General features: G+C 40.6%; 47 protein-coding genes, 1 pseudogene and 1 CRISPR repeat array (1 of these 49 running past the window's edge). Of the genes and pseudogenes, 4 read left to right on the top strand and 44 right to left on the bottom strand.

The features are described from left to right. The 42 genes and pseudogenes from argF to GHD25_RS14860 all read right to left on the bottom strand — a co-directional run. Nucleotides 1-802: the 5' portion of an ornithine carbamoyltransferase gene (argF, locus tag GHD25_RS15060; RefSeq protein ID WP_164218294.1), read on the bottom strand. Its footprint begins 236 nt before the window's first position; the window shows 802 of its 1,038 coding nt (coding positions 1-802); the start codon lies at nt 800-802; its stop codon lies off the left edge, out of view. 279 nt (nt 803-1,081) lie between these two features. Beyond that, nucleotides 1,082-1,768 (bottom strand): Crp/Fnr family transcriptional regulator, encoded by a 687-nt coding sequence (locus GHD25_RS15055; protein ID WP_164218292.1) that lies wholly within the window; start codon nt 1,766-1,768, stop codon nt 1,082-1,084. Between the two features lie 115 nt (nt 1,769-1,883). Next, the gene (locus GHD25_RS15050) at nt 1,884-2,930 is read right to left on the bottom strand and encodes a hypothetical protein (RefSeq protein WP_240452379.1); all 1,047 of its coding nucleotides are present in this window, start codon (nt 2,928-2,930) and stop codon (nt 1,884-1,886) included. Nucleotides 2,931-3,209: 279 nt separating this feature from the next. Then, a CRISPR array of direct repeats spans nt 3,210-8,143; the repeat unit is 32 nt; unit sequence ATTTCAATCCACGCACTCACGAGGAGTGCGAT. Nucleotides 8,144-8,318: 175 nt separating this feature from the next. After that, nucleotides 8,319-8,609: a CRISPR-associated endonuclease Cas2 gene (cas2, locus tag GHD25_RS15045; RefSeq protein WP_164218385.1), complete on the bottom strand. Its 291-nt coding sequence runs from the start codon at nt 8,607-8,609 to the stop codon at nt 8,319-8,321. A gap of 8 nt (nt 8,610-8,617) precedes the next feature. After that, complete coding sequence (cas1c, locus tag GHD25_RS15040) at nt 8,618-9,649, bottom strand: type I-C CRISPR-associated endonuclease Cas1c (RefSeq protein WP_164218290.1); 1,032 nt, start codon at nt 9,647-9,649, stop codon at nt 8,618-8,620. Continuing rightward, on the bottom strand, nt 9,646-10,305 hold the full coding sequence (gene cas4, locus GHD25_RS15035) for a CRISPR-associated protein Cas4 (protein WP_164218288.1): 660 nt from the start codon (nt 10,303-10,305) through the stop codon (nt 9,646-9,648). The genes cas1c and cas4 overlap by 4 nt, the downstream gene beginning before the upstream one ends. After that, the gene (cas7c, locus tag GHD25_RS15030; RefSeq protein WP_164218286.1) at nt 10,295-11,152 is read right to left on the bottom strand and encodes a type I-C CRISPR-associated protein Cas7/Csd2; all 858 of its coding nucleotides are present in this window, start codon (nt 11,150-11,152) and stop codon (nt 10,295-10,297) included. The genes cas4 and cas7c overlap by 11 nt, the downstream gene beginning before the upstream one ends. After that, complete coding sequence (cas8c, locus tag GHD25_RS15025; RefSeq protein ID WP_164218284.1) at nt 11,149-13,047, bottom strand: type I-C CRISPR-associated protein Cas8c/Csd1; 1,899 nt, start codon at nt 13,045-13,047, stop codon at nt 11,149-11,151. Before cas8c ends, cas7c begins: the two co-directional genes overlap by 4 nt. Before the next feature lie 12 nt (nt 13,048-13,059). Continuing rightward, nucleotides 13,060-13,764 carry a type I-C CRISPR-associated protein Cas5c gene (gene cas5c / locus GHD25_RS15020; RefSeq protein ID WP_164218282.1) on the bottom strand — a complete coding sequence of 235 codons (705 nt, stop codon included), beginning with the start codon at nt 13,762-13,764 and terminating at the stop codon, nt 13,060-13,062. A 365-nt stretch (nt 13,765-14,129) separates the two neighbouring features. Next, complete coding sequence (gene cas3, locus GHD25_RS15015) at nt 14,130-16,538, bottom strand: CRISPR-associated helicase Cas3' (protein ID WP_164218280.1); 2,409 nt, start codon at nt 16,536-16,538, stop codon at nt 14,130-14,132. 307 nt (nt 16,539-16,845) lie between these two features. Further along, a complete protein-coding gene (locus tag GHD25_RS15010; protein WP_164218278.1) occupies nt 16,846-17,211 on the bottom strand; it encodes a DUF779 domain-containing protein in 366 nt (121 codons plus the stop codon). 182 nt (nt 17,212-17,393) lie between these two features. Continuing rightward, nucleotides 17,394-18,914, bottom strand: a complete 1,521-nt coding sequence (gene exaC, locus GHD25_RS15005; protein WP_164218276.1) for an acetaldehyde dehydrogenase ExaC — start codon at nt 18,912-18,914, stop codon at nt 17,394-17,396. 207 nt (nt 18,915-19,121) lie between these two features. Continuing rightward, entirely contained in the window at nt 19,122-19,298 is a 177-nt protein-coding gene (locus GHD25_RS15000) for a cold-shock protein (RefSeq protein WP_164218274.1), read from the bottom strand. A 122-nt stretch (nt 19,299-19,420) separates the two neighbouring features. Next, nucleotides 19,421-20,155, bottom strand: coding sequence for a Cof-type HAD-IIB family hydrolase (locus tag GHD25_RS14995; RefSeq protein ID WP_276207839.1), 735 nt, complete (start codon nt 20,153-20,155; stop codon nt 19,421-19,423). 17 nt (nt 20,156-20,172) lie between these two features. Further along, nucleotides 20,173-21,354 (bottom strand): MDR family MFS transporter, encoded by a 1,182-nt coding sequence (locus tag GHD25_RS14990; protein WP_164218272.1) that lies wholly within the window; start codon nt 21,352-21,354, stop codon nt 20,173-20,175. A gap of 91 nt (nt 21,355-21,445) precedes the next feature. Next, complete coding sequence (locus GHD25_RS14985; protein ID WP_164218270.1) at nt 21,446-21,643, bottom strand: hypothetical protein; 198 nt, start codon at nt 21,641-21,643, stop codon at nt 21,446-21,448. A gap of 174 nt (nt 21,644-21,817) precedes the next feature. Next, entirely contained in the window at nt 21,818-23,020 is a 1,203-nt protein-coding gene (locus GHD25_RS14980) for a CynX/NimT family MFS transporter (RefSeq protein ID WP_164218268.1), read from the bottom strand. Between the two features lie 399 nt (nt 23,021-23,419). Further along, complete coding sequence (locus tag GHD25_RS14975) at nt 23,420-23,632, bottom strand: hypothetical protein (protein ID WP_164218266.1); 213 nt, start codon at nt 23,630-23,632, stop codon at nt 23,420-23,422. Nucleotides 23,633-24,454: 822 nt separating this feature from the next. After that, on the bottom strand, nt 24,455-24,550 hold the full coding sequence (locus GHD25_RS20030) for a putative holin-like toxin (RefSeq protein WP_240452378.1): 96 nt from the start codon (nt 24,548-24,550) through the stop codon (nt 24,455-24,457). 301 nt (nt 24,551-24,851) lie between these two features. Beyond that, complete coding sequence (locus GHD25_RS14965; protein ID WP_164218263.1) at nt 24,852-25,805, bottom strand: DMT family transporter; 954 nt, start codon at nt 25,803-25,805, stop codon at nt 24,852-24,854. A 258-nt stretch (nt 25,806-26,063) separates the two neighbouring features. Continuing rightward, complete coding sequence (locus tag GHD25_RS14960; protein WP_164218261.1) at nt 26,064-26,312, bottom strand: hypothetical protein; 249 nt, start codon at nt 26,310-26,312, stop codon at nt 26,064-26,066. A gap of 339 nt (nt 26,313-26,651) precedes the next feature. Continuing rightward, nucleotides 26,652-27,515 (bottom strand): CPBP family intramembrane glutamic endopeptidase, encoded by an 864-nt coding sequence (locus GHD25_RS14955; RefSeq protein WP_164218259.1) that lies wholly within the window; start codon nt 27,513-27,515, stop codon nt 26,652-26,654. Between the two features lie 71 nt (nt 27,516-27,586). Continuing rightward, nucleotides 27,587-28,192: an ABC-2 transporter permease gene (locus GHD25_RS14950; protein WP_164218257.1), complete on the bottom strand. Its 606-nt coding sequence runs from the start codon at nt 28,190-28,192 to the stop codon at nt 27,587-27,589. Next, nucleotides 28,185-29,051: an ABC transporter ATP-binding protein gene (locus GHD25_RS14945; protein ID WP_164218255.1), complete on the bottom strand. Its 867-nt coding sequence runs from the start codon at nt 29,049-29,051 to the stop codon at nt 28,185-28,187. The genes GHD25_RS14950 and GHD25_RS14945 overlap by 8 nt, the downstream gene beginning before the upstream one ends. A 5-nt stretch (nt 29,052-29,056) precedes the next feature. After that, nucleotides 29,057-29,428 (bottom strand): GntR family transcriptional regulator, encoded by a 372-nt coding sequence (locus GHD25_RS14940; protein WP_164218253.1) that lies wholly within the window; start codon nt 29,426-29,428, stop codon nt 29,057-29,059. 589 nt (nt 29,429-30,017) lie between these two features. Further along, nucleotides 30,018-30,215 (bottom strand): hypothetical protein, encoded by a 198-nt coding sequence (locus GHD25_RS14935; protein ID WP_164218251.1) that lies wholly within the window; start codon nt 30,213-30,215, stop codon nt 30,018-30,020. A 97-nt stretch (nt 30,216-30,312) separates the two neighbouring features. Further along, nucleotides 30,313-31,266, bottom strand: coding sequence for an agmatinase family protein (locus GHD25_RS14930; protein ID WP_164218249.1), 954 nt, complete (start codon nt 31,264-31,266; stop codon nt 30,313-30,315). 600 nt (nt 31,267-31,866) lie between these two features. Further along, nucleotides 31,867-35,274: a phosphodiester glycosidase family protein gene (locus GHD25_RS14925; protein WP_164218247.1), complete on the bottom strand. Its 3,408-nt coding sequence runs from the start codon at nt 35,272-35,274 to the stop codon at nt 31,867-31,869. Nucleotides 35,275-35,370: 96 nt separating this feature from the next. After that, the gene (locus tag GHD25_RS14920; protein WP_164218246.1) at nt 35,371-35,961 is read right to left on the bottom strand and encodes a CalY family protein; all 591 of its coding nucleotides are present in this window, start codon (nt 35,959-35,961) and stop codon (nt 35,371-35,373) included. A 237-nt stretch (nt 35,962-36,198) separates the two neighbouring features. Then, nucleotides 36,199-36,459, bottom strand: a complete 261-nt coding sequence (locus GHD25_RS20435) for an FIMAH domain-containing protein (RefSeq protein WP_462943849.1) — start codon at nt 36,457-36,459, stop codon at nt 36,199-36,201. A 3-nt stretch (nt 36,460-36,462) separates the two neighbouring features. Then, nucleotides 36,463-37,698: pseudogene (locus GHD25_RS14915) on the bottom strand (exo-beta-N-acetylmuramidase NamZ family protein); the annotation flags it as partial. A 135-nt stretch (nt 37,699-37,833) separates the two neighbouring features. After that, on the bottom strand, nt 37,834-38,421 hold the full coding sequence (locus GHD25_RS14910; protein ID WP_164218242.1) for a CalY family protein: 588 nt from the start codon (nt 38,419-38,421) through the stop codon (nt 37,834-37,836). Nucleotides 38,422-38,464: 43 nt separating this feature from the next. Further along, nucleotides 38,465-39,034: a signal peptidase I SipW gene (gene sipW / locus GHD25_RS14905; protein ID WP_164218240.1), complete on the bottom strand. Its 570-nt coding sequence runs from the start codon at nt 39,032-39,034 to the stop codon at nt 38,465-38,467. Nucleotides 39,035-39,099: 65 nt separating this feature from the next. Further along, a complete protein-coding gene (locus tag GHD25_RS14900; protein ID WP_164218238.1) occupies nt 39,100-39,597 on the bottom strand; it encodes a hypothetical protein in 498 nt (165 codons plus the stop codon). A 31-nt stretch (nt 39,598-39,628) separates the two neighbouring features. Then, the gene (locus tag GHD25_RS14895) at nt 39,629-41,650 is read right to left on the bottom strand and encodes a glycoside hydrolase family 3 protein (protein WP_240452377.1); all 2,022 of its coding nucleotides are present in this window, start codon (nt 41,648-41,650) and stop codon (nt 39,629-39,631) included. 929 nt (nt 41,651-42,579) lie between these two features. Then, nucleotides 42,580-43,422 (bottom strand): carbohydrate ABC transporter permease, encoded by an 843-nt coding sequence (locus GHD25_RS14890; RefSeq protein WP_164218236.1) that lies wholly within the window; start codon nt 43,420-43,422, stop codon nt 42,580-42,582. Between the two features lie 286 nt (nt 43,423-43,708). Further along, nucleotides 43,709-44,602 carry a carbohydrate ABC transporter permease gene (locus tag GHD25_RS14885; RefSeq protein WP_164218379.1) on the bottom strand — a complete coding sequence of 298 codons (894 nt, stop codon included), beginning with the start codon at nt 44,600-44,602 and terminating at the stop codon, nt 43,709-43,711. Nucleotides 44,603-44,809: 207 nt separating this feature from the next. Beyond that, nucleotides 44,810-46,186 carry an ABC transporter substrate-binding protein gene (locus GHD25_RS14880; RefSeq protein WP_164218377.1) on the bottom strand — a complete coding sequence of 459 codons (1,377 nt, stop codon included), beginning with the start codon at nt 46,184-46,186 and terminating at the stop codon, nt 44,810-44,812. 249 nt (nt 46,187-46,435) lie between these two features. Next, nucleotides 46,436-47,347: an N-acetylmuramic acid 6-phosphate etherase gene (gene murQ, locus GHD25_RS14875; protein WP_164218234.1), complete on the bottom strand. Its 912-nt coding sequence runs from the start codon at nt 47,345-47,347 to the stop codon at nt 46,436-46,438. 167 nt (nt 47,348-47,514) lie between these two features. Then, the gene (locus GHD25_RS14870) at nt 47,515-48,378 is read right to left on the bottom strand and encodes a MurR/RpiR family transcriptional regulator (protein ID WP_164218232.1); all 864 of its coding nucleotides are present in this window, start codon (nt 48,376-48,378) and stop codon (nt 47,515-47,517) included. A gap of 12 nt (nt 48,379-48,390) precedes the next feature. After that, entirely contained in the window at nt 48,391-49,356 is a 966-nt protein-coding gene (locus GHD25_RS14865; protein WP_164218230.1) for an N-acetylglucosamine kinase, read from the bottom strand. Nucleotides 49,357-49,502: 146 nt separating this feature from the next. After that, on the bottom strand, nt 49,503-49,961 hold the full coding sequence (locus GHD25_RS14860) for a flavodoxin (protein ID WP_164218229.1): 459 nt from the start codon (nt 49,959-49,961) through the stop codon (nt 49,503-49,505). 256 nt (nt 49,962-50,217) lie between these two features. Here GHD25_RS14860 and GHD25_RS14855 point away from each other — a divergent pair, with 256 nt between their 5' ends. Next, entirely contained in the window at nt 50,218-51,702 is a 1,485-nt protein-coding gene (locus GHD25_RS14855; RefSeq protein WP_240452376.1) for a BCCT family transporter, read from the top strand. 76 nt (nt 51,703-51,778) lie between these two features. Here the strand turns inward: GHD25_RS14855 and GHD25_RS14850 are convergent, their stop codons facing one another. Beyond that, on the bottom strand, nt 51,779-53,365 hold the full coding sequence (locus tag GHD25_RS14850; RefSeq protein ID WP_164218227.1) for a glutathione ABC transporter substrate-binding protein: 1,587 nt from the start codon (nt 53,363-53,365) through the stop codon (nt 51,779-51,781). 209 nt (nt 53,366-53,574) lie between these two features. Here GHD25_RS14850 and GHD25_RS14845 point away from each other — a divergent pair, with 209 nt between their 5' ends. The 3 genes from GHD25_RS14845 to GHD25_RS14835 all read left to right on the top strand — a co-directional run bounded on the left by GHD25_RS14845 (nt 53,575) and on the right by GHD25_RS14835 (nt 55,587). After that, entirely contained in the window at nt 53,575-53,949 is a 375-nt protein-coding gene (locus GHD25_RS14845; RefSeq protein ID WP_164218225.1) for a carboxymuconolactone decarboxylase family protein, read from the top strand. A gap of 260 nt (nt 53,950-54,209) precedes the next feature. Further along, nucleotides 54,210-55,133 carry a patatin-like phospholipase family protein gene (locus GHD25_RS14840; RefSeq protein WP_164218223.1) on the top strand — a complete coding sequence of 308 codons (924 nt, stop codon included), beginning with the start codon at nt 54,210-54,212 and terminating at the stop codon, nt 55,131-55,133. 97 nt (nt 55,134-55,230) lie between these two features. Further along, nucleotides 55,231-55,587 (top strand): hypothetical protein, encoded by a 357-nt coding sequence (locus GHD25_RS14835; protein WP_164218221.1) that lies wholly within the window; start codon nt 55,231-55,233, stop codon nt 55,585-55,587. 39 nt (nt 55,588-55,626) lie between these two features. Here GHD25_RS14835 and htpG read toward each other — a convergent pair whose 3' ends face one another. After that, nucleotides 55,627-57,513: a molecular chaperone HtpG gene (htpG, locus tag GHD25_RS14830; RefSeq protein WP_164218219.1), complete on the bottom strand. Its 1,887-nt coding sequence runs from the start codon at nt 57,511-57,513 to the stop codon at nt 55,627-55,629. Nucleotides 57,514-57,671: the final 158 nt, after the last annotated feature.

Below are 57,671 nucleotides of genomic sequence, written 5' to 3'. Positions count from 1 at the left end.
TATTACCGGTTAAATCCAGCATCCGTTCATTTACCTGATATGGCTTAAGTAAATGAATTTTTTCCCCGGCATGTGCTTCAACATCGCTCGCAATCCATCCATCTGTATAAATCGCATCCGCCCCATCAACGGCTTCCTCGATCTTGGAGGTCACTATTATTTTGCCACTAGTGGATTTTGAAATTTCTTCAGCATGATGAATCGTGTCCGGGTTTGGGAAAAGCTCCTCAGGTGAACATATACGAATATCCATCCCGACTTTCGCCCCGCCAATCAGCAAGCTTGCTGCAACATTGCTCCGGCCGTTCCCTGCATAAGCAAGACGAACCCCTTTCAAATGACCCACATTTTCCTGGATCGTAAGAAAATCTGCTATCATTTGGCTCGGATAGTATTTATCTGTCATTCCATTCCAGACAGGAATACCAGCGTGTACAGCCAGTTCTTCCACCGTTTTTTGCTTATAACCGTAAAACCATATGCCATCAAACATTCTTCCCAGCACTTTAGCAATATCGGCTACAGATTCCATTTTTCCAAAATCCAAATCACTTTTTCCAAAATAAGCAGGATGCGCACCTGCGTCTGCACAGGCTGCTGTATGGGCAAAACGTGCAGGCATAGATGGTTTCTCGAAAAGTAAGGCAATATTTTGACCCTCAAGATAACGATGCGGCTCCCCGGCCCTCTTCTTTTCTTTTAACTCCTTAGCCAAGTCAACGAAGTAATGTATTTCTTCCTCTGAAAAATTTAATAATGTTAAAAAGCTCCTTCCGCTCATATCCAGCTTTGCGGTTTCCATGCCGAAAACCTCCTTATGTGTGGGCTGAATTCTTCCAATTTATGCTTATAGGTAAATACTTCTTCAATTACTATTATAAAAGGATTGCTGAAATCTGGATGCAGGGCATATTGCAGTCTATTTGTTAATGTTTTCACATATAGGAAGCGAAGGATTTGACATTAGTAGTGTGGTATATTTGGCATTATTTTTGAGGCGAGAAATTCTTGTGAATTACTTCACAAGAATTAGTGAAAGAATAACCGAATTAGTTCAGGTAAGCCGGTCTTACTTCATCCTTTATTGTATTTTACCTAAAAAATATTCGGCATCGTGCACAATAATTTTCTTTCCATTAAGTGAAATAATATGGTCCTCTTTTAACATCTTATAAACTTGAGACACTGTTTCCCGTGAAGTGCCTGCTATTTTAGCCATTTCCACCATAGTAACAGGAATGTCCACATAGTAATCCTCTCCGTGTTTCGAGGAAAAATTCTGACACAAATAACTGATCGTTTGTTCCACTCTATCTGAAGCAAGCGGCGTAGAAATGGTCTGAAGACGGTCCTGATGCCTTCTTGTCAATAGATCAAGACGCTTAATAATGTGCAGCAGCATTTCTTTTTTATGAGGTATGATGGATTCAAACTTTCTGGCAGGAATATAGTAAACATGGATATCAGTTACTGCATAAGCGGAATATCGGTAATATTCTTCATTAAATAATCCTACATACGGAAAAAAATCATTCGGGCTAATATAATTAATATAAAGCATGTTTGCATCCCGGTTTGTTTTTTCCAGCTTGACATAGCCGTCTGCCAGGAGGAAAATTCTTTCCCGTGGATCTCCCTCCGTAAACAGCAGCTGATTTTTTTTGTAGGTCCGCTCAAACAGCATTGTCTTTAATTCAGCAAGTTCTTCCGCATTAAAATAGGATAAAAACTCAAAGTTGGATAAATCCACTTCCCGTGATGTTCGCATATTATTCCCCACCCTTAAACCTTTTCCTCATTTTATCGTACCATAAAGAAGTGCGTTTTTAAGTGATTCGAATCAATTGCAGGAAAATGATCATAAATTAAAGTGGGGTAATGTTCTACTGCACTATTGCCTTTTCCGTTATAAAATCTGTAATGTTTTTTATTTCTTCATCTTTAAAATAAAATTGCTGCTCTATTGTTTCAAGATGTTCGCCGGCTTTTTTTATTTTTTTGATTCCATTTTTCATATAGGATTTATAATGGTCATGTGTTTCTTTTATTTCTTTTGCATACTTTTCATCGGTACCGGGTGACACAGCTATTTCATATATATCAATGATTTCATCATCATTGCGTTCAGGAAAAAATTCATGCGGGTCCGTACTGTCAAAAATACAGAAATCCAATTCCCTCACAAGTACCATATCAATGCTGTTCGGGTCAAAACTGCAGTAATATTGTTCTATGTCAAAACCATGTTGCCGGCATGCTTCTGCAATTTTTTTCATAAAGGTGGATTTTCCTGTACCGGCTCGGCCTTTGATAAAGTAAGCTTTAGATACACTTTGAGTAATATGCGGAACTTCATTGACCACGCCATCGGCAGTATTCGTCCCAAAAAGCCGATAGTAAATATTTCCTTTTTTTGGTCTTTCCGGCATGCCATCAAGCATCTTTTCTATGAAGGTTTCAGCCAGTTCATCCGCTTTTTGGAAATCCATTTCGTTGATATAGATCGCTTCCAGGTCATCGTGGATTTTCAAGCCGTTTTGAAAATGATCATAGGCTAAGTTCATGTATTCCTGAATTTTTTGTTTTTCATTGCTTAAGTCTTTGGGGATTTGAACGGATGTAAATAAATTTAAGTCGATTTCTATGGCGCCAGGTAGGTTCGGTGTTGTGATATTTTCAATGATAACTGCTGCCTTTTTGTCACGGATGATAACCCCATCCAAGTACGCCTTTTGTTTAGGACTTAAAAGTATTTCCAACTCATTGTCTTTATGCCTTTCTATTACTTTTTTGATGACAGCAGTTTTTAACTTATACGATGGATGTTTAAGGATAATGACATATTTAAGGTCTTTTACATTGGAAGGCAGCAAATTGATAAAGCCTTCCGCCGTGTTTGCAGAGACATAATACTTTTTAATTGCAGACACATCCTTTTTTCTTTTTAGTGTAGTTTATGTATATTTGGGGGTATGGGTGATTTATACATATGGTTTAGTTGTAGAATAGCAGATCGAAAATATGGTGTCTAACAATCTTTTTCTACAGATGATGAAAAAAAAAGATATTGCAAAATTTGATACTATGAATGTGTCTTCAAAATTAAAATCACTTAATAATACTGAAAATTCAAAGAGCTAAACAAAAACGGGCATAATGAAATAATGAGGGTGCAGCTATCCAATTATTTAATAGTTGGACCGTTTTAAATTCTAAACCGCGCACTCACAAGGAGTGCGATACTTGATCCAACTGATCTTGTGTATATGTAGACTATTTCAATCCACGCACTCACGAGGAGTGCGATTCTGAAAATCTCCTACTCCATACCATGACCGCGTATTTCAATCCACGCACTCACGAGGAGTGCGATGATTCTCGCCTCACCCCATCTCCCCATCCAAGAGATTTCAATCCACGCACTCACGAGGAGTGCGATTTGGAAATCCTTCATCACCTGTGAGATATATTCTAATTTCAATCCACGCACTCACGAGGAGTGCGATCTCACTTTTTGACATTTCATAAGCGATAGAAGCATTTCAATCCACGCACTCACGAGGAGTGCGATGACCGTACCCAATTTGATGATGACATTCGATTTTGATTTCAATCCACGCACTCACGAGGAGTGCGATGGCGTTTGTATGGGTTGAGGAAGCCTACCAAATCATTTCAATCCACGCACTCACGAGGAGTGCGATGCTAGCAAAAGTAATGACCGAAGTTCAGTACATCGAATTTCAATCCACGCACTCACGAGGAGTGCGATACTACTGGTTCTGCTGGTATTGCTTATGCTAAAGATTTCAATCCACGCACTCACGAGGAGTGCGATTGACTGAAACCACGTATTCTGTTGGTTTCGTGACATTTCAATCCACGCACTCACGAGGAGTGCGATTTTCCACACGCTCTGGTTCCCGCGTACTTGAAAAATTTCAATCCACGCACTCACGAGGAGTGCGATATTGACTACGATCTGGGAGATATAGTCACTATCATATTTCAATCCACGCACTCACGAGGAGTGCGATTGAGGCTTGTGCAATACAGTTAAATTCATTGTGATTTCAATCCACGCACTCACGAGGAGTGCGATTTTAATTCAGTCATGCGGAAGTTTGGACCGGGGCATTTCAATCCACGCACTCACGAGGAGTGCGATTCGTTATACGTGCCTATATAAATGACTGATGGTGTATTTCAATCCACGCACTCACGAGGAGTGCGATATGGACATTTAAATTACCTCCTGTATTTGTTTTAAATTTCAATCCACGCACTCACGAGGAGTGCGATGTGATCCTTATGACACATATATGTCGCAGAACCAATTTCAATCCACGCACTCACGAGGAGTGCGATATTTATTTGCTGATATAAGGGCAAAGGGATATTTTATTTCAATCCACGCACTCACGAGGAGTGCGATGTGAGGCAGTCCTCAATGCACCACAGGCAATCAATTTCAATCCACGCACTCACGAGGAGTGCGATTATTGTTTGTCCATACTCCAAACGCCCTTTTTTAAATTTCAATCCACGCACTCACGAGGAGTGCGATTTTGCATATTCATCCCTTATGGTATTAAACCAGTCATTTCAATCCACGCACTCACGAGGAGTGCGATGTAGTTCCCGTTTATTTTATTTTCTATCCTCACAATTTCAATCCACGCACTCACGAGGAGTGCGATCCTGTAACTGTGCATCCGGCATCTTTTGTTTTGTATTTCAATCCACGCACTCACGAGGAGTGCGATAGCAGCAGACATTTCATTGCTTTGGTTGTGGCAGATTTCAATCCACGCACTCACGAGGAGTGCGATCTTAGGAGGCGGTGTAAATGAACGATAAAGGGGTGATTTCAATCCACGCACTCACGAGGAGTGCGATGCCCTGTCTAAATTCATGCAGTCACCACCTTGTAATTTCAATCCACGCACTCACGAGGAGTGCGATATAAATTAAACAAACAATATTGGGATGTCATTAGAATTTCAATCCACGCACTCACGAGGAGTGCGATACAAGTGCCATTGGATGTGCTTTACCCTAATTTGATTTCAATCCACGCACTCACGAGGAGTGCGATGTGTTTGCCATCTATCACCTCTTGAGCCATTTGAATTTCAATCCACGCACTCACGAGGAGTGCGATCAACAGAGTTATTGCCGATTTCAGCTTTTTCAAAATTTCAATCCACGCACTCACGAGGAGTGCGATGATCCTGCTGGACACTTATTACTATTCGCCAGATGATTTCAATCCACGCACTCACGAGGAGTGCGATATACGACAAACACAAGCAAGAAGGATTCCAGGCTATTTCAATCCACGCACTCACGAGGAGTGCGATCTAAACTCTCACCAGTCGCCCCGGTTCCTATTTATTTCAATCCACGCACTCACGAGGAGTGCGATCCTTGTTCAGCATTTAAGGGCTTCACAGCTTCCAATTTCAATCCACGCACTCACGAGGAGTGCGATTCAAATTACCGTTGGGCATCTATATTTAATGTAATTTCAATCCACGCACTCACGAGGAGTGCGATTTTAACAGCCATTAATACAATAGCAACCCGTTTAATTTCAATCCACGCACTCACGAGGAGTGCGATTTTTAAGCCGACTCTTGATGTTATTATGATAGTAGGTATTTCAATCCACGCACTCACGAGGAGTGCGATATAGATTTTAGTTTTTGCGGATCGTCAACGCCATGATTTCAATCCACGCACTCACGAGGAGTGCGATCCTGGTATTCTATCGGGGCAGATGCTGAGGCAGCAATTTCAATCCACGCACTCACGAGGAGTGCGATCCTTAATAGTTTGCCCCCTGTAACCCTCATTGTGATTTCAATCCACGCACTCACGAGGAGTGCGATGATGAAGCAGTAGACAGATTGGCCGATATTTTGATTTCAATCCACGCACTCACGAGGAGTGCGATACATAAGTAATGTTGTCTGCATTTTTCAAAATAATTTCAATCCACGCACTCACGAGGAGTGCGATCCGGTGGTTTGCCTTCCTTTTTCTTTTTCAAACTATTTCAATCCACGCACTCACGAGGAGTGCGATATATATCGAAAATACGTAAACACGGTTATCCGAATTTCAATCCACGCACTCACGAGGAGTGCGATAAAAATATAACAGCTTGGTACAGACTTATGCAAATTTCAATCCACGCACTCACGAGGAGTGCGATATGGTCACTGCTTCTCGGGTGAGTTCTCAATCCTTATTTCAATCCACGCACTCACGAGGAGTGCGATATTTTTCTTTTTGTATCAACAGGTGCATTTGATGATTTCAATCCACGCACTCACGAGGAGTGCGATCTCTTTCCTAGAGTACGGTGGCAGGGAGGAAGAAATTTCAATCCACGCACTCACGAGGAGTGCGATGTTTCTGATTTCCGCAAACGTCCCAATATTCGGATAATTTCAATCCACGCACTCACGAGGAGTGCGATAACAGCAACGACATCCGGTCGTGACTATTGTCGAGATTTCAATCCACGCACTCACGAGGAGTGCGATATGTCCGCCATCCATGTCGTTCGGTACCGTAATTATTTCAATCCACGCACTCACGAGGAGTGCGATTGGGTGGTAGTGGTGGCGGCTCTATCAGCTTTCCATTTCAATCCACGCACTCACGAGGAGTGCGATATAACTTAACCTATGTTACATGTAAGAGATCGGGATTTCAATCCACGCACTCACGAGGAGTGCGATAATACCTGCATTTGATGCTTTGGGCGATAGTTTGATTTCAATCCACGCACTCACGAGGAGTGCGATTTGTACTTCTCGATGTACCACCACCCGACGATGTGATTTCAATCCACGCACTCACGAGGAGTGCGATAACGTGGCCAAAGATATGCAATTTGCGCGCATGGATATTTCAATCCACGCACTCACGAGGAGTGCGATTCCGGTGAAGAGTTAGCTATCCACAGCGCGGGTATTTCAATCCACGCACTCACGAGGAGTGCGATTCCTTACAATCCGCTAGAGATACGGGGGCGATCATTTCAATCCACGCACTCACGAGGAGTGCGATTCGAAAGCAGGGATTGGTTGAAAATGTGTTTAGAAATTTCAATCCACGCACTCACGAGGAGTGCGATTCTGATTTCCGCAAACGTCCCAATATTCGGATAATTTCAATCCACGCACTCACGAGGAGTGCGATAATAGCACAAGCAAGGCCGAGGGCAACCAAGCGGGATTTCAATCCACGCACTCACGAGGAGTGCGATTAACCGCCACTCAAACGGTGGAACAGCAACTACTCATTTCAATCCACGCACTCACGAGGAGTGCGATAATATCGCAAAGTGCTGCAAAAAAGTTTCGTTTTATTTCAATCCACGCACTCACGAGGAGTGCGATATGGCGTGTTTTTCACCCATTCCTTGAAGTTGCCATTTCAATCCACGCACTCACGAGGAGTGCGATGTTGCATTGAAATTCCTGTACTCATTTTTAGATATATTTCAATCCACGCACTCACGAGGAGTGCGATCTGAAAACTCCTGTTCCAAAATGGTTGTTTTAACGATTTCAATCCACGCACTCACGAGGAGTGCGATTCAGCTGTCAGACATTTTTAATGTAAGCATTGATATTTCAATCCACGCACTCACGAGGAGTGCGATAGAAACCAAAAGAGGAAAAGAAATCACCTAAAAAATTTCAATCCACGCACTCACGAGGAGTGCGATAAAAATGGTAATTTTGTATTGTAAAATCTTTTCTATTTCAATCCACGCACTCACGAGGAGTGCGATATGGTCTTTACCTAATGTAGACGTAGCTCTAATCATTTCAATCCACGCACTCACGAGGAGTGCGATATTTGCTAACCTAGCTTATAATAGTTTGTCTTGGATTTCAATCCACGCACTCACGAGGAGTGCGATCACCACGTTCTAAGTATTGGAATTGGGCTGTTAGTATTTCAATCCACGCACTCACGAGGAGTGCGATCGTATTCTGAAAATCAATTAAAGGTGTATTTTTATTTCAATCCACGCACTCACGAGGAGTGCGATCTTTCGTTTTGTGATTTTGTTGTACTACAATTTTATTTCAATCCACGCACTCACGAGGAGTGCGATAGCGAATTTCGCAAAAAACAGGAACACTTGTACTTAATAGATCTAAAAACCGATTTATTATTACCACTTTCTGGGGTTAAAGGATATTGAAATACAACTATTCACCTAAATAAAAGGCTATTTTCAGTGCTAACCCCCTACTAATTTCATGTTTGCTTGAGGTTAGCACCAATATCTAAAAAAACAACGGATCTTCTAGGTCCAATGAACCTTTTACCCCAAAATGTTCTACTTTCGTTTTATGATTATTACCTAAATTGTAAAAGCGAAGGCTATCTTTTTTTTGATCAATAAGCTGTTCTAATTCTATTTTTAATATTGCATATTGAGTAGCATCTACTATACATTCAAAAACAGAATTCTGTACCCGTTGACCATAATTTTGACATGCTTTAGCAACTTTTCTTAGCCTTTTTGTTCCTCCTTCACTCGATGTACTGACATCATATGTGATTAAAATAAGCATCAATTCACCTACTTCCATAAAAAAGGCGGATATTCGTCTAAATCTCCTCGTAAATATCGAGCCAGTAATAATGCTTGAGCATATGGAATAAGCCCCCAAGTTATTTTTTCCCCTAAAAAAGGATGGGTAATCTTTTCCTGCTTTTTAACTTGCCATGCTTTTAAGAAAGTCTTTCTCGCTTCATCCGTCATTAATACTGCTTCGTTTTCTTTTTTCAAAAAGCTGTCCTTTGTTATTTCCTTACGGTTTATAAGAGATAAAACAAATTTATCCGCAAATACTCCTCTTAGCTCTTCCATAAGATCAAGAGCTAGGGATGCACGTCCAGGTCTATCTCTGTGCATAAAACCAACATATGCATCAAGCCCAACGGTTTCCAGAGCGGCTGCTGTGTCGTTTGCAAGGAGTGTGTAAGCAAAAGACAGCATTGCATTTACATTATCTTTTGGTGGTCTCCTGGAGCGTAAATGGAAGTGAAAATCATCTTTTTGTTGCAAGATCATAGAATTAAAGACTTTATTATAACTAATTGCAGCCTGTCCTTCCCAACCACGCAAACTATCAAGTTCTTCACATATTTTTACTTCTTGGAGAATTGAAGTAAGATGTTTTGATAAATCCTTAAATTGTTCTACATCAATACGTAATGGATAATTTCTTGTCATTCTTTCCAAAATCCATTTATTATTATAAACTTTTCCTATTATAAAATTCCGAGCGATTTTTGCTGATTCAACTTCATCATCTGATAAACGATATTGTTTTTTTCTCAGTGTGACATTCCCTCGGCTTTCTCCAATAACGCGGGCTAAAAACCTTCCATTCTTCGTCAAAAATGCGATTGAAATATTGCGGTCAGCACAATATCCCATTAATGCCGGGCTGGCACCTGTATAACCAAAGCTAACAATACTCTCCAAGTTATGTAAAGGAAGTCTTCCAAGTTGACTCTTTTCTTTTTTCAACACTATATTATCCCCATCTAATGATAAATAGACATCTGGTTGGGTAACAAATAATGTATTTAACATTTTTTTCACTCGTTCAACTTCCTTTCAATATAACTTTTCACTGTACGCTTATTCATAAGTCTGGGTAAACAAACCTCCTGCAAAGAACAACTTTTGCAGTGTGGTCCTGTTTTTACTTTGGGAGTATAACGGTTTTCATAGTAATGATGCATTTCCTTCGCCATTTCAATTACTTTATTTCTTAATTCTGCAGTGATTGGAACTTCAATACGATGTCTGATTTCATTATAAAAGAGATATCCTGTATCAACATCACAAAGTAGCATTTCTTCCAAACACATTGCCTGAGCTACTAACTGAACTACATCTTCATCACCTTTCTTGGGCTTCCCCCGCTTGTATTCAACAGGATAGGCTAAATAGGAACCTTCCACTTCTGCTAATTCTATACCATCGGGGTTTTTAATAAATTCAACCACATCACAAATCCCATTCAATTTTAATCGATGAGATTGTATGGGCATTGCACGCACGATCAGCCTTTCCCCCCGTTTTTCACGGGTGAACGGCTGATCAGCTTTTTGATGCAAATGTTGTCCTTCAATTGTTTTTACATTCTCTTCCCACTGTTGCTCAATATGAATCAATGCCCACTGGCGACGGCAAAACTGAAAGTGCTGAAGACCTGACAGCATTAAATAATTATCTTCTGTACTATTGACCATCTAATACTTCCACCGCTAGTCCATCCAATTCTTGTAGCTCTACAGCATAATTTTCTTTGTCAAAAGCTTTAGGTGCATCATTTTTAGCTTCTATCTGTAAAGAGCGATGTACTTTTGCAGAAGAATATTGTCCAAGCTTGGAAGTATGTTCCCACCAATATACTTTATGAACCTCCATGCTACCATCAGGTCTTGCTGACGAACTATCATTTTCAAACAATGTAATTAACGCTTGCTTAATTTTTTCTGCATCGTCTTTTGTAAAACCTGTCTTTTCTGCTAATTGGGTATTAATACTTCCTTTAAATACATAAACACCGAAATCTACACGATGTTTCATTCCCATTGTGTCAGAACTCCTAGATTCACTGGTAACGGAATTTACACTTTTAGTAATCTGTAAGCTCGTAATGTCTATTGGATCTATACTAGTTGCAGTTTGAATAGAAACAGGTCCCCGGACACCCACGGATAGGTTAGATCCCTTAAATGCAAACACCTGCCCAAAGCCACGGACATCAATCCATTTCTCGCATGCAATAGTAGCAAAATCATCGGCTGATGCTTTTTTATCCTTTAGCATTCTTGCTAAAGTTTCATCCGACTCCGCTCTTTCTTTTAAACTCTTATACTCATCTATTTTACGATCATTAGATTGGACAAAGACAGCTTCTCCCATATCCTGTAAACGGTTACGAATTTTCCGTTTAATCGCCACGTCAGAAATCTCCCCATGTCCATCATAATTTTGACGTGGACGATTTCCGTTTAATGGATCACCGTTTGGATTAGCCTTATTAACAGTTAAAACTACTGCAAAATCAATTTTGTGATCAAGTACACTCATTTGTTTGTCTCCTCACTTTCAATATTTGATTCTTTTTTCTTATACAGTTCCCGACGTTGACTATAAAATCCTAATAAATACTTTTCTGATAAAGGCTTATTATTAAAATCCTCTATATTAAATTGATCACTAATTTCATCTATCATTTTTGATAGATAAGTTGCTTTTGTACCTAATTTAGCTTGATAGGGCTGCAAGCTTTCTTGAAGGGTTTTCCAGGTTCTGCTTGGATTTTTTGAAAATGAATTCATATAACGTATAGCATTTGTTGCCCTAGTTTCTTCCTTTCCCAGCGCTCCCCTTTCAAGCACATCTGCAACCGCTAACAAACGGCCAAACAAATAACTGCGATCAGTCGAGTCTTTATCTAATGGCACGTCCCATACCTCCTTTTTCTCAATATATGTTTTCCGAATAAGTGCACAAGCGATGCTAAGTGTTTTCTCCCATTCCCACCGTTCCATCGACACTGGATTAGAAGCTCGATGAAATATACTTTTTATAATATCCTTGGGAATATGTCGTCCGTCTATGATGGAAGGTAGAATACGTTCCATTAATCCTTTAACAATTTTTTCGCTTGCCCTAGGTCCATATGCAGCGAAAGCTACATCTCTCGTAGCTGGAGCACCATAAAATTTAACAAATTGCTCTTCAGTCCTGCGATATCTATGCTCCCAAGCACACTGTGCATGCCAATCCTTTAAACGATCAAGATACAGCTCCTTATTCATGTTCCGATAATAGAGCACAGCCATTCTCCCCGTAGTTGCTGAATCAAGTACCAATATATTAACTGCTGCATTCATATTTAGATCACTTCGGTAACCATCTATTGCTTTTTTCACCTCTTCTGCAAAGGGCTTGTCTGTATCTGGTTCTTCCTCTATTTCCCGTTCTACATGTTGCATTATGTCCCACGCATCGTCACTGGGGTCAATTATATCTGTTTGGTCAATGCCCCAGACCAGGAATACACGGTTATCAATCGTTTTTCCCTGCCGGTGAATTAACCATTTTAAAGCATTATGGGCTTTTTGTGATACTTCAAAACTAATTCCTGCAGCTTCTTTACTAGTTTTAAATCTTCCTCGAAATGTAAAACCTGAGGTATCGTTAGCTGAAATTAATTTTGCCTTGTCTGCGGCATGGCGTATTTTATTCGCATGTCTTTCTGTACTGGGGGCTATTTCACCGGTTACGAAATCAACATCTTCATCTCCTAATTTCTCATTATAGAAGTCAATAAAAGATTGATACATTTTTTTATCTTTCCAAACATCAGCTGTAGAGGAAGGTGAATAAACATTAAATCTTATAAAAACACTCAACTGATCTGTAGCTCCACTGGAAAATATGGGAGGCTTTTCCCCCAGTGTTTCTTCATACTTCTTATTCCATTTATTAATCAGTTGCTTATTATCATCCAAGACGAGAACATCGTCATTAACCAAATCTTCAATTAGTCTTCCTTTACTTACATACGTGTAAATATTTATTAATTTGGGTGTAGCATATGGAGATTCAGCCCATTCCTTTAAGTTCTGTATGTAGGCGTCGAAAGGAAGATCATTTTGATTTTTTACCTTTCCACCAAACTTCACAAAATCTCCGGCAACATAGCTCAATTTATCATGCAGGGGGTATGGAGCAATTTTTGATCCAGCTCTACTTGCAGACTCCTCTGTTGAAGGAATGATCGTACTCTCTTTTTCCAGTACGATTGCCCTCATAAATTCTCCTTCTTCGTCAACTGTCACTTCTATATGTGCATTTTGAGTGGTGTGAGAAATAGGCAATAATGTGTACTCCTGCCCGTTTGGTTTCTTCACTGTTTTTCCAACTTGACCCTCATTTGCATCATAGGTCTTATATAAATTCTGCAGCCAACTCATTTTATTCACCTCCTATAAATAACGAGAAAGTGTTTCTGCTGATTCAACATTGTCTTCGTTAAATTTTTTTGGCTCCATCTCTTTAATTATTCGTGTGATATCACATTCTTCTGGTCTAGGAAAACTTATATATCCCTTATCCATGATTGGATGCCATAACCTGACTTCCAGTTGATTTCGACCGGTTTCATCCGGATAATTAAATCCGTGGACCATTGTTCCTAAATGATGTTCTGAGTTTTCGTTATCATAATAACCTTCTCCGCTTCCAAATTCACACGGTTCCACATAGCCCTGACATTCTCTTGTTCCTAAAAAAATATCTCTTCTGCCGCCAGCTTTCAGTGAACGTTGCATAATACTGAAATGCTTTCCTTCAATACGATCAAAAGCCATATCCGGACGGTTCATATTAAACTCAAAATGTGCTCTTACTTGATAATGGACATCTTTTAAATAGGTATAGTTGGCAAGTGTGTTGCCGCCACCATACTCAATAGGGCGTATTCCTTTTGATTCCATTTGAATTGGTTTCATCACACGAAGCTCGTCGATAATAAAAAGGATGCTTGGCTTCCAGTAGATTGATTCAGTTATGCCCTTAATCGCCTGGTACGTTGGTACACTATAAGAAAGTTTTTCACCGCCAATTTTAGTGAGTGGATCTGTAAAAAGTGCATAGTCCCCAAAAACCTCGAATTGGATTTCGTTCTTCATGCTTTTTTCACCTCCTTTAAAAGGGTAATATGTATGAATACTCTTTGGCCAATTCAATTAACTAAAGAGATGTACAGCTATTTGGTTATAAATCTTACAATCTCAAGTAATAACTTTAAAAACTCTTTTGCTTTTTGATTTTTTATCTCCATTTAAAATTTCTCCCTTCTTTTTATAAGCAATTTTATGCAGAAGGGGTAAATGTGTTCCTTCACTTGTAATTTTTATTGAAAACCTTTTGGTAAATTAACGTAAATACTGTGCTATAAGTGAAGTAATTACGTATATTTAATTAATCGCTTTTAGCGCGGATTGAAATAATAATAATTAGAAGTGGAGGCCTGTCTTTTAAACAGACAGGTTCTTTACATAATTAAACTTCCCATCTCACCTTCACCCAGCAAATCAATACCATACTCTCCGCTATACCAATTTTCCCTTAGTTCATAAATGGTACCTTCCAAGTGGGAAATGATAGCATTATCCTGTTTTAATTTGGTTAATTCTTGTGAATGAACATTTACTGTATATTGTTGTGCTCTTTTTAACTGTGTGGATAAATCGTCAACTCGCTCTGCACTATTTAACTGAGCAATGATCTCTTTTCCTTTTCCATAGGGTACAATAATAGCTGTTGTTATTTGGTCAATAACCTGAAAGTGATTTGCTGCGGTCTTATAGCTGCCGGTCAGATACAAAGGTAATTCTGTATCGTATTTCTTTTTATAAGCAGTTACGTAATCGTTTTCTTTTCGGGTTGCCATTAACAGATTCGTCATCTCTTTATCTACCTGTGGAATGTAATAGTTCAGATCGGTTTCCATTTTTTGATAATAATGGCGAAAGTACTCATCCATTGCAACTTGGGATAATAAACTACTATCATATTCATCTTCCTTCTTTTTATATCTCACCAACAAATTACCGGTTATTTCTTTACCAGTTTTTATTTCTTTTAGCTTAGAAAGATTCTCATCAGCATGGTCTATCACATAAACATCTTGCACATCTTTTTCACCATGTCTGTTACACCGTCCTGCTGCTTGAGCAATGGAATCCAGTCCAGCTGAAGACCGTATGACACATTTAAAGCTGACATCCACCCCTGCTTCAATCAACTGGGTCGTTATACATATAAAAGGAACTTTATTGTTTAATAATGTTCTAATATCGCTTAAAATATCTTTCCTATGTGCCGCACACATGCCCGTACTCAGATGGTAAACCGGCAGTGGTGAACTGTCCTTTAATTTTTCGTATAGTTCTTTTACTACTGATTTTGTATTTAATATTACAAGGGTACTTCCCCATGCCTCTGCATTGGATTTAACCCATTCTGCCAACTCGTCATTATTCGTCGGTCTTTCTGTCCGATCTATAATATCAACTCTTTTAAAAGCTTTGGAAACATCGGATAAATTTTGCACAATTTCCCCATCACGTTCTTTCAGAAGAAAATGATCTACGTTTTCCAGCGTTGGTTGTGTGGCAGTGCAAAGCAATATACTGCAATGTGCGTCCTTTTTTAAGAAATTTAATGCCTCATTAAAAAGTGAAACACACTTCGTGGGGACTTTTTGTACTTCGTCAAATACGAGTACTGAATGGCTCAGATTATGTAAACGTCTTGTATTTCTATTTCCTTTGGCATAAAAAATATTTAAAAATTGAACCATTGTCGTGAAAATGATTGGACTATCCCAATTATCTCTGGCCAACTTTAATTTTTCTTTTTTTGTAATTAACCCATCGGATTGTTCATCGTTTTCTTCATCTTCATCAATGACATTTGAATGATGCTCTAAAATGTGGTCTTCATCCTCTAAAATATTACGAACTTCTTGTGTATTCTGCTCTATGATTGTTGTAAAGGGGACAACATAAATGATTCTTTGTTTATTAAATTTCTGCGCATGTTTTAAAGCATAACGGAGACTGGCCAGCGTTTTACCACCGCCAGTCGGTATGGATAAGGTATAAATCCCAGAAGGTTTATCTGCGTATAAATCACACTGTTCTGACATCTGTTGACGCAATATATTGATTTGTTCATTTCCTTTACTATTCTTTTTAAATGAACCAAGTTTGCTTATTAACTTTTCATAGTATGAGGCAAATAATTTATCATGCTGGAAGTCCTGTACATCTATGGTTTTTTCTTCAAACCAACGGGTATCCGTTCGGTCTGCATCGATTAAACAGCTAAAGATATACTTTGTTAGAAAGAAACTTTGTGTGGGGCTCATATTCATAAACTGTTGAAGTTCATTCACTGCATTGGAAACATATTGATTAAAGTCTTTTTCATCCATAACCTCTTGAAAAAAGCAATCAACAGCGTTTTCATATTCTTTCAATTCTTTATCTCTCACACGTCTTAAATAGTCAGATTGGATTTCAGATGTTATATAATCATGCAGGTTGCTGTGATGAGAAATAATTGCGTTTCCAACAATTTCGGCTAAAAGTTTTTCAAACGGTGTATTTTCCTTATTATGAAACAATGAAAATAACAACTTGCCTCCCGCGGTAGAGTGGTCAACGTCTCCTCGTTTCATTTCCGTACTTTCAGAATAAAAAGCTACTTCATTTATGTATTTTTGAAATGTATCTGTATATTTCCCCAAATCATGCAATAATCCTGCCAAACCGGCAACATGCTTAAGACCTAACTTTTCACCAAATGTTTCAGCTAATTTTTTTACACCAAGTAAATGATAGCAGACTGTTTGGATTTTATTATCTTTTTCACGCACATGAGCAATTTTAACCATATCTAACCTCCTAAAAATAAATTGATTCGTTACAATAGTACCATTCAATGAAGTATTTTCCAATAATAGTAGAGAAAAATTTTATTTATGATTAAATATTTTCAAATAAATATTAAAACTTCTGTTGTTCACATGATAAAACTAATAAAACAAAGAATTTAATATTATTCATAGATTAACATAAAACATATACAGGATTGTGCTAACCCTATAAAGACATTACAAATTTTAAAGTAAATAGTCCATTGATACTCTATTTAAATATAAAAAACCGCCAAACCTCTTGATTGAGATTTGACGGTCTATCTTAAATACCTGCCTTCTCCACCTCACTTCTCTCCTCCTCGGTAAACACCCTTGACCTTGTCAAAAACCTTTTCCCCTCCGGACCTTCCAGTGAAAACATTCCGCCGCGGCCGTCTACCGCGTCTATAATCAACTGTGTATGTTTCCAATATTCATATTGATCCTTTGATATATAAAATGGCGTTCCCCCTATTTCACCAAGCAGAATATCTGACTCACCTGTCCGGAATTCGCCCCGCGGGTAGCACATCGGTGAACTACCATCACAACACCCTCCTGATTGGTGAAACATTAAATCTCCATGGATGTCTTTCAATCTATTGATCAGTGCCAGTGCTTCATTTGTTGCCTTTACCCGATCAGCCATCATATCCCCCCTATTTTAATTTCTGCTTAAACCTGGACTATTATATGCATATGCAGAGAAAAATTGATAATTCATTCTTGGAAGTTGTCAGAAAACCAGCATGAATCTCGCTCATACTAATTAAAAAAAGAGCTACGGTGCAAACCATAGCTCCTTTTCCTTCTGGCTATACAATAACAATTCTAGAACAGCCCTGCAGCTCCCTCACTATAACTTACCAACAGATTCTTCGTCTGCTGATAATGTCCCAGCATCATGAGATGATTTTCCCGGCCTATACCGGATTTCTTGTATCCTCCAAACGCAGCATGAGCCGGATACTGATGATAACAATTTGTCCATACACGACCTGCTTTAATTCCGCGGCCAAATCGATATGCATCGTTAATATTCCGTGTCCAAACACCTGCACCCAACCCATATAATGTATCGTTTGCGATTTCCATCGCCTCTTCCTTATCTTTAAAAGTTGTTACCGATAGAACTGGCCCAAAAATCTCCTCCTGGAATATACGCATACTATTATCGCCTTTAAAAATGGTCGGCTCTACATAGTAGCCGCCCTCTAATTCTCCTTCCAGCTTGTTTACATCTCCGCCAGCAGTAATTTCGGCACCCTCCTGCTTGCCGATATCCAGATAGGATTTGATTTTTTCCATCTGTTCCATGGAAGCCTGTGCCCCCATCATTGTCTCTGTGTCAAGCGGATGACCGATTTTTATCTGATTCACTCTTTCAATAGCCCGCTCCATAAATGCTCCATATATAGACTCATGAACCAGGGCACGTGACGGACATGTACAAACCTCGCCCTGATTTAAGGCAAACATTACAAGACCCTCTACAGCCTTATCCAGAAAAGCATCATCTTTATCCATAATATCTTCAAAGAAAATATTAGGAGATTTTCCGCCAAGCTCCAGTGTAACCGGGATAATATTTTCTGAAGCATACTGCATAATTAATCGTCCTGTTGTTGTCTCCCCCGTAAATGCAACCTTGGAAATCCGGCTGTTTGATGCAAGTGGTTTCCCTGCTTCTACACCAAATCCGTTGACAATATTAACAACCCCAGCCGGCAATAGATCGTGAATCAGTTCCATGAGAACGTGAATGGACGCCGGCGTTTGTTCCGCCGGTTTTAAAACAACACAGTTGCCTGCAGCCAGTGCCGGAGCCAATTTCCATGTCGCCATCAGGATTGGGAAATTCCAGGGAATAATTTGTGCAACGATTCCTAATGGCTCATGAAAATGATAAGCTATCGTGTCATCGTCAACTTGGCTGATACCGCCTTCCTGTGCACGAATAACTCCGGCAAAATAGCGAAAATGGTCTACGGCCAGCGGAATATCAGCTGCCAGCGGTTCTCTTACTGCTTTTCCGTTATCCCAAGTTTCAGCCACTGCAAGCATTTCCAGGTTTTCTTCCATTCTATCCGCAATTTTGTTTAAAATATTTGCCCGCTCGGCTACAGACATTTTTCCCCATGCCTCTTTTGCATGATGCGCTGCATCCACCGCAGCTTCCACGTCCTCCTTGTTGGATCTGGCTATCTCACAGAAAACTTCTCCTGTAACAGGACTTACATTTTCAAAATACTTTCCACTCGCTGGCGGTCGGTATTCACCGCCAATAAAATTATCGTACCTGCGCTTGAAGCTTACAAGCGCACCTTCCGTATTTGGGTTTGCATACCTCATATAAACACTCCCCGTTATTTTTTATCAAATTATAAATGATGCAGGACAAGACTCTCTAATTCATCCTATTTCTATATATACAGTATTATTCCAATCTTTTTCGCTGCAGGCCCCAGGAATCACAACCAAACAAAAAAGACGCCGGCATCCCAGCGTCTTCCTCAGCTTCATTACATATTTTATTAAAACAGACAGAGACACTAAATCTTACTTTAATTCCGGAAGCACCCGTGTTTCCTGCTCCATAGCAGACTTACAAAGCGGGCATTCAGGTTCTTTTTCAAAACTGTAAGACTCCCTCATCCATCCTTGACAATCATCACTAGTACAGGACCATACGGCGGTTTCCACTTCAGGAACTTCTTCTTTACGGTAAAATGACAAAGCCAGCATCTCCTTTCCCTTATCATTATACTCCTTTCACATTTCAGATACAATGTGCGGTAATCATCACCGTAAAGAGAAGTTGAAAATGGTTTCACGCATCTGTTCTAATCCATCTTCATTTACAGCACATACTTCTCAATCGCAAGTGCCACACCATCTCTGTCATTCGTATCCGTGACCACATCTGCAGCCTTTAAAATCGCTTCCTGGGCATTGCCCATGGCAACACCAATGCCCGCTTCCTGTATCATTTTAATATCATTCAAACTGTCCCCGCAAGCCATCACTTCATCCATCGTTATGCCAATTTTCCTGCAGACTTTTTTCAAAGCTGCTGCCTTGCTTACATTTTCAGGATTTGCTTCCACATTTGTCGGCATAGAATTCGTCAGTTCCAGCCCTTCGATATAGGATAACTCCTCCACCATTTTTTCAAGTTTCCCGTTCTCCAGGGAGTGGCATCCGAATTTCAGCCAATCATAATGATGGAAATTTTCCGGCGGGGTATTTCGGAAGACATGGTCTGTCGCCATCATCCACATATGCACCCCGACTTCTTTTCCAATATGCCACATTTTCTCCACTTTATCCGCGGCCAGCAAATGCCGGTCAAGCAATTCTTTATTCATTGTCCATATTTCACCGCCATTGGCAGTCACAAGATAAGAAGTCAAATTTAACTGTTCTGCATAAGGGTAACACGACTTTAACCAACGGCCCGTACTGAGGACCACATGCACGTCCTTATCCAGCGCCTTCTGTATGACTTCTTTCGTATAATCTGAAATTTCCTCATCACTATTTAATAAAGTACCATCCATATCCAAGGCTACTAACTTAATCGTACGATCCAAAGATAAATTCCTCCATTCTATGCACTTCGCTCTTTTGGTTTCACGCCTTTATCATAAAAATGCGTGGAAAAATAGGGGATGAGAAGTAAGGCCAGCAACAGAAAGAACAGCAGTTCAATATTAAAGAGATCAACAATGAGCCCTCCAAGAAGCGGGCCTGTCATTCTGCCTGCCGCTGCAATACTGTTAACCATTCCCTGGTAAAAACCTTTGCGATTTTTTGGTGCCAGTTCATTTGCAAGTGTTGGAACCGCCGGCCAAACGAGCATTTCCCCGATGGTCAGAATTACCATTGCCACCGCAAACATCGTAAAAGTATCTGATACCATGGCAACCGCAAATGAGCCAATTAAAATGGTGTTCCCCACATAAATATGCATCTTTTGCGAGGTTATCCTTCCTGCAAACCATTTTACCAGAGGCTGGCCCAAAACGATAAGAAAACCATTAATCGCCCATAGTGTACTATATTGTTCCAATGGAATGCCAATATCCTGTGTATAAGAAGCGATGGTGGACTGCCATTGACTGTACGCCATCCATGTGATTAAAAAGCCGCTGCATAAAATAAGTAAAGCGATAAATGCGGTTTTGCTTTTCACTTCGCCGCTTTGACCCACCACCGTAGTATGCATCTGTCTGTCCCGCTCCTGGTCTATCGGTTTAAAAGTTAATAATACAATAAGAAAAAACACAAGGAAAAGTGAAGCATTCGCCATAAATATATAGTCAAAAGAAATACTGGCAATATAACCGCCAATCGTCGCTCCAAGAGCTACCCCTAAGTTTTGGGCTACATAAATAGCATTGAATGCACGCCTTCCTCCTTCCGGCCAGATCGAACCGGCCATCGCAAACATCACCGGCCACGTAATCCCTGCCCCAAAGCCGATCATAATGAGGAGAATAGAATAGGCTGTAATGTTCTCATGCAGCAAAGAGAGAATAACAGCAGCAGTCATCGCAAAACCGGTTCCAAAAAGTATCGTTTTATAAGCGCTGATTTTATCAAATAACGCACCGCCAATCAGATTGCCTGCAATGGACGCTGCCTGATTAAGCATTAAAATAAACCCCGCAAAAGCCAAACTTCTGCCGAGCTCATTGTGCATGTATATTGTATTTAACGGCCATAAAAAAGAGGCGCCGGTTACGTTGATTGTAGTCGCGATCACCAGCAGCCATATTGATTTAGGCATCCCCATCATCTCACAATCCATATATTATCTACGTTATTTTAATATATTTCGGACTTCCGGGCAATGGGTTTTTTCTTAAATTTTTGTTTATTTATCCGTCATTTTTTTGGGACTTATTTCTTTTTGAATAGCCGGTAAATGGAAAGTTGGTTAGAACGAGTAAAATCCCAATTCCCAAAATAATATAGGCAATAATATTGGCAGTATCCTCGTATACAAAATACGCGCCAATGGCAGTTAACACCCATCCGGCTGCTTCTGTAATCAGTCTTTTTGCAATGTCTGACATCTTGATCTCCTTTAAATTTAGTCTAATGCTGTATGAACCTCAGGGCAGAGAAGCAAATAGGAGGATTAAGGTTCCAATAATCAAACCATACCAGTCTTCACCCTCCTATTATAATACAGCAGTCGTAAATGACAAACAGCTCCTGGCAGTATAACGTGTAAACAACTTGCCAAGTTACTCAAGTACAAACTTATTCCGGCCGGCACCCCAACCAAACAGGGTTACAAGCGCAGTCACTATCATCATCGTAAGGAGCGGCACCGTCCATGCTGCGGTTAAATCAAATAAATAACCGATAAACATGGGTCCTGTCGCAGCGAGTACATAACCGAGAGACTGCGCCATGCCGGAGAGTTCGGAAGCGTGTCTGGCATTACGGGCACGGAGTCCCAGAAAGGTCAGTGCCAGCGCAAATGAACCACTGAGCGATAAACCAATCAGTATAGTACTGATAACCATCACAACCATAGATTGTCCTACCAGCAAGCCGCCATAACCTAAAACGGAAAATATGCCAAGTGTAATAACGATTGGACGTTGAGTGGAAAACTTTCCTGCCAGTACAGGGACAATAAAGCTTGCAGGAAGACCGACAAATTGGGTAAAAGACAGCATCCAGCCTGCAGCCGTCAGAGTTAAACCGTAATGATGCAAAATTTCCGGCAGCCAGGATATCGTTACGTAAAATAGAAATGACTGCAAGCCCATAAAGGCTGCTACCTGCCAGGCTAAAGAAGATTTCCACATACGGTTATCATTATTGGTAATAAATTTCATTTCTTTTTTTTCATGCGGCTCCGGCTTTTTCACAAGGTAAAGCCAGATAATAATTCCAATTACTGCGGGAATGGCCCAAACAATCAGGGCAATCTGCCAGCCGAATCCTAGCCCGGATGCAATTGGCACACTTACTCCGGAGGCAGTTGCAGCAAATATCCCCATTGTGGTGGAATAAATACTCGTCATCAATCCAACCTTTGCCGGGAATTTATCTTTAATAACCGCGGGCAGCAGCACATTGCATATGGCTATCCCCAAACCTGCAAATAAGGTGCCGAGGAACAGGAAAAAAACAAATGATAAAGATCTGATGCTAATTCCGATGAATAAAATAATTAATCCGGCAAGCATGATAATGTTATTTGTATAGCGATTACCCAGTTTCGGGACAATGGGAGACAGTACAGCAAATGCAATAAGCGGAAGGCTTGTTAATATCCCTGCACTCCAGTTCGACAATCCTATATCATCACGAATCGTACCAATCAGCGGTCCAACGGAAGTAATGGCTGGTCGTAAATTTATTGCAGCTATAACGATTCCGGCAATTAATAAAATTCGGTGCAGCTGGTTTGTCTGTTGCTCCTGTAAGTTCATACAACAATTCCTTTCTTTTCACCTATATACGAATATAGCATAATAATTTATGGAGAAAAAGAAAGTGTACAGAAATAAAGGAGGAAGGCTTGGTTCTTTATGGAGAACGGACGCTACAAAATGATACAACATGCACTGCAATCAGTTTAGCAAGCTTTTATAGTGGAGTGGAATTCTTCACTCAAGAGGGAATATGAGGGATAATAATATGCTGCATCCAATGAGAGGGTGGGACATATTTAAAGTAATTTATTCTATATACGTAAAATGACTAATTTAGCGGAGGAAATATACGTAGACTCCTGGGACTGCGCTAAATGCTCGCCCCGCCGGAAAGAGTTGCGGGAAGCAGAAGATCGGTGAAACCCACAGGCGTAGTGACCCCCAAAAGTCAGATTTTTACTCTAACTTTTGGGTCCAGCACCAAGGCGTCAGCCCAAGCTCACCACTCCCCCGCGGCAAAGCAGACACCGGGAAAATCAAAGGGAGTTTGATCGGATGTCGCACTTGTGCCGATGGTGAAAGCGAAGTATATTTCCGGAGCGGGTTATAGGCGCTAATTATTATTGTTTGAATTTTACCTTGATAAAAATACTTTTCTTCCAGCCCCATTGGATTAATTCAAGTGCTTTCATCTTCATTTTGTTTGTTCACAATATTTTCCTTTAGCCACATTACTTGATGGGATATCATTTTTGAATGTATATGCTGCATCAAATTACATTCCTTAAATACTCCATCCTGAAATGGCTTTACTTGATTGCTGTTCCTCTTATTTTCGTTATGTAACCCCCCATTGGTACTTATTGTTACCCCACCTTTCACACACTAAGTTCTGCTTGTTTACTAAAGAGATTTCAATGTGAATTCTATACCTTCCTCCTCTTTTATGTACAAAGCAGACACAGCTTAAGAAGTTATAAATGTATGTGATCGGCCTACTTTTTAACTAGGACTATATGGCTATTATCTCATATCAGTCAAATACAGCAGAGTTTGCAAACTATGTCGAAACACAATTTTCTTCTTCAGTTCTATAGCTTATTTTGTCGAAATTCCATAGATCCTGTCTGAAAAACGAACCCTTAAGAGTTATTTACATTTATATCCAAATTTATGTCTATTTTATGAACTTTTTTGTTATTTATTTTCCTTTGTCATTTATTTGTTTTACAGTATACACTAGGCAGATGGTTGCATATACTATGATTAAACTTGGCTTGCCGCTAAAGGGGTTCCTGAAAACATATATTGTTTTCTTAGAAGCCCTTATGCTTAGTAGTGCAGTTTTAATGGCGGAAGCCTTGCTTTTATGCAGGTAAGACAGTTTTATGCTTTCCTGCCTGCAAAAAAGACCACAGCTGTCACTGCGGTCAATCGATATGCTGTTACCTGGGTTCAGCTATCCGGAAAATAGGCCTCTTACAATGAGGTCTATTTTTTGTTGATCAAGCGGATTACGAGTGTCAGGAGCGTAACAATAAACGTACCGAATGCAAACATTACCATGAACACTTCGTAGACACTCATGCAGCACCACCCCCCTTTTTCATCATCGGGGTCTGCAGAAATTCCCGGTAAGCACATGCTTATTCATAGTATGACTTGTGAAAAGGTAAAAATACGCCAAAACAGGAATATTTGTTCTGCCATGGTGTGTATCTGCAATTATTTGTATATCATTTAAAAATTAATGGGCTGATTTTCCTATATAGTCATACACAAGCTATTTAGATGCTTGTATATTCTATTTTATGCCGGAAAATATGAAGTTTGTAATGAATCTATCGGTATTTCTTACATATTAGTTATATGCTGGCTGATGTATACCCTATTTTACTGTGGCCTGATCTTCTTGATCCCGGCTGGAATGCTTTCTTTTTTTAATCTGGGCAATCATGATACCGGAAATGATTAGTGCAGAACCGGCAATCACGCCAGGGGTCAGTTCCTCATTTAATATCAGGCTGCTGAAAAACAGACCAAATATTGGAACCAGCAGTGTTGATATTGTTGCTGTTACCATATCTATTAAACTAATAATAACAAACCACGCTGTAAAACATAATGCGGAGGCAAGCACTCCGGTAAATAGGACATAATATATACTTTCTGTGTTTAAAACAACCGGATTATTCCATTCCATCAATACTGCTGCAGCTATAATACCCAGCGCGCCAAAAGTCATTTGCAGCGCGGACACTTGAAGCTGCTGCAAATGTTGTACTTTCAGCCGGTAATATACATTTGATATGGACCAGGCAATGGCAGCCAAAACAATTAACAGCTGCCCATAAATTGCTTCCCGGGGCTGGCCAATGAATATATCCCAGCCCAGAATGGTTACTAAACCAGCAAGTCCCATAAGTAGCCCGATCATTTTTGCTGTATTTATTTTCTCGCCGAGGAACTTTAGGGCAAGCAGACTGCTGAATAGCGGCATGGAATATAATATAACGGAAGACTTTCCTGCACCTACGAATAAAAGCCCGTACATTACGAGCAGAAAAACAGCCGACGTTTGTAATAAACCAATTATAACAATATGTTTTATGTATTTTCTTGGAGGAAAACCTGTTTTTAATAACCAGATTACAAGCAGCAATGTAATTGCCCCTATAGTGAATCGAAATGCCGAAAATGTAAAAGGTCCCATATAATTTAAGGACGCCTTCATCAGTACCCATGCGTAGCCCCAGATTAACGTTATTAAAATAATAAGCAGCCATATCAATATTCTATTTTTTTGCAGGGCGTTCAATAAATCGTTTAATTTATTCACCATTTCGCACAGCCTCCTGCACAAAGTATACCAAAGCAGTAAGGGTACAGGTCAACTTCCTCAGATATTTTTATTATAGGAGAAGCCGGGAAGCCGGGAATCCAGGACACACTCCACATGTGCCATCTTCCTGTATACCAACATTGGTCACGGATTTAACATGGAAGTGTGTCAGTGTTTTTGGTTCCGCTTTTAAATCAGGCACGCTGATGGCATGAATTCTCAGGCAAAAAAAATAAGCCTGCTTCTGCATGCTCATTCTTAAATTATGTCTTGTGCAATGAAGCTATTTGATTTTCGTTCCTTGCCTTCTGCTATCAATGCTAATTTATCGTCCAATTCTTTGAGGTTTTTTTCCAGCCCATTTATATTTAATTCAATATCATTTGCTTGCGTTTCCAGATCAGAGTAAAGATCTTTAATTTGATGACTGTTTGTCTTTATTTCATCCAGTTCATCCAACAGGTCTGTAATAGCATGTAACAGATCTTCCAGCATTTGTTTGGTCAATCTGTTCCCTCCCTCGCTGTTTTTAATTTCAACAATGCTATCCTAACATCTGTAAAATTTTCCTACAAGTGCATAAAGAACGATCTTTAAATCCGGTGTGTAGGTATTTTGTCTCTATGGCTGTCTTTCTGTAATCGCGATGCGGGAGGGGTTTTTCGGACTGATTTGATATTATCCCGAATTTATATTCATAATTCTCTTATATGTTACATTAACCGACTATGCTTATCCACTTTTTCGGAAAATGTCGTAACTGTGATCAATAGGACAACAGTTTTAAACAACCTGGATGGCTGTATTGTATGAAAGTTGCTTTTGCCATGAATTACTGCAATCTTATCATATTTGTTTATGTGCTTGCCAGTTCTTTTGAGTCCTTTTTATAACAAGTAAAAATAACAATATTATAATGGAGCCAAACATAATAACAGCAATGATTAACAGAGAACCCAAACCGTACATTGTTTCCTGAAAAGTAACAATCGGTGGTGCTCCATATCCGGCAGGCAGAATTAAAAATCGCGCCATTGCCAGATATCCCAGGTGAAAACCAATTGCCGCCCACAGACTTCCAGTATAAATACGAATTAACGCCAAGGCAATCCCGAAAACAAACAGGAGCATCAACTGCGGAAGCATCGTTATGTCAATAGCTGTCATTCCAAACACCGCTTGCAGAAGGGAGACACCAACAGAAACTGTTACAAAAATAAAAGTTTGGATAATCACGGATAGCCAAACTGCAAAGCGGTTCCGTAATACATCAAAAATCAAACCGCGCAAAGCAAGTTCCTCCGGTAAAGCTTCATAAAAAAATGCAATAAGCATATTAAGAAACAGGGCGCCGATCCAATAATCCGGCGCATGCCATTGGTCTACCTCAATCAAGTCAAGGCCACTGGCAACGATCAAACCAATGATTGCCAAACCGGTGGCGAAAAGGAAGCCGGTAAAAAAATGAGGCGCTTTTTTAATGGAATAGGATGGAGTCTCAACCTGTCCTATTCTCCTGTACAATTGCTTATATAAATATAAAACAGCGGGGACAACGATCATACTCATCACGACTGCCTGAATGATTAACCTGTCATTTCTTGTAATGGAAAACTGGGCTTCAGCAACATTGCCGGCAACTACAGCCAAAAATAATCCAACAGTCACTGCCGCCCAGCCGCCAAGTAATATAGAAAACGTTTTTTTCAACGTCTTTGCTCCTCCTTTTCTATTCTGGGATTGAACCGGTTAAACTGCATATTTTTCGGCTGAAAATTTACTTAGAAAGCTTTTCGCTGATAAATCGTATTCGTAATCAGCCAGGAAGCAGTATAAATTATGATGATAAACACTGAAACTCCAATATATAATTCCGAGGCAGTAAATTGATTAATAAAGTCAGTTATCACTGTAAAGTGTTCAGCAAAAAGCGACACAATAGGCGGCCCTATTGCCAGGAGAATCAGACCGCTAATGAGAACAATACTTGAAATATAGCCTGATTTGAATATATAAAATAATGGGAAGGTAATCGCAGAAAATAATAAGAAAGTGCCGCTTCCTATCAAAATATCGGTCATCGTAAATGGCCTATTCATCACAAATAACGCTATACTTGCCACCCCAATGGATAAAAACATGTACAGAATAGCACCAAGATAGCGGGATGCGATAATTTGCCTGCGTGTATAAGGCAGAGAATTCAATAATATATTTGTCTCTTTCTTTTCGTCGACAGCAAGGGCATTAAAAGGAATAAAAATACTGGCAATAAAAAATACAAAAAATGTATCCGAAGCCGTAATAATAAATAATATGATAAAAGGAACAATAAGCAATATCTGCCATTTATGTATGATGAGATCACGTTTAATTAAATTAAACATGGTATATTCCTCCTTTCAGATAATACATAATATCTTCCAAAGAAGCTGGTTCAATAATCACCGAATCTCCAAATATACTTTCCGCTGCTTTCCTATTATCCGTTAATGCTTCAAAACCTGTTGCTGCACGGTGAACATGAACAAAAGCTTTTTCAGTATCCGTATCCAGCAGATCTATACCACCTTTAACGAGGGCATAGTTTTCAGCTACCTCGTCAATAGATTGATTAAATACTAATTTTCCCTTCTGTATGAAAACGATATAATCCGCAATGCGGTCCAGATCAGTCGTAATATGTGTAGAAAAGAAAACAGTGAGTTTTCCATCCATCATTATCTCCTGTAGAAGATTCATCAGTTCCCGTCTGAAAATGGGATCCAGCCCCGATGTTGGTTCGTCCATAATAAGCAGTTCCGGATGATGTGACAGTGCTATTGCTAATGAAGCTTTCATTTGCATTCCTTTTGAAAATTTCTTTAATGCTTTATTTAACGGTAATTCGAATCGTTCCACATACTGATAAAATAACGAATTGTCCCAGCGTTTGTAGGCAGGCGCAATAATCCGCTTTATATCTTTTAAGTTCAGCGCTTCATAAAATACATTGTCATCATATACAAAACCTATGCGCTCCTTAATCTCCTTCTCATGCGTCCTGTAGTCCAACCCGAAAACATTAACCTTGCCGGCATCCGGCTTTAACAAATTCATCATCATTTTTATCGTGGTCGACTTCCCTGCACCATTTGCGCCGATAAATCCCGTGACAAAACCCTGCTTTACTTGTAAATTAATATTTTCAACGGAAAAATCTTTAAATTTTTTCGTAACATTTTTTAATTCAACCACATTCTCCATTTATTTCACTCCTCGTATAAAAACTTCAATAACTCCTGCAGGTCATTAAGTGACAGCCCTATTTCCCTGCTGTTCGTGATAACTGCACTCAGCTGCTCCTCAATTACCTTAAGCTTTTTCTCTTTGATCACTTCCAAATTTTGCTCTGCGACAAAAGAACCTTTTCCTACAATGGAATAGATAAAGCCTGCCTTCTCCAATTCCTCATAGGCTCGTTTCGTCGTAATCACACTAATTTGCAGATCTTTTGCAAGCTGGCGTATGGAAGGAAGAGACATCCCCTCCTGCAGTTTCCCTGTTAAAATGGAGGATTTAATTTGCTTCGTAATTTGTTCATAAATCGGCTCCTTTGAACTGTTGGAAATAATTATTTGCATCTTATCCCTCATTTTTATCGGAGAGCAATGTTACTCCCCGGTATTTGTTGAAATATATATATCTAGCCGCTCCTTAATAAACCCAAATTTAACGACACCTGCAAAAATCATTATATTTTATAGGCTCACTAATTACCGGTATGGATTCCCAAAAATACGCTTTATAAAAACCATTGTCCCAACGGTAAAATTAGTCCGATTAAGAATTCATTGATTCCTTCCCGGCTGCAAGGATTCCTGTACATATGTATATTATGTATATAATGTGTATATATCTTATATACACATTATATACATACATATAGTTTCACGCAACCCCATAATAGGGAATTTAATTAGTCATACAGATCTTTGTGGTATATGACCAATTTTCCTTTTTATTGTTTCCTTTTATCCCCCCGTGATAAATAATCAGGTTGGATTCCCAGTCATATAGTTACCGATTCAACCATTTCCCGCTTTCTAATCTGTAACCCGCAAAACTCCGGACTAAATTGCCAATGAAAAAAGAACAACCAGCAAAACCCTTATTAATTCAGGGTTCATGCTGGTTATTCTCCGGAAAAGTCAGGCATATAGTATTTTAAAACTAACATGCGCCAATCACCCACTGATCCTTCGTGAATAGTATTCTGCTGATGAGGAATACAACAGCAAAAACAATGAAATTGCCGGCAGCAGTAAGCAGGATTTGCTCGTAATTTAGAATACCGAAAAGTAATTTTTTAATGAAACTGGAATATCGGGAAAAGGTACCGCAAATGGAAAATAAAAGCTTTTTTTCCATTTACTGCACTCCACCGAAATAATAAAAATCCCTGTGACTCATTAAACTGCACTTCCAAAAAACAAAGACCGCCTCCCACCGAAAGCGGTCTCTTTATTTATTTCTTTTGTTCATGAACAATGTTCCCTGCTAAAGCATACAGGGCAGCATAGGAAACAAAATGGGAGGAATTGTCATTGGTGTCCTGCTGCGGATATACTTCCACATAATCCATACCGCGTATGCCTTTTTTTGCAAATGCGTAAATTAGTTCAAGCAGTTCGTAGGAAGTTAACCCATTTCCATCGACAGGTCCTCCGGGATTAAAGGCAAAGTCCAGCACATCACTGCAAATGCTCAGGTAAACAGCTTCTGTTCCTTTGCTGGCCATGTCATATACCTTTTCGGCCACTCCATCCAGACTTTCTGCTTTTCGGATATCTCTGATGGTGACAGTATTTGCACCAGCCTCTTTCGCAAATTGTCCTGTTTCCGGGCGGTTCCTCGGACCGTGAATACCCAGATGGACAATGCTTTCATTTCGTACACTTTCACTTTCATAAATCCGGTGAAACGGTGTGTTCCTGGCATAAATCTCCCCATCATATTCCTTGGCATTATCATAATGGGCATCCAAATGTATAATACCTACCTGCCCATCAACTTTCTCACTTAATGCTTTTACAATCGGATACGTGATGCCGTGATCTCCGCCGAGAGCGATCGGAAACTTACCCGTATTCCACACCTTATCTGCAAAGCTTTCAATCCGTCGCATTGTTTCATTCGTATCTGCCGGGACGACATCCACATCTCCCAAATCACCAATGGAATAATGGGAAAAAACATCCATATCATCCAATTCGGGCAGATAACCTGAATACCTTGCAGAGTTTAATCTAATCACTTTTGGACCGAGCTCACAGCCGGTATAATCTCCCCATGTTACAGCGCCTTCCCATGGCACACCATATACCAATACATCTTTATTCATTATTGCATCATCCGAAACTTTCACCTTTTCCCCGCTTAAAAAACAAGGTGTATTGCCGTATATCCTATCCTGACTCATTTTCATCCTCCTAGTTATCTATATTACCCCGTTAATCAGGTCATATCCATGCCATCCGGCTTTAGGACCTTTACGATCCAGTAGCAAGCATCGGTATGCCCATTCCTGCTGGTGGTAGTATTCCTGTAATTCACAGGTTATAAACCAGATGAACTTCCAAAATATTATCTTATTCCAAACAACTAAACGGTGTATCGTTAAACATATCCCCAAAACATGAACAGGTAAAATATACATCAGCCTGGATACGTTATCATTCCCATTGAATTATTACCACCAGAACAATGAATACATGACAGGTCATGATGCATTCCGGCCTGCAAAACGGAATTATATCCATATTAGCAATAATGGTTTGCTGTTGTAAACGTATGCAGATAAGGAGGTTTTATACTTTTTTTCCTGCCAAATAAATAAACAGCAGTTATCGTCCATACTTCCTCCCACCAAAAAACTCCCCCAAAACATTATATTGCCGTGTTTGAGGGAGTAATTTTTATTTTTTGGTCAATGAATATAAACCATTAACGGTATGGGAGGATCCCCTTAAAATCTTATAGCTCCCTGTTGCCGTATATATGGAAAACAGGAAATTGTTTTTTACTGTATAGTAATTTCCGTCTCAGCTTCCACATCATTAGATTTGACATGTAATGTTATTTCACCCTGCTTTAAAGCTGTCAGTGTACCAGTTGTATAATCAAATACGGCGTCATGATTACCCGTTTCGATCGCTTCGGCAGCCTCTTCACTGTCACCGACGAATACATTCTCGCTCCCTGTCCAAACGACACTAGCAGGATATCGAAGCGGTATATTTATATTTCCCGGCTGACTTCCAACTGCCTCGATTTCTGCTGATTCGCCTGCTGAAAGTGATTCCGGTGTTTTCAGCGTAATTTCTTCAAGCAAAGGATTTACTTTAGCCTTAATCCAATCTGTTTCACCAGGACGCTTAATTCCTCTTAATGGGGAGGATTCTTTTTCCACACCGAACATCGCCCAGCCAAGAAATCCGCCATTATCGGGTGTTCCATATGGATCTTTTCCAGCAGACCCCATAACCATGTATGGCACACTATCAACACGGTTTACATGAAAGATAGAAGCATGAGAAGAAATAAATACCGCTCCTTTTCCTCCTGACTTCATCCTGAAATCGGCAAGCCATTCTTCTACAAGCTCCACTTCTTTCCGGTCCTCCAACTGGCTGTTGGCGGTTGTCAGCGGATCATTTGTCGGGTGATGGGAAAAGACAGCCACATTTCTCACTTCCGGATTTCTTACCGCTTGCTGTAAAGACTCTTTTAACTCCAGTAACTGGTCAAAATCAGAAGTCCTGTAGCTTCCCGCTGATGAATCAAGCATGATAAATTGTGTTCCTTTATGCACAAAAGTGTGGCGGGTATCGCCAAATACCTCCTTAAAGTTATTTAAATTACCCGTGCCCATGATCTCATGGTTGCCCGGAACGTAATAGACCGGGAATCGATCACCAATTTCATCCTCAAGTACTTGTTTGGCGAGTTCAAAATCTTCGGGATATCCGGTATCGACAAAATCACCATTGATGACTAAAAAGTCAGGATTCTGTGCAGCAATCTGCCGCAGATTTTCGCGGGTTCTGCGCATAACTTCACTGTCAGGGTTTTGAGCAACGAACTGGGTATCCGAGATTACAGCAAATTTCCATCTATCCTCATCAATTTCAGCATTCTGAAGGACAAGCGTATCCGGCTCGGGCTTAATCTGTTCCGGCATTTCTACAACTGGCGGTACTTCCACTGTCAAATCATCAAATATCAGCTGCCCGGTATATTGCTTCTCCTGATCTGTTTCCACCGGATAGATCCGCCACAAATGAAGCTGAGATTGAATTCCATCAGGTATATCGGCTTCTACATACTTCCAGCCGGTCCAATCTACCTCATCTGCCAGCGTCAATACATATTGCGTGTTCGATACGTCCCTGAGTACGGCACGCAGCCAGGCACCATTTCCATCACCATAAACCCATAATCCGATTTTCTGTGCATTGGCCGGCAATTCCAAATCGGGCGCGGCCTGAAGGTAAGCGGCACGGGTAGCTGTGGTGGTGGAAAAATCATAGTTTAATTGAATGCCATTTCCTTCCCTGCCTTCCACAACTTCCATGGAGCCCCCCACAACTGATGGATACACTGTAAAAGTCCATCCTGCGTCATCCTCAAACCCGGAAACTACTTCTCCGGTAAAACCTATCGTTACAGGGAGATGAATTGTTTCATTTAAGACAGTTATTGAAATCATAGTAGATGATTCGTCTTGTTTTGGTAGAACAGTCAAACTGCCATGCATGTTCTCTTCAATATGAATCACCGACTCATCATATTCAAGTTCCACGTCCGGTATTTCTATTGGAGCCCTGTAGCCATTTTCATCATAACCTATAATAGAGAAACTGTCGGTCTCTCCCAAAACAAGACTAATTCTTGATTTACTTGCTTCAATCCTGTGCAATTCGTCTAAAACCTGAATCCGGCTTTCTGCCTCAAAGTCTCCAGCCTTAGCTTTGGCAAGTGCTAACCCTGGCGTATATCCAAGGAAAACACCATCGTTATTAAAACTTCCAAATTCACCCGGATATGCCTCCCATTGAACCTGGCCGGTGTTAACAGGATCATAGGCATCATCAAAACCATTTGCATTAAAATTACGGGTTAAACCCGGAAATACACGATAGGCATTTTCATCTTCCATGGCCGGGGATACGTTTAAACCGGACAAAAGTCCGTTACCTCCCTCCGTAAAAATACCAATACCGTTTGAAACAGGGCGTTCTTCCCCATCAGAAGGATTGTTCTTTACCTCTGCCTGCTGTTCACCGGGAGTTCGTGCTGTCAGAGTGGAAGAACCTCCGCCATCTATATTTAATGCATGATGGGCACCGAATTCTTTCATTAATTCACCCATTTCAAAAAGTGACATCCCTCTGCTTGAAGATTGCCGTCCATCCACCAGCACCAGATGCATCGTTTTTCCATCCCGGGAAAAACCCACTGCAGTTCTAGGGGCAAGCTCCTGATTATTCACATTTTGCACTTCCCCGTCTTGTACTAATACAGGACTCCCGCCGATGGCGAATTCAAATTCACCTTCTTCACTGATGTTTGGTGCATAGTCTACGGATACAGCATCACCAATATGCAATGTTTCCAGCTTTTCTGCCCCTGCTTCACGGCCTATAAATACCAGTGTTTCTTTCTCTATTTTTCCGCTGCTGATCTCACTGCCCGCCTTTACAACCACACCGTCTTCAACGATTACCTCATAAACGGAATCCGAGCCAAAAACAGCGCTGCTTCTGGAAGCCTGTCCCCACAATGAATTGTACAAGCCTATTCCATTTTCAGGAATACTGCTTTGGTTTAATGCAGCAAGTGAATGTGCCTGATCATGGAATGAAACCGTACCATCCAGCATAACATCGGCCAATTTTCCAATACCGTCAGTTGTAATGCCGGCCGACAATTCCCTGCCGTTATTTGGTCCTTTTATTAATTCTCTATTTTTAATTTCCACACCACTTGATGCCTGTGTTCCATTAATATCAAAAAAATCTCCATTTACACTTGCTATGGCACCTTCCCTATTAGTAGCCTCGGAAATAGGCGCCGATGCTGACACAACTCCGCCTGACTGTAAAACTTCTGTTGAAATATTGCTGTTACTAATATCTATTTCAAGCATTTCCCCATTAATCCATCCCCTGGCATCCAATCTTTCAAATGCAGTAAGCTGAACACCTTTGCCAATCTGCTCTGTTTGAAAATCTGTTATAAGTGTTTCACTTTGGTCTTCGTCTGTAAGAATCCGCGGTTCTTTTTCTTCTGATGACTGAGGAATCGCATTGGTTTCAGGTAGAGCTACAGGTAAACTATGAACGGTGTTACCTGCCATTACTGTCGGTGCAAACCCCTGAAAGATTAATAGAAAAACCAGCATGAAACCAAACAACTTCCGGCTCATCCGCATATTTGTCATCCCTTTCAATCAATTTTTATAAAATGATTAACCTGATGTGCCAATAATCATGCCACTTCCACCTTATGGCAGCCGGACCTTTTATAATGCTTCTCCTTCCGTTTGTCTTGCTTCGAATGTCCATTCCAACTGCAGTGAATCACCTTGAAAAATATTTTGATCCTCGCCGTTATCAACAAAATTGAATTTCACAATAAAATCATGCATGGAACCTGCAGGAAGGCCTTTTTCACCGTACCATGGATACATAATATGCTGATCGATCGCTTCTGGCGTCATATCTGCAAGATCTGCAAGTGTTGTTCTGTAAATAACCTCATCCGAATTGCTGTTGTTATATAAAAACTCCACTTCGATATAGTCTCCAAAATCTTCAGAGTCATTGTTATTCCCCGCATCCGTTACCGTGTAGGCTGTTTCCAGCAGTACTTTTTGAATATCCAGTGTACCATCGTTGGACAATTGAAAATCACGGTAAAAAGAGTCACCCGGCTTTATATTTTCCACATCAATAATAACTGTTGGGTTTGCATTTAAATCCAGTGTGCCAGCTGCAAAAGCGTTATGTGATGCTTCTGTATCACTAAAATAAGCAAATGTTCCCCCGCCAATTAAAATGAACCCCAGTACAGCAGCTGCGACACTCCTGCCAATATTCTTTTTCATACTCATTTTTTCTCCCGCCTTTGTGTTAAATTTCCTTAATCAACATAATGGAATGTGCAAATTATAATTTCATGATGCCATCATGCTGGACTGTCCGCTTTCTGGCATTTCGTGCATTATTACTATTCTCCCGGAAATTTCTTATGGGGTATAGCGCTATCCTCTATGCTCTTTTTACACTTCCACATGCAAATTAAAAAATAGAATCCCCTCCTGCACTTCGGCAAAAGGGGATTGGTGTTTTTATTTCCACTGTCTGTATAGATCTTCAGCATCCGCCTTCAGAAGCTCATAAGCCTGCTGTGTTATAAGATCATTATCAAATTGCTGATCCAGGAGAAGCATGAAACCTTCCATATGTCTCGCTACTTTTTCGCCTTCTCCGCTATTTTCAAATTGAGCCACTGCAGTGAGATGCATATTTAATGCGCGCATTGCCTCTTCGGTTACATCACCGCTTGCTTCCAATTCCTCCAGTATATCCTGAACCTCGGCTACGGTAATTTTATAAAGCAGATAATCCTGACGCAGATCTTTGAACTCCCTCAGATCATCCTGCCATTCGGCTACCATGGACTCCACTGATTCACCATTTTCAATTGCTTCACGGATCCAGCCGTTTCCAATCAGGTTATCAAAAAATGAAGTTAATTGTACCTCGTCCGGATACATATCGTGCAGTGTTTTGACAATATGGAGTCCTGTCTCCACCGGACTGTATGCTTCTTTATCTGTTACATGGATTTGCACACCGTGACTCAGATTCCCGCTATGCTTGGAAAACATCGGTGTAAAGGAAGCAGCTCTGAAAGTAACACCAGGCAAATCAAGTTCATTCATGGCTGCTGCAAATTCTGTACTATTTACAAAAGGAGCACCAAGTAATTCGAATGGCTTCGTTGTACCTCTTCCTTCAGACAGATTCGTGCCTTCAATTAACGCAGCACCGGGATAAACCAAAGCCGTATCTAGTGTAGGCATGTTAGGCGACGGCAAAACAAACTCCAAGTCCGTATCATCATAATACATGCCTCTTTCCCAGCCGGTCATTTCCACTACCGTTACATCTGCGTGAATATCAAATTCTTCATTAAAGAATAGGGCGAGCTCACCCACTGTCATTGCATGACGCAATGGAATCGGATAATTTCCAACAAAGGAAGCATACTCCGGATCAAGCACCGGTCCTTCCACATCGTAGCCGCTTATTGGATTAGGACGATCCAAAACAACAAACTCCAGATCATTTTCTTGTGCAGCTTCCATTGCATAGGCCATCGTATAAATATACGTATAGAAACGGGCACCTACATCCTGAATATCAAATAATAAAATATCCACATCTTCCAGCATGTCCGGGGTCGGCTTTCGGGTTTCTCCATACAGACTGTATACTGGGAGTCCAGTAATTTCATCAATATAAAATTCTACATAATCACCAGCCTGGGCATCTCCGCGAACACCATGTTCCGGTCCATATAATGCTGTTAATTCCACTTCAGGGTCATTATGAAGCACATCAACAATATGGTTCAGCTCCTGATCCACACCTGTAGGATTTGTAATTAATCCAACGCGTTTCCCGTCCAATAAATCCATTTGTTCATCAAGCAATACTTCAACACCAAGCTTTAAGTCATTGGCAGATTCATCTTCTGCTGCTTCCTGCCCAGCCATTGCCCCAATTGCCAGTGATCCTAAAACCAGCAATAAGGAAAAAACAGCAATAAACGTTTTTTTCATGTCTCTTACCTCCACCTTGATAGAATAGTGTTCTTTCTATTCATGTAAATTCGTGGATGTCTTAAGTTTACAGTAGTAAAAAAGGGAATACCTGCGATTACCGGTATTCCCTTTTTCATGCTGTTTTCTTTAAACTTACAGATCTTCACCATCTGTTTGTGTTGCTGTAAATGTCCACTCCAGGTTAAGTGCATCTCCCTGGAATTCGTTTTGGTCTTCGCCATTGTCAACGAAGTTAAACTGAACAACTAAGTCATCGATATCACCGCTTGGCAATCCATCTTCACCAAGAATTGGTCCAAAAATGCTTTCGCCAACTACTTCAGGATTCATATCCTGTAACTCAGCCAGTGTGGTTTCATATATCACTTCATCCAGCTTGTCCACATTATACAAGAATTCCACTTCAATATGCTCTCCGAAATCCTCCGTGTTATTTCCTTCTGCATCATCTACAGTATAAGAGGTGTCCAGAAATACCCGGTCAATATCAAGAGAGCCATTATTTTGCAATTCGAAGGTACGAACCATGGAATCTCCCGGCTTGATGTTATCAACATCAATAATTGTCGTCGGATCCACTGACAGATCCAATGTACCTGCCGCAAAAGTGTTCTCTGTCGTTTCTGAATCACTGAAATAGGCAAACGTTCCTCCGCCAATTAATGAAATTCCCAAAGCTGCTGACATAATCCCCATACCTAATTGTTTTTTAATGTTCATTTGAAATTCCCCTCTTCTATTATTTTATATTTTTTTAAATATCTTAATCTGCTTTTACTTCTTCTTTATCCACCAATTTCTTTACATGTCTTAGTGTGCGCCCAATCGTGATCACGGAATAACCGATGAAGAAGACTCCTGGTACAATAAGAAGAAGTGCTGCCCCTTCTCTCGTATTTGCAAAGTTCATTACATATCCGACATAAGGAATAGTAAAGCCGGTATATTCCCCGAGGATATTTTCCGAAAGCACTGGATTCATATCTGCTCCGTCATTTGCATCCCCTTTTGTAATGTATTGCTGCCCTTCCTCATTCACCTCGATCACTCTGTGTGTCACAATTATTTCTTCTTCCGTTTGAAAGGTGATGACATCGCCTTCCTGAAACCGGGTCATGTCTCCGCCCGTCTCAATCGCTATGATGGAACCCGTCTTAAAGCTTGGTTCCATGGAGCCGGATAACACTGTTTTAATCTGATAACCAAATAGATTAGCTTCATTTCCGGATGCCTTAGTAATGACAACCATAAACAGGGTAACCAGTAATACTACCATTAGTATTGATGTAACCAAACTGCTTATGAATTTTACTATTTTTTTACCTTTGCTCATGTTTGACCACCCTTTGCGTTAAATAACAGTGTTTATCATACCGGCATTCGAATTCAGCTTATTCTTCAATTATCTTCTTCTCCGGTTTCTTCCTTGATATCATCATCTCTTTGATTCTCTGTATCTTCTGGTTCTGTATCCTCTTCTTTTTTGATATCTTCTTCTACTGCAGCTTCTCCTTGATTTGTTTCTTGGTTGTTTTGTTCTTTTTCATTTTCCTCATTTTCCATTTCAGTACCTGATGATTCATTTTTATGATTTTTTTGTTGTTGTTCATTTTGTTCATCACTCAGTTCTGATTTGGTATTTTCCTGATTTGGTTCACCCTGATCCTTTTCGGATTCCACCGTATTTTCTTCTGTTTCCTCGATCTCTTCAGTCTCTTCATTAAAAGAAGTGGCTGCTTCCATCTTTCCTTCCACCATATTGGAATCAGTAAAATACGCTGTTGTTGGTGAATGAACCTGATGTACAATCAAAAAAAGAAGATACATAATGGAGAGAATTTGCAATGAAATTTTCTTGTATATGTTTGATTTCTTTTTGTCAGGTTTATATTTCATTCCATCTTCCTCCTTTACAAATTGCTGCCTGTTAATCTTCCCATTTTTCAATGAGTCTGATGGTACGGGTATCCAGATAACTGTGAGCCTTATCCGAGATAACACCGGTATCTTTATAACGCTCTGTCAGCATTTGGAAACTTTCCATATGACGGAGCACTTTTTCCTGCTGCTCCCTTTCTTCATATTGCTGAACTGCTGTAAGGTGCATGGAAAGCGTCCTATATGCTTCCCCGCTGGTTATTTCCCCTGCTTCCCGGAGGTCATCTGCCAATGCTTTCATCCCCTCAGCAGATAATGGCTGGTCCACATAATCAATGCCGTGAAAAATTTCATAAAAACCAGGAATGGTAACAGGTAACTTTCCAAATGGATTAATTTCTCCTGCAAGCACCTTTGCCACTGAACTGGTCGAGACATTGAGATAGCTGTATGCATTTAAATATGCATCAACTTCAGGGAAAACCATCATATCGTAAGGATTGCGCATTGCTGCTGCTATTACCGGTTTTTCTGTATCCATCATTGCTTGTACCAAATCCTGCTGGGCAGCGTTGGTATTTGCTGTATAAGTGGTAACTATCACCTTATCTGCAGCCTCCGCTTGATCCACTGCTTCTGCAATTTGTGCCTCAGATGGGCTTGTTGCTGTTGCAAAGCTGTTCGCCTCTATACCTTGGCTTGCCAATTGATCAGCAATGGCAGACGGATTTGCCAGAGAAGGACCGGTAACAAAAACATTTTCGTTTTCTTCCAGCGGCAGCACGTTATCTTCATTTTTCACAAGTGTAATACTTTTATCAGCGATCTCTTGTGCTGTCTGCAGATGCTGATCTGTACCAATATTATTGATAGCTTCCGGGTCTGTAAATGGATCTTCAAAATAGCCATTATCCATTTTCGTCTGTAAAATTCGGAAAACGGATTCATCTATTCTATCCATGCTGATCTCCCCGGATTCCACAGCACTGACCATACTCTCAAAAGCCTGTCCTACATTCGGCGGGTTCAGTAAAATATCTGCTCCTGCCTTAAATGCCTCTACAGGTACCTCTTCAGGAGGAAGTACATCAGCACCGGCCATATCCAAACTGTCCGTAATAATCAGACCTTCAAAACCCATTTCATCCCGCAGCAGATCGGTAAGTATCGGTTTGGAAAGAGTTGCCGGCAGTCCTGAATCATCCAATGCAGGTACAACAATATGAGCTGTCATAATCGAATCGATGCCTGCATCGATGGCTTCTCTGAATGGTTTTAAATCCACTTCATATAATGTTTCCAAATCACTTTCAATGATAGGCAGCCCATAATGGGAATCTACATCCGTATCCCCGTGTCCAGGGAAGTGTTTTGCTGAAGCAACGATGTTTTCATTTTCCATCGCTGTAATTTGCGCCACTCCAAGTTTTGAAACCAGTTCAGGATCTTCCCCGTAAGAACGGACACCAATCACCGGATTGTCCGGATTGACATTTACATCCACAGTCGGTGCAAAATTCATATTTACACCAAGTGCCTTCATCTCTTTTCCAAGAATGCTGCCGCTTTCGGATGCTAAATATTCAGATCCTGTCGCTCCCAAGGCCATATTTCCCGGAAAAACTGTCGCAGGACTTGTCGCCCTTTGAACAATGCCGCCTTCCTGGTCAGTTGAAATGAAGAGCGGAATGGAAGACTCCTCCATCGCTATTTCCTGCAGGCCATTGGATAATTCATTTACCTGCTGCGCATCCAGCGGAGTTCCAATATTTTGTGTCCAATTAAAGTAAATGACCCCGCCAACGTGATAATTTTCAATTACCTCTTGAAAGTTTTTTCCGCCTCGGTTATTATTCAGATTTGTATCTTCATAATCTGGGTCTGTTGGCGTTGTGCCATACACATGAACAATAAACAACTGTCCGATCTTCTCTTCCAGTGTCATATTGTTCATTATTTCTTCAATTTCATCATAATTCTTTTCTCCAGGTGCCTGATTTGCAGAGATTTGGAGCGGGAACATCATGATGCATAAAATCGACAAACCAATCACCAATCGGTTTGGCTTCAAAGATATTCCTCCTTCAATAATTTGGCTTGCAACACCGGTACGGTTCTCTTGTTGCGAAATTTTATTCTTAAATTATGTTGTGCTTGTTCCCGGTGATTAATGTTTGCCGGATGGAAACGCTTATACTCTTTTTTTAATACAACACCTGCCTTTCTATCGTTTTTTAGGTCAATGATGTCAGAAATCACTTATGTATTCTATTAAATATGACAATAACAGATAATTTCTAAAATATCTATACACATTTTCAAATTTTTAAAAAATAATGAAAAGGAACTATATCTAAAAAACACAAAATAGTAAAATAGGTATAGAAATATCGAGAAAACAGGAAATAAGTCATATGACAAAAGAACTCCCATCTAAAGATTGTATCTTTGTTTACAAAGATATCATAAGATGCTGCAGACCTTCATATCCGACTTGCTAATATACGTATTTCAGCTCAGCGGGCTAAAATTTTTCTTTGGAGGGTCCCAGGAACTTTTAAACTTAGATATTACGGGGAGATTAGCAGAAGTTATATTAGAAAGGCCCCTGCCTGACTTACCACATAAAGAGTGGTAAAAGCTTTCCAGGCAGCGAAAAAGTTGGATTGATTTTATATGGGCCAGTGATAAAATGATATTTCCGCCCCCTTTAAATAAAGAAAACTTTTTCAGGGCGGGTAAAAGGTCCTGGTTCAACAAATAATAAAAAGACGTTTTTTCTCATCTGACCACCTTCATTAAAAGGCTAAATGGTTGCGCCGCCGAATAGAAATGCTGACAGCCTGCTGCTGTGAGCCAAAAATGGTTAAATAACCTAATCAACTGCCTATGAATTAACAAAGAAAAAATCCCGGGAAAAAGTCAATTTCCACAGGATTAATTCTGCAATTTATAATAGTTCCATTAATTATTGATACAATAATGGACGGCCACTTTGTTTTATCCTTTAATCGCTCCTTCTGTCATACCTTTGGCAATTCGGCGCTGGAAGATGGCATAAAGGATAATAACGGGTACTATGGCGATGACAAGACTGGCAAATAGTGTTCCCCAAGCATTTGTGTATTGGGCCTCACTGCTAATAAAATCAATGGCCAGTGCCAGTGTATAATTTTCCGATGATTGCAGGAAGATCAGCGCCATAAAATACTCGTTCCAGAATTGAATTGTATTCATAATCGTGACAGTAATAATACCCGACATACTTAATGGTGTAATGATTTTCCATAATACCATATAAGGAGACATGCCATCCATGGCTGCTGATTCCTCCAGTGACTTAGGAATCGTACTCATAAAACTCGTCAGCACAAATATCGTAAACGGCAGCTGACTGACCGCATATACAATGGCTAACCCATATATATTATCCAGCAGATTCAGTTCCATCAGCAGGAAAAATAACGGAATCCAGCCAAGCACCATAGGAATCATCATGGCAGATATATAGAGCGTGAATAAAAATCTGCTGCCCCGAAAGTTAATGCGTTCAATCGCATAAGCAGTAGGTATGGCCATTGCAAGCGTTAATATCGCACCTATTACTGTTACAATCAAACTATTAAACACACTTGTATCAATATTATAGTTTGTCCAGGCATCAGCAAAGTTTTGCCAGTTAAACGTCTCAGGCAACCCCCATGGATTCCTGTAAATTTCGGCATTCGACTTAAACGAACCGATAAACATCCAAATAATTGGGTACAAAACGGCAATTGTCCAAAGTATTAACGGTATTCTAATTCCGGTTCTGCCAAGCATCTGACCGACAGTTCGTCTCACTATGGACCCTCCCTCTTTCTCTATTAATCTATTATCTCTGCACAATTATTAGTAATATTTAGATAACAGATTTATTGATTTGCTGTTTATGTTAAATAAAAAAACTGTATACTGCGATATAATTGATGCGACTTCTTTCCCTTTGAGGAGTGGTAATCCGAGTGTGATTTTCATGTTGCAGGCAATTTTGAATGCAGGACTCCCCGGAATAAAGATTGCCGACAAATATGCAGGAAGATAAAAAAGCAGCCATCTCCCTGAATACACCCCATCAATAAAAACCCTGCTAGTATTCAACTTTCTCCCTGCGCATCAGGAACTGGAAAAACAAGACGGTAATTAAAGAAAGCACCAGGATCATCACGCCAATTGTTGCTCCATAGCCAAAATTGTATTGTTCAAAAGCCTGCTGGTATAAATATGACCCCATGACATGGGTTGCATTGTTGGGTCCGCCACCAGTCATTACCTGTACAAGGATAAAAGAACCATTTAGCGTTGTAATGATAATATACAGCACGGAAATTTTAATTTGAGGCCATATAAGCGGCAGCGTTACTTTCCAAAACTGCTGCCATTCTGTCGCGCCATCTATTTCAGCTGCCTCATAATAGCTCTTGGATATATTGGAAATCCCTCCCATAAGCATCAGAAGAAATAAACCGATCCCCGCCCAAATGGATGGCAATACAAGACTTGGCAGTGCCCAGGTTTCACTTCCCAGCCATGGACGCGCCAGTGATTCAAGTCCAAGAAACTCCAAACCGGAGTTTACCAGTCCCATGGAAGGGTTATAAATAAATGTCCATAAAATACCAATAACAACGACAGACATAATATTCGGAAAAAAGAAGACAATCCGATAAAACGGTGCTTCTTTTATTTTCAATTGGGTTAAAGCTACCGCAAAAAATAAGGCCATAATCATAATACCGATAATTTTTGTTGCGACCAGAAAATAGTCATGAATAATCGTACGCGGAATAATTGCATCATTAAACAGTCGTACATAGTTGTCAAAACCGACAAACTCCCGGTTAGCCGAGGCACCTGACCAGTCAAAAAATGAATAGTACAAGCCGCTGAACAAGGGATATAAAGTAAATATACAAAACATAATAAATGTCGGCACTAAACAAAATGCTAAAAATATGTATTTTTGTTTGCTTGATTGTACCATCCAATCACTCTTTCTTAAAAAACTTGGCTTGCCGTCCATCATTTCGGAAACCTTAGTCCAACGAATAGAATCATTTTCATCTGCGCCTGTATACTCACGCAGCACCATTTCCTGTGAACTTACACTTTCTACCTTCAAAAAATAAATAGCTGTATGGAATATAGGACATGTCTGCCCTATATTCCACACACCCTTTTAATCAACATTTTAATTACGGTAGTTCGCTGCGGCCGCTTCCGCTGCTTCGACAAATTCCTCAGCCGTACTATTTCCAAGCATTAAGGACATTAATGCATCCCCGATCGGCTGTTCCAGATCAGCACTCATCGGATGCGGCATATGGTAAATTTGCACCTGTTCGGGGTCATTAATCATTTCATTTGCTTCCGTTAAATAAACCGGAACATCGTCACTTTGTGATAAATCAACATCTGTCAGGTTCATAATGGCACCTGTATGTTCAGAGAACGACAGGGCGTATTCCCTGGTGAAAACAAATTCCACAAATGCTTTGGCAGCTTCGGGATTTTCCGCGTTTTCCGCAATGGCTAACGGACGTAAATCCGGTACGATCGCATATGGTTCACCCGGGTCCTGCATTGGGGAAGGAATAAATCCAAACTCAAACCCTTCCGGAATGTCATTTGCCATTTCATTTGGAAGCCAGAATCCTACCGGAACAAAAGCATTGTCATGCAATAGGAAATTCATCTGGGATTGGGTATGGTTCAGAGCACCAAGGCCAGAGTCAAACATTCCTTCCTGTGCCATCCTCTCCACTTTTTCCATAATTTCCACGACTGGCTCACTTGTCCATGCTCCCTCGGCTCCTGTAGTCACATCCGCCAGCAGTTCATCCCCGCCTGCTGCGCCAAATGCCGGATTCAGCATTCCTCTAAGGAAATAATAAGGATGTTGTCCTGAAGTGACAAATGGATCAATGCCTTCTGCTTCTTTAATTTCTTCCATTGAGCTCATAAAGCTTTCAAAATCCGTTGGCACTTCATAGCCTTTTTCTTCAAATAGCGCCCTGTCATACCATGTGCCCCATGTATCAAAGACTAAAGGCAAGGAATAAATTTCACCATCATAAGTCGCAGGTTCCACAATAAAGCTGTCCAGGAGTGCATCTCCGTTTTCCAATTCTATATCTTGTACAAATTCGTCCAGATTCATTAATTGACCATCTTCTACCATTTGGGTTTCACTGGATCCCGCACCGTCAATATAAACAACATCAGGCGGATCATTGGCAACCCAGCGGGACCGCATTTCCTCGTTAATATTCGGTCCGGCATGCTCAATAATATTTACATCTGGATATTCCTCCTGAAAGTCGGAAATTACTTCCTTCCACCAGGAATCCCCATATCCACCTACAAAATACTGGATTTCCAGATCACCGGAAATTTCTCCGTCTCCGTCGGATGCTCCTCCATCATCAGAAGAACCATCAGTATCTTCCGTATCCTCCGTATCGTCAGTGTCTGTCCCGGCTTCTTCCGTGTCCCCGTTACCTCCGCAAGCAACAACAAATGCCAGCATAAACATGGCGATAAACAATAATAAAAGTTTGCCATTCATTCTCTTCACCTTAATTGCCCCCTTTGAATTTTTTTGCAGCCCGGCCTTCATGAAATGGACTTTTCAAAGTCTATTTTGCTTTCATACCCCTATGCTGCAAATCCCCCTGACTGAAAGCCTCAGCTGCAATCATGCAGGTAATTTTGCTAAAAGCGCCCACCTGCTGAAAATATATGAAACACATTAATAGTTTAAAAGCCACGCGCCTTATTATAACCGGGTATCATACCCCGCCCGGCCATGAAACTATTAATGGGGTTTCTCAGTAAAATAATCAATTGCCCTTCTCACAAAGCCGTTATTGTTGTCAATGGCTGCTTTTGCTTCCTCTACGGAGACATCTGCCTCAATCATGACAATAGCCGGTTTTACCTCATGGTTTGTCTGCTTCAGAACTTCCTCCGCTTTTTCATAGGATACTTTAGTGATTTCCATAATATTTGTTTTTGCCCGTTCCTTTAGTTTGTAGTTGCTTGCATGGACATCTACCATTAAATTTTCATAGACTTTTCCAAGTTTTACCATTACGGCTGTACTAATCATGTTTAATATCATTTTATGTGCCGTTGCGGCTTTCATTCTTGTTGAGCCGGTTAAAATTTCCGGTCCGACAACTACTTCGATAGAACAGTCGGCAAATTGACTGATCACCGAATTATCATTACAGGACAAAGACACGGTATATGCACCGAGTTTCCGGGCATATTTTAAAGCGCCTATCGGATACGGAGTTCTTCCGCTGGCAGTAATTCCAAAAACAACATCTTTCTTTGTCACCCCTTTATCCTTTACATCTGTCTCCCCCTTAGCTTCATGATCCTCAGAGCCTTCCACAGCCTGAAAAAAAGCATTATTTCCGCCGGCCATTACCGTTTGTACCATATCAGGCGATGTCATAAATGTAGGAGGACATTCCGAGGCATCCATGACACCTACCCTTCCACTTGTTCCGGCGCCAACGTAAAATATTCTGCCTCCTTTTTTCAAAGCTTTGTGTGTGGCTTCTATGGCGGTTTCTACTTGTGGAAGCACCTTTTCTACCGCCAAAGCCACTTTTTTATCCTCTTCATTGATCAACTTTATCATTTGCCCCACAGACATCTGATCCAAGTTCATACTATTCCGATTTCTTTGTTCGGTTGTCAGTTTAAATAATTCCATATGTATACTTAAGCTCCTCATCACTAAAATACCTACTATTCTCTCATTGGGAAACGCTTACATCAATACTATTATACTATGTGAAATTTGATTTTATTATAGACTTTATGAATTTTTTTGTCAACATAGTATTTATGTTTCAGTAATAAAATTTCAATCACATGCCGCTATTCTCCTCCCTCCCTTAAGAAGTTCACGGCTTTCCTCGTTTCATCCAAATGCTTAATGGTCTCCTCGTACCCCATGGATGCCATGCACATGAGCAGTATATCAATAATATGAAGCTGGGCAATTCTCGAGGAGGTGGCACCGCTTCTGAACGTCGCTTCCTTTGCAGCAGATGTGTGTAATAAAATATCAGTCCATTTACTCACGAGTGAATTGCCGTATTTGGTGATGCTGATAGTAGTACAATTTTTTTGTTTGGCAAGCTCCAGCAGTTTTGCAATTTCCCTGGTATTGCCGGAAAAAGAAATGCCGACTACCACGTCCTCTTCTCCCTTGTTGGCGATGGAGGTTGCAGCCATATGCACATCAGAAAATGCATAGGCATTTTTATTAATTCGCAAAAATTTCTGTTCAGCATCATTTGCTGCAATGAAGGAGGCACCCACACCGATAAACAGGATGGATTTTGCTTTGGATAAAGCAGAAACAGCAGCGGCAAGACTTTTTTCACTCATGATGTCCATCGTTTCCCGCAATGTTTGGATCGTATTGGAAGTAACTTTATCCATGATGTCTTTTAGTCCTTCATTTGGTTCAATGTCACGATATTCCGTATTTTCCTCTGCCTGAAGATCGCCGGCAACGCGGATTTTCAATTCCTGGAAACCGCTCAGCCCAAGGGATTTGCAAAGACGGATGACAGCAGCGCTGCTCGTATTGCTTTTTTCTCCAAGCATTAACGCTGTTTGTAATATCGCTTCCTCCGGATTTTCTAAAATATATTGGGCAATTTTTTTCTCTGATGGCGGTAAACTGTTTAACATTTCCTTTAAAATCACGAGACCGCCTTTAACGTAAGACATAGGATCACCTTCTTATTCTGTATGAATTATATTTTTTATTTTTTGCTTATCTAAAAGGCTTTCCTGCATAAGAAAAGCTCCGATTAGAGCCCCGCCGGCAGGAGACATGTCAGGCAATACCAACTTCAGGTTCTTATATGTGTCCAATTGTTCCCGCAGCAGTTTCGGGATAATGTCTCTTTCTTGAAAAATGCCGCCGGATAAAACAATGGTGGTTTTTTCACTTGCTGTAAAAATTTTTTTGTAAAGGGCAGTTATGTTTAATGCCAGTTCATCTGCCGTCTGATTAACAATCATCTTTGCTGTGCTGTCGTTTTGCTTATATGCATGAAATACGATTTGAGAAAGGGGTGATATCTCCTTTTTTGGTGATGGAGATGTGTACACCCTGCGAATTAAATCCTGCGGGTTGTCCACTTGAAAATGGGCATATAGCATTTGTAAAAGCACCGTATCGGGACCTCTTCCGTCAAATGCCTTTAAAGCAGCGGTTACCGCCCTTCTCCCAATATCATAGCCGCTTCCTTCATCCCCGAATAAATATCCCCAGCCGCCGACTCGCTGCACCGTTCCCCGGCTATTTTTCCCATAAGTAATCGATCCTGTTCCGGAAATTTGCACAATGCCGGGTTCCCCATATGTACCGGCATAAAGCGCATTGACTGCATCCGCCTCTATTTTAATGGCAGTCTTTTCCGGGAAAAGCTTTTTCAATATTCCCCGAAGGACTTTTTCATTTTCTTTGTTTCCAGCACCGGAAATACCTGCATACAGGGAGACAGTATGTTTCTCAAATCCTTTCTGCTGTTGTTCCATGGAAGAAAATATATCATAAAACACACTTGCAAGATCCTTTTCCTTTACTGCATTTGGATTACTCGGACCGGCTGCAGCACTGGCAATGACATTTCCGGATTCATCTGCAAGCAATCCTTTTGTCTTTGTTCCCCCGCCGTCGATCCCGATAAAATAATTCAACCCCATCCCCCCTTCAATAAAATTCTCATCACTTTATAGAATATAGATTTTTCATTTGTTTAACAAGCATTTTCTGAAATTAAATTTTAATTAAAAAACGCTATATATAAAAATATATAACGTTTCCAATCAATTCTTATTTTTTGTTACACTTTTTCGCCAATGTGAAGCATAACCTGCTCTGCCAGTTTTTCACAAGCAATGATATCATCTTTACCCGGCTCCAGGTCAACCTTCAGCCACGGCTTAATCACCTTGGCGCCAAGTTCCTCCAGCCTCTCCCCCATCAGGTCAATTGCACCGCCGTACGTATCATAAAATGAATCACAGGAGCCAAAGACTGCAAATAAATGATTCTTTATATTCACATCTTCCAGCTCTTCATAGAAGTCTTCCACTTCATAAGGCAGATCTCCATCATCCCAGGTGTGCGTACCGATCAGCACTGCATCATAGGCTGTAAGTTCTTCCGTATCTATTGGATCGAAATCAAAGGTTTTCATCGTAATCCCGCAGTTATTTTTTTCAAAAAAAGCAGCTATTGCCTCTGCCATTAATTCCGTATTTCCGGTCTGGCTTGCATAAATCATGAGAATTTTATTCATTCATTGCTTCCCTCCATCAGAAACAAGTTTATGTTAAAAAAATCTTCCTGACTCCATTCTAGTTGATAATGATAATTGTTTTCAATGGTATAGCTTCAATATGTTTGACAATGTTGTGGCATCCGTAAATCCGGAGCTTTTTCGGACACTCTCATAAAATATCCCAACCCTTGGCCATTGGAACTGTTTTAATCCGTATTTTATTGGGAAGAAACTGTATAGAATAATTGCCTGAAGGAGGGATGCGGGTATAAAATTGCTGCAAAAGTTTAATTTAGTTAATATAATCCCTGTCATTATCATTTTGATGTTTACTATCTGGGGTTTTGTTTTTCCCAAACAGCTGGTGGAAACACTGACAGGATTGGTTACCTCAATAAACGAATCAGTCGGCTCCATCTATGTCTTTGGAACGGCTGTTTTTGTGATCTTTTGTTTATATCTTGGCTTTGGACCATATAAAGATGTGAAACTCGGAAAACAGGAGGATGAGCCGGAATATAATTATTATTCGTGGATTGGCTTGTTATTTGGTGCCGGAATGGGTGTAGGTCTTTTGTTCTGGGCCGTTGCAGAACCTTTATCCCACTATGTTGAACCTCCTCCTGGCATCGAAGCTGAAACACAGGAAGCTGCCGATGCCGGCTTATTGTATAGTATTTTTCACTGGGGAATACATCCATGGGCGGTTTATGCCACGATTGCATTGGGACTCGCCATAGCCAAGTTCAAAAAGGATTTGCCCGGGCTCATCAGTTCTATATTTTATCCGCTGATTGGACAGCGGGTGCACGGACGGGTTGGGCATACGATAGATATTTTAGCTATAGTAATTACGACCATTGGGGTAGCCACAACACTCGGCTTAAGCACAGTCCAGCTGGCCGGCGGATTATCCGAAGTATTCGGCTGGGAAAATTCCGTTTCTCTTCAATTAAGCATTATCGCAGTAATTACAGTTTTTTACTTAACGTCGGTTGTCACCGGGATTAACCGCGGAATGCTATATTTAAGTGTCATCAGCTTAAGTATGTCGGCTGTTTTGATGATTGTCGTGTTTATGCTTGGACCAACTGTATTTCTAAGCGAAAACATCATCAAAATGACAGGACAATATGTATCCAGCTTTGTTTCGCTTACTCTTGAAACAACCCCCTACACAAACAATCAATGGATTGGAGAGTGGACCTTTTTCTATTGGGCATGGCTTATTTCCTGGAGTCCATTCGTCGGCACTTTTATTGCTCGTGTTTCCCGCGGCAGAACCTTAAAGCAGTTTGTGTTTGGCGTACTGTTTGTGCCTGCATTTGCCTCATTGATCTGGATTGTAACTTTTGGAGGTACGGGGCTGTATCTGGAGCATGTCCAGGAGGCTGGTATAGCCGAAACAATTGCGGATCTTCCGGAAGCCGGTCTTTTCATGGTTATGGAAAGTCTGCCGTTCAGCCTCATACTGAGTATAGCAACCCTTGTCATCATTACGATTTTCTTTGTCACTTCAGCTAATTCAGCCACCTATGTACTCGGAGTATTTGCAAGCAAAGGGGACCTTGATCCCAAAAACTCCGTGCTGATTACCTGGGGATTGCTGATAGCGGGAATTGCCGCTTCCTTTCTGTTCAGCGGCGGACTGGATGGGCTGGAAGCCATGTCAATTATCTCTGCAGTTCCATTTATATTCTTAATGATCGTTATGGTCTTTTCCATTCATCGGTTTGTGAAAAGGGACAAGGATTATTAGCACGCAAAAAGGCCGGTGAAACATCGATAATCTAATGTTTTGCCGGCTTTTTCACATGCTGTTTTAAAAAAGAAAATTAATTCTCTTCCAACGTCACATCTCTCAGAAACGGAAAGCTGCTCGGATATTGGTAAAATCCATCTACCTCATCCCGGAGTCCAGCCAGAAGCACGGAATGGTATACCGGTACAATTGGTGCTTCATCAATAATAATTTGCTGCGCCTGTGCATACAACTCCAGTCTTTCTTCTTCCTCTGTCGTTTGTCTTGCCTGCTCCAGCAAATTATCTACTTCCTCGTTGCTGAAAAAAGATCTGTTTCCCGGTGCTCCGGCATTTTCGGAATGAAACATTGGATACAGCCCATAATCAGCATCCAGCGTAACTGTACCCCAGCTGCCAACATGCATATCTGTTTCCCCATTGGCAGTTACTTCCAGATAGGCCCCTGTTTCCATCATTTCTATCTCCAATTCAATGCCAATTTCACTTAATTGGGCTTGGGCAATTTCCGCGATATCAGACGTTGTCCGGTCATTTGCCGCAATAGTTGCCGTAAAACCATCTTCATAACCGGCTTCTGCCAGCAGCTGCTCAGCTTCTTCCAAATTATTTTCTATTGGTGTCAATGCTTCACTATAGCCAATAACGGTCGGTGCAAGTGGTCCTTTTGCCGGCAATGCAACACCATCGGTAACCCCTTCAATAATTTGTTCGTTGTCAATAGCCATTGCTATGGCACGGCGGACACGTGCATCGTCAAAAGGTTCCCGTTCCGTGTTCATGCCTATATAGGTCAGATTGGAACTGTCGGATTGTTTCACATGGGTGCCTTCTGTGTTATCAATTTGTTCAATATCATTTGCGTTCACAGGGTAAATAATATTTGCTTCCCCGGTTTCAAGCTCGGCAATCCTCGTCAAATCCTCGGGTACTACTTTAAAAGTGACGGAATCCACCTGGGCTTCCTCTCCCCAATAGTCTTCATTTTTGACCAGGGTAATGTTTTCCCCGTGAGTACGGTCCTCATATTTAAAATAACCGGTACCGACTGGATTTTCATTCACAGAAGCAAAAGGGTCTTCCCCATTTTCAATTGCTTCATAATCGGCTTCAATGGACTCCAGACTGATGATATGACCGCCAGGATGTGCCAGGTGAAGCGGCAGGGCGGAAAAAGGAAATGCCGTTGTTATTTCCACGGTATATTCACTGGTTACCTCTACCGATTCGATCATGTCAAAAAGAAATGCCAGGGGAGAGCCAATATCCGGGTCCAATACACGGTCCAAGTTTGCTTTTACCACTTCCGCATTCAATTCAGAACCATCGTGAAACGTCACACCTTCTCTGATTTTCGCTTCCCAGACAGTATCCTCTATTTGTTCAAAGCTTTCGGCAAGTGCAGGCTGCAGTTCCAAATTCGTATCGAGTGAAACCAAAGTATCATACATCGCATTCATCACATACAAAGAATTGCCGTCATTTGCCGCATGCGGATCAAGCGAAACGGGATCTGATGCAATATCTACAACTAAACGATCTTCAGCACTTCCTGTTTCATCTTCAGTGTCACCTTCTTCCGCCGGTTCCGGATCCCCGGCACAAGCCGCTAAGATGAGTAATGTGATAAAAAGAACAGGTAAAAATATATATTTTTTCATAGAAATCCTCCTTTAATCATATTAAATAGATAAGATTAATCAACCTTAGCTATTTTATCCACGAAATGAGGTGGAAGTCAAATTTATAGCTTCACTATTCACACCCATCCGCATTATTTATTCACCCAGTTTTTTCCCTGTATATATTTCACAATAATAATAAAGGATAAGAACTGGAAAAATTTTAAAAAAGTATTGGAGTGATACGCATGGAATTCCATGAAGAAGAACAGGTTAATTATTTCGATCAGTCCATTATGGATTATAAGCAGGGAAGCAGCCGGCTAAGCAAAAAGTTACCAAAAGTGATGCAAGGTTTCTTTGACTTTACGGAAGCTTGCTTTGAGGAAGGGACCCTGGATAAAAAACAAAAGCAGCTGACAGCACTTGGTATCAGTATTTATGCACAGGATGAGTATTGTATTATGTACCATGCAAAAGGGGCTGTGGAACATGGCGCATTAGAGGAAGAATTAATGGAAGTTATTGCCATCAGTTCAGCATTGGGCGGAGGCGCAGCACTGTCGCAGGGCGCTACACTGGCATTGGATACGTTCCACCATTACAATCAAAAAACCCATTAATGATAGACGCCGGAAGCAAACAACAAAATCTAAAAATATCCTGGGTGAATTTTTTTCATTATCTTACTTCTTAGTAAGGGCGGGATCCTCTAAAGTTGAGGATCTTTTTTATTATAAAAAAACACCACCTTTATTTTGCCCATTCCTTCTCTTTTTTAAACAGGGCGGCAGCCTCATGTGCGAACGATAACCCGATGATATAATAAAGTATACCTGTTAACACTGGAATGCTTTAAAACTACAAATAAAGGGTGATCAAAATGAAGGCTGATGCAGTGTTTGAAGGAGGCGGAGTCAGAGGTGTCGCCTTTGCGGGAGCGATTGAAGCAATGGAAAAAAATAATGTCGAATGGATGCGGATTGCCGGGACTTCAGCAGGCTCTGTTGTTGCAGCACTACTCGCTGCAGGCTACACAAGCCAGGAAATCAGACATACTTTGGAACAAATGGATTTTTCCAGGTTCCGCGGCAGAACATTTGTCAACCGGATCCCTTTGATCGGAAACCTGGTACAGCTGATTTTCTCCCTGGGAATGTATAAAAATGATTATCTATCGTCTTTAGTGGATCGGCTTCTTGCAGAAAAAGGAATTGAAACCTTCGCTGACCTGCCGGAAGGGAAATTGAAAATTATTGCATCAGACATCTCCTATGGAAAAATGCTTATTTTCCCTGACGATCTCCCGCGTTACGGCATGCAGCCTGCAGATGTAAAAATTTCAAAAGCTGTCATGATGAGTACCTCCATGCCGTTTTTCTACAGACCTGTTATCTGGAAGGGAAAAAACGGCAAAAAGTCGTATATCTTGGATGGCGGTCTGCTCAGTAATTTTCCCATATGGATATTTGATGAGAAAAATCCCCGCCATCCGACCATCGGGTTCCATTTTATGAAAGAAAAAATAATTGGTCACTCCATCATTCCTTCTCCCCTGCATTTATTCGAGAATATATTTAGAACGATGCTGCAGGCACATGATTTGCGTCATCTGGACAAAAACTCCATAGAGCGAACCGTTCAAATACCTACCGGTGATATCACCGCGACCGATTTTGATTTGAGTAAACCCGAAATTGATTTTCTATATTCCTCCGGCTACCATGCAGCGACCGAATTCCTGGCAAGTTGGGATTTTAACAAACATAAGATGAATAGAATACAGCAAAGGGAACCTGCTAATTGAAATAACTTACCTAACCACAGCATACAATCCGCTAACTTTAACAGCCATGTTTAAAATCTCACGTACAAAGGAGCAAATCATGCGTATATTATCCTGTATGTTTCTATTTTTGCTATTTTTTATATCAGGCTGTTCTATCCAGGACGAAAGTGATGCGGAAAACAGGGAAATCCATTCATCCGTAGAATGGGCGGATGTCGTAAAATGGCAGGAAGGCACTTATTATCTTGATGAAGATAAAACTAATGGGATTACAGAGGAGGATGTGGGAGAAGTATTAGGTGAAGTAAGCTTTCGGGTAATGTACAGTGAAGCAGAAAATAACTCTGATTATCAGCTTTCCAATGGAGAAGCAACGTGGCTGGCGGAGGGCACAACGATCCATGCCATTACCGGCGAATCAAGTAAAAAATATATTTTTGCGGACGGGAAAGTGTATAAATCTGAAGAATAAAAAGAGGAGCGCATATACACTGCCGCTCCTCCTTCTTTATTATTTCGCTTCGGCCATGACTTTACACATATCGTTTGTAAAAGCAACCGGGTCTTCAATGGATAATCCTTCAATCAGCATGGCCTGGTTGTACAACAGGCTGGCATACAGTTCGAGCTTTTCCTTATCTTCTTCAAATGCCCTTTGCAGAGACGGGAAAATCTCATGATCTGTATTGATTTCCAATACTTTATCCGCCTGGATGTTCTGATTATTCGGCATGGCGCTCAGCACTTTTTCCATTTCCACAGAAACATCCCCTGCAGCCGACAGGCATACCGGATGGGACTTCAGCCTCTTGGAAACCACTACATCTGTCACTTTCCCTTTCAAGGAGTCCTTCATATAGCTGAATAATGCTTTATGCTCTTCTTCCTGTTCCTTGCTTTCCTTCTCCTCGTCTTCGTCAATGCCCAGGTCACTGCTTGATACCGACTTAAATTCCTTCCCATCATAGTCCATAAGTATACGGATCGCAAACTCATCAATTTCATCAGTGAAATAGAGGATTTCATACCCTTTATCCGCAACCAGTTCCGTTTGCGGCAGGCGTTCAATTTTCTCATTGGATTCCCCTGCTGCATAGTAAATATATTTCTGCTCCTCCGGCATTCTGGAAACATATTCTTTTAGGGAAACGAGTTTCTTCTCTGTAGAAGAATAAAAAATCAACAGATCCTTCAGCACATCTTTATTGGCTCCAAACTCGTTATACACGCCAAATTTAATTTGTCTGCCAAAGGCCTGGAAAAACTTCTCATATTTGTCTCTTTCATTCTTCAGCATACCTTCCAGCTGACTCTTGATTTTTTTCTGGATGTTTTTTGCGATTACCTTCAGCTGTCTGTCATGCTGCAGCATTTCCCTGGAAATGTTCAGTGACAGGTCTTCCGAATCAACCATCCCTTTCACAAAACTAAAATGATCGGGCAAAAGCTCGGCACATTTACTCATAATCAGTACGCCATTGGAATATAGCTCCAGTCCTTTTTCATATTCCGCAGAATAAAAATCAAAAGGCGCATTTTCCGGAATGTATAATATGGCATTATAGCGGATGGTACCATCCACATTAATATGCATATGTTTGAGCGGTTTATCAAATCCGTAATTCTTTTCCCGGTAAAAATTTTCATAATCCTCATCTGTCAGTTCGCTTTTATTCTTCTTCCAGATGGGCACCATGCTGTTAATCGTTTCTTCTTCTGTAAAGTCAACATATTCATCGCTGTCATCTTCTTTTGGCTTGCTTTTCGTTACATTCATCCGGATCGGATAGCGAATAAAGTCGGAATACTTTTTCACTATTTCCTGCAGACGGTGTTCTTCCAGGAATTGGTCAAAGTCAACTTCCTCTTCATTTTCCCTGATTTTCAGAATGATTTCTGTCCCAGTATCCTGTTTATCATAGGGTTCAATCGTGTAGCCTTCCGTACCCTCCGATTGCCATTTATACCCCTGATCCGAATCCAGTGCTTTACTGATCACAGTAACGACATCAGCCACCATAAAAGCGGCATAAAAACCGACACCAAATTGCCCTATAATGTCATGGCCATCTTTAATTTCATTTTCCTTTTTAAAAGCAAGTGAACCACTTTGGGCAATCGTACCGAGATTTTCCTCCATCTCCTCTTTGGTCATCCCGATCCCTGCATCGGAAATCGTTAGCGTACGATTCTTCTTATCCGGCTCTATTTTAATGTAGTACTTGCTTTGGTCAAAAGTAATGGCATCATCCGTCAGTGCCCGGTAATAAATTTTATCAATTGCATCACTCGCATTGGAAATCAATTCACGCAGAAACACTTCATGCTTCGTGTAAATCGAATTGATCATCATTTCCAACAACCGTTTGGACTCTGCCTGAAATGCTTTTTTTTCCATCTTTCTACTCTCCTTACTGCATATTAAAATTAGTTTCCACTATTTTAAATACCATATTGGTCAAATAAAGTCAATCTCCACTTCCATTTCGTTTGTGTCAAGCTTTTCTCGGTCCCCTTATAATACCAATATTTCTGGCACTCTGTATTTGTACGCTT

Source organism: Virgibacillus aidingensis (genome assembly GCF_010994035.1).
Taxonomy (GTDB): Bacteria; Bacillota; Bacilli; order Bacillales; family Amphibacillaceae; genus Virgibacillus_N.
This window is presented reverse-complemented; position numbering and strand designations above follow the sequence as displayed.

Excerpts from the sequence above, each read along its gene's own strand:
- GHD25_RS14870 (WP_164218232.1), bottom strand. The coding sequence starts at position 48,378 with ATGTCTTACGTTAAAGGCGGTCTCGTGATTTTAAAGGAAATGTTAAAC.
- cas3 (WP_164218280.1), bottom strand. The coding sequence starts at position 16,538 with ATGGTTAAAATTGCTCATGTGCGTGAAAAAGATAATAAAATCCAAACA.
- GHD25_RS20030 (WP_240452378.1), bottom strand. The coding sequence starts at position 24,550 with ATGAGTGTCTACGAAGTGTTCATGGTAATGTTTGCATTCGGTACGTTT.
- cas7c (WP_164218286.1), bottom strand. The coding sequence starts at position 11,152 with ATGAGTGTACTTGATCACAAAATTGATTTTGCAGTAGTTTTAACTGTT.
- GHD25_RS14990 (WP_164218272.1), bottom strand. The coding sequence starts at position 21,354 with ATGCCTAAATCAATATGGCTGCTGGTGATCGCGACTACAATCAACGTA.
- GHD25_RS15010 (WP_164218278.1), bottom strand. The coding sequence starts at position 17,211 with ATGGCTGATCGGGTAAAGGCAACAAATGAAGCACTGGCACTGATCAAT.
- GHD25_RS14965 (WP_164218263.1), bottom strand. The coding sequence starts at position 25,805 with ATGGTGAATAAATTAAACGATTTATTGAACGCCCTGCAAAAAAATAGA.
- GHD25_RS14980 (WP_164218268.1), bottom strand. The coding sequence starts at position 23,020 with ATGAACTTACAGGAGCAACAGACAAACCAGCTGCACCGAATTTTATTA.
- GHD25_RS15055 (WP_164218292.1), bottom strand. The coding sequence starts at position 1,768 with ATGCGAACATCACGGGAAGTGGATTTATCCAACTTTGAGTTTTTATCC.
- GHD25_RS14930 (WP_164218249.1), bottom strand. The coding sequence starts at position 31,266 with ATGAGTCAGGATAGGATATACGGCAATACACCTTGTTTTTTAAGCGGG.
- GHD25_RS14845 (WP_164218225.1), top strand. The coding sequence starts at position 53,575 with ATGGAATTCCATGAAGAAGAACAGGTTAATTATTTCGATCAGTCCATT.
- GHD25_RS14935 (WP_164218251.1), bottom strand. The coding sequence starts at position 30,215 with ATGGAAAAAAAGCTTTTATTTTCCATTTGCGGTACCTTTTCCCGATAT.
- GHD25_RS14885 (WP_164218379.1), bottom strand. The coding sequence starts at position 44,602 with ATGGTACAATCAAGCAAACAAAAATACATATTTTTAGCATTTTGTTTA.
- exaC (WP_164218276.1), bottom strand. The coding sequence starts at position 18,914 with ATGAGGTATGCAAACCCAAATACGGAAGGTGCGCTTGTAAGCTTCAAG.
- GHD25_RS14880 (WP_164218377.1), bottom strand. The coding sequence starts at position 46,186 with ATGAATGGCAAACTTTTATTATTGTTTATCGCCATGTTTATGCTGGCA.
- GHD25_RS14950 (WP_164218257.1), bottom strand. The coding sequence starts at position 28,192 with ATGTTTAATTTAATTAAACGTGATCTCATCATACATAAATGGCAGATA.
- GHD25_RS14840 (WP_164218223.1), top strand. The coding sequence starts at position 54,210 with ATGAAGGCTGATGCAGTGTTTGAAGGAGGCGGAGTCAGAGGTGTCGCC.
- cas5c (WP_164218282.1), bottom strand. The coding sequence starts at position 13,764 with ATGAAGAACGAAATCCAATTCGAGGTTTTTGGGGACTATGCACTTTTT.
- GHD25_RS14850 (WP_164218227.1), bottom strand. The coding sequence starts at position 53,365 with ATGAAAAAATATATATTTTTACCTGTTCTTTTTATCACATTACTCATC.
- GHD25_RS14920 (WP_164218246.1), bottom strand. The coding sequence starts at position 35,961 with ATGAGTATGAAAAAGAATATTGGCAGGAGTGTCGCAGCTGCTGTACTG.
- GHD25_RS14910 (WP_164218242.1), bottom strand. The coding sequence starts at position 38,421 with ATGAACATTAAAAAACAATTAGGTATGGGGATTATGTCAGCAGCTTTG.
- GHD25_RS14940 (WP_164218253.1), bottom strand. The coding sequence starts at position 29,428 with ATGCAAATAATTATTTCCAACAGTTCAAAGGAGCCGATTTATGAACAA.
- GHD25_RS14835 (WP_164218221.1), top strand. The coding sequence starts at position 55,231 with ATGTTTCTATTTTTGCTATTTTTTATATCAGGCTGTTCTATCCAGGAC.
- sipW (WP_164218240.1), bottom strand. The coding sequence starts at position 39,034 with ATGAGCAAAGGTAAAAAAATAGTAAAATTCATAAGCAGTTTGGTTACA.
- GHD25_RS14925 (WP_164218247.1), bottom strand. The coding sequence starts at position 35,274 with ATGAGCCGGAAGTTGTTTGGTTTCATGCTGGTTTTTCTATTAATCTTT.
- GHD25_RS14860 (WP_164218229.1), bottom strand. The coding sequence starts at position 49,961 with ATGAATAAAATTCTCATGATTTATGCAAGCCAGACCGGAAATACGGAA.
- cas8c (WP_164218284.1), bottom strand. The coding sequence starts at position 13,047 with ATGAGTTGGCTGCAGAATTTATATAAGACCTATGATGCAAATGAGGGT.
- GHD25_RS14900 (WP_164218238.1), bottom strand. The coding sequence starts at position 39,597 with ATGAAATATAAACCTGACAAAAAGAAATCAAACATATACAAGAAAATT.
- htpG (WP_164218219.1), bottom strand. The coding sequence starts at position 57,513 with ATGGAAAAAAAAGCATTTCAGGCAGAGTCCAAACGGTTGTTGGAAATG.
- cas4 (WP_164218288.1), bottom strand. The coding sequence starts at position 10,305 with ATGGTCAATAGTACAGAAGATAATTATTTAATGCTGTCAGGTCTTCAG.
- murQ (WP_164218234.1), bottom strand. The coding sequence starts at position 47,347 with ATGGAATTATTTAAACTGACAACCGAACAAAGAAATCGGAATAGTATG.
- cas2 (WP_164218385.1), bottom strand. The coding sequence starts at position 8,609 with ATGCTTATTTTAATCACATATGATGTCAGTACATCGAGTGAAGGAGGA.
- GHD25_RS14975 (WP_164218266.1), bottom strand. The coding sequence starts at position 23,632 with ATGGGGCTGGAAGAAAAGTATTTTTATCAAGGTAAAATTCAAACAATA.
- GHD25_RS14945 (WP_164218255.1), bottom strand. The coding sequence starts at position 29,051 with ATGGAGAATGTGGTTGAATTAAAAAATGTTACGAAAAAATTTAAAGAT.
- GHD25_RS14985 (WP_164218270.1), bottom strand. The coding sequence starts at position 21,643 with ATGTCAGACATTGCAAAAAGACTGATTACAGAAGCAGCCGGATGGGTG.